This is a genomic window from Arthrobacter terricola (assembly GCF_004354015.1).
GTDB lineage: Bacteria > Actinomycetota > Actinomycetes > Actinomycetales > Micrococcaceae > Arthrobacter > Arthrobacter terricola.
This window is the reverse complement of record NZ_SMRU01000016.1, coordinates 57672-113296: the sequence shown is the minus strand read 5'-3', so window position 1 is coordinate 113296 and position 55625 is coordinate 57672. Positions and strand designations below refer to the sequence as shown.

The 55625-nt window shown below is 64.4% G+C and carries 59 protein-coding genes (2 of these 59 cut by a window edge); 43 read left to right on the top strand and 16 right to left on the bottom strand.

Going from position 1 to position 55625, the window contains the following annotated elements:
- Window positions 1-159, bottom strand: partial view of a branched-chain amino acid transaminase gene (locus tag E1809_RS14560; protein WP_133204958.1) — the start only. Its footprint begins 816 nt before the window's first position; the window shows 159 of its 975 coding nt (coding positions 1-159); it begins with the start codon at window positions 157-159; the stop codon falls past the left edge of the window.
- 410 nt (window positions 160-569) lie between these two features.
- On the opposite strand from E1809_RS14560, the gene E1809_RS14555 reads away from it, so the two are divergent.
- The 15 genes from E1809_RS14555 (at window position 570) to E1809_RS14485 (ending at window position 13656) form a co-directional block, all read left to right on the top strand.
- Window positions 570-1457, top strand: a complete 888-nt coding sequence (locus tag E1809_RS14555) for an ABC transporter permease (protein WP_133204957.1) — start codon at window positions 570-572, stop codon at window positions 1455-1457.
- Window positions 1457-2290 (top strand): ABC transporter ATP-binding protein, encoded by an 834-nt coding sequence (locus tag E1809_RS14550; RefSeq protein WP_133204956.1) that lies wholly within the window; start codon window positions 1457-1459, stop codon window positions 2288-2290. Before E1809_RS14555 ends, E1809_RS14550 begins: the two co-directional genes overlap by 1 nt.
- A 1-nt stretch (window position 2291) precedes the next feature.
- Window positions 2292-3095 (top strand): ATP-binding cassette domain-containing protein, encoded by an 804-nt coding sequence (locus E1809_RS14545; RefSeq protein ID WP_133204955.1) that lies wholly within the window; start codon window positions 2292-2294, stop codon window positions 3093-3095.
- Window positions 3092-4201, top strand: a complete 1110-nt coding sequence (locus tag E1809_RS14540) for an ABC transporter permease (protein WP_133204954.1) — start codon at window positions 3092-3094, stop codon at window positions 4199-4201. The genes E1809_RS14545 and E1809_RS14540 overlap by 4 nt, the downstream gene beginning before the upstream one ends.
- A gap of 42 nt (window positions 4202-4243) precedes the next feature.
- Window positions 4244-5071, top strand: coding sequence for an MBL fold metallo-hydrolase (locus E1809_RS14535; protein ID WP_133204953.1), 828 nt, complete (start codon window positions 4244-4246; stop codon window positions 5069-5071).
- A gap of 9 nt (window positions 5072-5080) precedes the next feature.
- On the top strand, window positions 5081-5911 hold the full coding sequence (locus E1809_RS14530; RefSeq protein WP_133204952.1) for an MBL fold metallo-hydrolase: 831 nt from the start codon (window positions 5081-5083) through the stop codon (window positions 5909-5911).
- A 28-nt stretch (window positions 5912-5939) separates the two neighbouring features.
- A complete protein-coding gene (locus E1809_RS14525) occupies window positions 5940-7535 on the top strand; it encodes an ABC transporter substrate-binding protein (RefSeq protein ID WP_133204951.1) in 1596 nt (531 codons plus the stop codon).
- Between the two features lie 104 nt (window positions 7536-7639).
- Window positions 7640-8314 carry a cysteine hydrolase family protein gene (locus tag E1809_RS14520; protein ID WP_133204950.1) on the top strand — a complete coding sequence of 225 codons (675 nt, stop codon included), beginning with the start codon at window positions 7640-7642 and terminating at the stop codon, window positions 8312-8314.
- 255 nt (window positions 8315-8569) lie between these two features.
- Window positions 8570-9130, top strand: coding sequence for a hypothetical protein (locus E1809_RS14515; protein ID WP_133204949.1), 561 nt, complete (start codon window positions 8570-8572; stop codon window positions 9128-9130).
- The gene (locus E1809_RS14510) at window positions 9127-9951 is read left to right on the top strand and encodes an MBL fold metallo-hydrolase (RefSeq protein WP_133204948.1); all 825 of its coding nucleotides are present in this window, start codon (window positions 9127-9129) and stop codon (window positions 9949-9951) included. Before E1809_RS14515 ends, E1809_RS14510 begins: the two co-directional genes overlap by 4 nt.
- A 139-nt stretch (window positions 9952-10090) precedes the next feature.
- On the top strand, window positions 10091-11020 hold the full coding sequence (locus E1809_RS14505; RefSeq protein WP_133204947.1) for a polysaccharide deacetylase family protein: 930 nt from the start codon (window positions 10091-10093) through the stop codon (window positions 11018-11020).
- Complete coding sequence (locus E1809_RS14500) at window positions 11020-11439, top strand: cupin domain-containing protein (protein ID WP_133204946.1); 420 nt, start codon at window positions 11020-11022, stop codon at window positions 11437-11439. Before E1809_RS14505 ends, E1809_RS14500 begins: the two co-directional genes overlap by 1 nt.
- 49 nt (window positions 11440-11488) lie before the next feature.
- Window positions 11489-12202 carry an aldolase/citrate lyase family protein gene (locus tag E1809_RS14495; RefSeq protein ID WP_133204945.1) on the top strand — a complete coding sequence of 238 codons (714 nt, stop codon included), beginning with the start codon at window positions 11489-11491 and terminating at the stop codon, window positions 12200-12202.
- A 113-nt stretch (window positions 12203-12315) separates the two neighbouring features.
- Complete coding sequence (locus E1809_RS14490; RefSeq protein WP_165962323.1) at window positions 12316-12933, top strand: cupin domain-containing protein; 618 nt, start codon at window positions 12316-12318, stop codon at window positions 12931-12933.
- Window positions 12934-13656 carry a maleate cis-trans isomerase family protein gene (locus E1809_RS14485; protein ID WP_133204943.1) on the top strand — a complete coding sequence of 241 codons (723 nt, stop codon included), beginning with the start codon at window positions 12934-12936 and terminating at the stop codon, window positions 13654-13656. It begins immediately after the preceding gene.
- A 47-nt stretch (window positions 13657-13703) separates the two neighbouring features.
- Here E1809_RS14485 and E1809_RS14480 read toward each other — a convergent pair whose 3' ends face one another.
- Complete coding sequence (locus E1809_RS14480) at window positions 13704-14633, bottom strand: polysaccharide deacetylase family protein (RefSeq protein WP_165962322.1); 930 nt, start codon at window positions 14631-14633, stop codon at window positions 13704-13706.
- 91 nt (window positions 14634-14724) lie between these two features.
- Between E1809_RS14480 and E1809_RS14475 the strand changes: the two genes are divergently transcribed.
- From E1809_RS14475 to E1809_RS14470, 3 genes are read left to right on the top strand one after another with little or no spacing between them, the layout of a single operon-like run.
- Window positions 14725-16098 (top strand): amidohydrolase family protein, encoded by a 1374-nt coding sequence (locus tag E1809_RS14475; protein WP_133204941.1) that lies wholly within the window; start codon window positions 14725-14727, stop codon window positions 16096-16098.
- Window positions 16095-16271 (top strand): hypothetical protein, encoded by a 177-nt coding sequence (locus tag E1809_RS26710; protein ID WP_165962321.1) that lies wholly within the window; start codon window positions 16095-16097, stop codon window positions 16269-16271. Before E1809_RS14475 ends, E1809_RS26710 begins: the two co-directional genes overlap by 4 nt.
- Window positions 16268-17668 carry an amidase gene (locus E1809_RS14470; RefSeq protein WP_165962320.1) on the top strand — a complete coding sequence of 467 codons (1401 nt, stop codon included), beginning with the start codon at window positions 16268-16270 and terminating at the stop codon, window positions 17666-17668. Before E1809_RS26710 ends, E1809_RS14470 begins: the two co-directional genes overlap by 4 nt.
- 2 nt (window positions 17669-17670) lie before the next feature.
- Here E1809_RS14470 and E1809_RS14465 read toward each other — a convergent pair whose 3' ends face one another.
- Window positions 17671-18504 (bottom strand): helix-turn-helix transcriptional regulator, encoded by an 834-nt coding sequence (locus E1809_RS14465; protein ID WP_133204939.1) that lies wholly within the window; start codon window positions 18502-18504, stop codon window positions 17671-17673.
- A gap of 77 nt (window positions 18505-18581) precedes the next feature.
- Between E1809_RS14465 and ilvD the strand changes: the two genes are divergently transcribed.
- A complete protein-coding gene (gene ilvD / locus E1809_RS14460; RefSeq protein ID WP_133204938.1) occupies window positions 18582-20462 on the top strand; it encodes a dihydroxy-acid dehydratase in 1881 nt (626 codons plus the stop codon).
- Between the two features lie 147 nt (window positions 20463-20609).
- Here the strand turns inward: ilvD and E1809_RS14455 are convergent, their stop codons facing one another.
- Window positions 20610-21578, bottom strand: a complete 969-nt coding sequence (locus tag E1809_RS14455; protein ID WP_133204937.1) for an acyl-CoA thioesterase — start codon at window positions 21576-21578, stop codon at window positions 20610-20612.
- Window positions 21579-21796: 218 nt separating this feature from the next.
- Window positions 21797-22231, bottom strand: coding sequence for a DoxX family protein (locus E1809_RS14450; RefSeq protein WP_133204936.1), 435 nt, complete (start codon window positions 22229-22231; stop codon window positions 21797-21799).
- A 159-nt stretch (window positions 22232-22390) separates the two neighbouring features.
- On the opposite strand from E1809_RS14450, the gene E1809_RS14445 reads away from it, so the two are divergent.
- The 3 genes from E1809_RS14445 (at window position 22391) to E1809_RS14435 (ending at window position 24735) form a co-directional block, all read left to right on the top strand.
- Complete coding sequence (locus tag E1809_RS14445; RefSeq protein ID WP_235835603.1) at window positions 22391-23734, top strand: MATE family efflux transporter; 1344 nt, start codon at window positions 22391-22393, stop codon at window positions 23732-23734.
- Window positions 23735-23743: 9 nt separating this feature from the next.
- Entirely contained in the window at window positions 23744-24298 is a 555-nt protein-coding gene (locus tag E1809_RS14440) for a hypothetical protein (RefSeq protein WP_205754195.1), read from the top strand.
- A 92-nt stretch (window positions 24299-24390) separates the two neighbouring features.
- On the top strand, window positions 24391-24735 hold the full coding sequence (locus E1809_RS14435; protein ID WP_133204935.1) for a hypothetical protein: 345 nt from the start codon (window positions 24391-24393) through the stop codon (window positions 24733-24735).
- A gap of 187 nt (window positions 24736-24922) precedes the next feature.
- Here the strand turns inward: E1809_RS14435 and E1809_RS14430 are convergent, their stop codons facing one another.
- Entirely contained in the window at window positions 24923-25471 is a 549-nt protein-coding gene (locus E1809_RS14430) for a CGNR zinc finger domain-containing protein (RefSeq protein WP_133204934.1), read from the bottom strand.
- Window positions 25472-25541: 70 nt separating this feature from the next.
- Between E1809_RS14430 and E1809_RS14425 the strand changes: the two genes are divergently transcribed.
- Together E1809_RS14425 and E1809_RS14420 are read left to right on the top strand one after the other, a co-directional pair.
- Complete coding sequence (locus E1809_RS14425; RefSeq protein ID WP_374102696.1) at window positions 25542-26567, top strand: EamA family transporter; 1026 nt, start codon at window positions 25542-25544, stop codon at window positions 26565-26567.
- A 51-nt stretch (window positions 26568-26618) separates the two neighbouring features.
- Window positions 26619-26891, top strand: coding sequence for a DUF2277 domain-containing protein (locus tag E1809_RS14420; protein ID WP_133204933.1), 273 nt, complete (start codon window positions 26619-26621; stop codon window positions 26889-26891).
- Window positions 26892-27042: 151 nt separating this feature from the next.
- Here the strand turns inward: E1809_RS14420 and E1809_RS14415 are convergent, their stop codons facing one another.
- From E1809_RS14415 to E1809_RS14400, 4 genes are all read right to left on the bottom strand, one after another.
- Entirely contained in the window at window positions 27043-29430 is a 2388-nt protein-coding gene (locus tag E1809_RS14415; RefSeq protein ID WP_251600041.1) for a heavy metal translocating P-type ATPase, read from the bottom strand.
- Between the two features lie 72 nt (window positions 29431-29502).
- The gene (locus tag E1809_RS14410) at window positions 29503-29742 is read right to left on the bottom strand and encodes a heavy-metal-associated domain-containing protein (protein WP_235835602.1); all 240 of its coding nucleotides are present in this window, start codon (window positions 29740-29742) and stop codon (window positions 29503-29505) included.
- 52 nt (window positions 29743-29794) lie between these two features.
- Window positions 29795-30211 (bottom strand): metal-sensitive transcriptional regulator, encoded by a 417-nt coding sequence (locus tag E1809_RS27870; RefSeq protein ID WP_285895689.1) that lies wholly within the window; start codon window positions 30209-30211, stop codon window positions 29795-29797.
- Window positions 30212-30595: 384 nt separating this feature from the next.
- A complete protein-coding gene (locus E1809_RS14400; RefSeq protein ID WP_133204930.1) occupies window positions 30596-31159 on the bottom strand; it encodes a universal stress protein in 564 nt (187 codons plus the stop codon).
- Between the two features lie 104 nt (window positions 31160-31263).
- Between E1809_RS14400 and E1809_RS14395 the strand changes: the two genes are divergently transcribed.
- From E1809_RS14395 to E1809_RS14385, 3 genes are all read left to right on the top strand, one after another.
- Window positions 31264-31464 carry a hypothetical protein gene (locus E1809_RS14395; RefSeq protein WP_133204929.1) on the top strand — a complete coding sequence of 67 codons (201 nt, stop codon included), beginning with the start codon at window positions 31264-31266 and terminating at the stop codon, window positions 31462-31464.
- Window positions 31465-31574: 110 nt separating this feature from the next.
- Window positions 31575-32765 (top strand): WD40/YVTN/BNR-like repeat-containing protein, encoded by a 1191-nt coding sequence (locus E1809_RS14390; protein ID WP_133204928.1) that lies wholly within the window; start codon window positions 31575-31577, stop codon window positions 32763-32765.
- A gap of 8 nt (window positions 32766-32773) precedes the next feature.
- Window positions 32774-33061 (top strand): MoaD/ThiS family protein, encoded by a 288-nt coding sequence (locus E1809_RS14385; protein WP_133204927.1) that lies wholly within the window; start codon window positions 32774-32776, stop codon window positions 33059-33061.
- Between the two features lie 19 nt (window positions 33062-33080).
- On the opposite strand, the gene E1809_RS14380 is transcribed toward E1809_RS14385, so the two are convergent.
- Window positions 33081-33317, bottom strand: coding sequence for a hypothetical protein (locus E1809_RS14380; protein WP_133204926.1), 237 nt, complete (start codon window positions 33315-33317; stop codon window positions 33081-33083).
- A 182-nt stretch (window positions 33318-33499) separates the two neighbouring features.
- Complete coding sequence (locus E1809_RS14375; RefSeq protein WP_133204925.1) at window positions 33500-34819, bottom strand: MFS transporter; 1320 nt, start codon at window positions 34817-34819, stop codon at window positions 33500-33502.
- Window positions 34820-35028: 209 nt separating this feature from the next.
- On the opposite strand from E1809_RS14375, the gene E1809_RS14370 reads away from it, so the two are divergent.
- The 12 genes from E1809_RS14370 (at window position 35029) to E1809_RS14315 (ending at window position 46439) form a co-directional block, all read left to right on the top strand.
- Window positions 35029-35799 carry an IclR family transcriptional regulator gene (locus E1809_RS14370; protein ID WP_133204924.1) on the top strand — a complete coding sequence of 257 codons (771 nt, stop codon included), beginning with the start codon at window positions 35029-35031 and terminating at the stop codon, window positions 35797-35799.
- A 163-nt stretch (window positions 35800-35962) separates the two neighbouring features.
- Complete coding sequence (locus E1809_RS14365; protein ID WP_133204923.1) at window positions 35963-36862, top strand: shikimate dehydrogenase; 900 nt, start codon at window positions 35963-35965, stop codon at window positions 36860-36862.
- Window positions 36862-38790 carry a bifunctional sugar phosphate isomerase/epimerase/4-hydroxyphenylpyruvate dioxygenase family protein gene (locus E1809_RS14360; RefSeq protein WP_133204922.1) on the top strand — a complete coding sequence of 643 codons (1929 nt, stop codon included), beginning with the start codon at window positions 36862-36864 and terminating at the stop codon, window positions 38788-38790. The genes E1809_RS14365 and E1809_RS14360 overlap by 1 nt, the downstream gene beginning before the upstream one ends.
- A gap of 35 nt (window positions 38791-38825) precedes the next feature.
- Window positions 38826-39698, top strand: a complete 873-nt coding sequence (gene pcaH / locus E1809_RS14355) for a protocatechuate 3,4-dioxygenase subunit beta (RefSeq protein WP_133204985.1) — start codon at window positions 38826-38828, stop codon at window positions 39696-39698.
- A 4-nt stretch (window positions 39699-39702) separates the two neighbouring features.
- Window positions 39703-40293, top strand: coding sequence for a protocatechuate 3,4-dioxygenase subunit alpha (gene pcaG, locus E1809_RS14350; RefSeq protein WP_133204921.1), 591 nt, complete (start codon window positions 39703-39705; stop codon window positions 40291-40293).
- Window positions 40290-41762: a class-II fumarase/aspartase family protein gene (locus tag E1809_RS14345; protein WP_133204920.1), complete on the top strand. Its 1473-nt coding sequence runs from the start codon at window positions 40290-40292 to the stop codon at window positions 41760-41762. Before pcaG ends, E1809_RS14345 begins: the two co-directional genes overlap by 4 nt.
- The gene (locus tag E1809_RS14340) at window positions 41755-42558 is read left to right on the top strand and encodes an alpha/beta fold hydrolase (protein WP_133204919.1); all 804 of its coding nucleotides are present in this window, start codon (window positions 41755-41757) and stop codon (window positions 42556-42558) included. The genes E1809_RS14345 and E1809_RS14340 overlap by 8 nt, the downstream gene beginning before the upstream one ends.
- The gene (gene pcaC / locus E1809_RS14335) at window positions 42555-43001 is read left to right on the top strand and encodes a 4-carboxymuconolactone decarboxylase (protein ID WP_133204918.1); all 447 of its coding nucleotides are present in this window, start codon (window positions 42555-42557) and stop codon (window positions 42999-43001) included. Before E1809_RS14340 ends, pcaC begins: the two co-directional genes overlap by 4 nt.
- Before the next feature lie 28 nt (window positions 43002-43029).
- A complete protein-coding gene (locus E1809_RS14330) occupies window positions 43030-44247 on the top strand; it encodes a thiolase family protein (RefSeq protein WP_133204917.1) in 1218 nt (405 codons plus the stop codon).
- Window positions 44248-44252: 5 nt separating this feature from the next.
- Window positions 44253-44912 (top strand): 3-oxoacid CoA-transferase subunit A, encoded by a 660-nt coding sequence (locus E1809_RS14325; protein ID WP_133204916.1) that lies wholly within the window; start codon window positions 44253-44255, stop codon window positions 44910-44912.
- A 1-nt stretch (window position 44913) separates the two neighbouring features.
- The gene (locus E1809_RS14320; RefSeq protein WP_133204915.1) at window positions 44914-45594 is read left to right on the top strand and encodes a 3-oxoacid CoA-transferase subunit B; all 681 of its coding nucleotides are present in this window, start codon (window positions 44914-44916) and stop codon (window positions 45592-45594) included.
- Window positions 45595-45617: 23 nt separating this feature from the next.
- Window positions 45618-46439: an IclR family transcriptional regulator domain-containing protein gene (locus E1809_RS14315; protein ID WP_133204914.1), complete on the top strand. Its 822-nt coding sequence runs from the start codon at window positions 45618-45620 to the stop codon at window positions 46437-46439.
- 11 nt (window positions 46440-46450) lie between these two features.
- Here E1809_RS14315 and E1809_RS14310 read toward each other — a convergent pair whose 3' ends face one another.
- Together E1809_RS14310 and E1809_RS14305 are read right to left on the bottom strand one after the other, a co-directional pair.
- Window positions 46451-50116 (bottom strand): RCC1 domain-containing protein, encoded by a 3666-nt coding sequence (locus E1809_RS14310; RefSeq protein WP_133204913.1) that lies wholly within the window; start codon window positions 50114-50116, stop codon window positions 46451-46453.
- An 80-nt stretch (window positions 50117-50196) separates the two neighbouring features.
- A complete protein-coding gene (locus E1809_RS14305) occupies window positions 50197-50808 on the bottom strand; it encodes an NADPH-dependent FMN reductase (RefSeq protein ID WP_133204912.1) in 612 nt (203 codons plus the stop codon).
- A gap of 208 nt (window positions 50809-51016) precedes the next feature.
- On the opposite strand from E1809_RS14305, the gene E1809_RS14300 reads away from it, so the two are divergent.
- The 3 genes from E1809_RS14300 to E1809_RS14290 are packed head-to-tail and all read left to right on the top strand — an operon-like array spanning window position 51017 to window position 53909.
- A complete protein-coding gene (locus E1809_RS14300) occupies window positions 51017-52201 on the top strand; it encodes a Re/Si-specific NAD(P)(+) transhydrogenase subunit alpha (RefSeq protein WP_133204911.1) in 1185 nt (394 codons plus the stop codon).
- On the top strand, window positions 52201-52539 hold the full coding sequence (locus E1809_RS14295; RefSeq protein ID WP_133204910.1) for an NAD(P) transhydrogenase subunit alpha: 339 nt from the start codon (window positions 52201-52203) through the stop codon (window positions 52537-52539). The genes E1809_RS14300 and E1809_RS14295 overlap by 1 nt, the downstream gene beginning before the upstream one ends.
- On the top strand, window positions 52536-53909 hold the full coding sequence (locus E1809_RS14290) for an NAD(P)(+) transhydrogenase (Re/Si-specific) subunit beta (protein ID WP_133204909.1): 1374 nt from the start codon (window positions 52536-52538) through the stop codon (window positions 53907-53909). Before E1809_RS14295 ends, E1809_RS14290 begins: the two co-directional genes overlap by 4 nt.
- Before the next feature lies 1 nt (window position 53910).
- Here the strand turns inward: E1809_RS14290 and E1809_RS14285 are convergent, their stop codons facing one another.
- Together E1809_RS14285 and E1809_RS14280 are read right to left on the bottom strand one after the other, a co-directional pair.
- The gene (locus tag E1809_RS14285; protein WP_133204908.1) at window positions 53911-54210 is read right to left on the bottom strand and encodes a YciI family protein; all 300 of its coding nucleotides are present in this window, start codon (window positions 54208-54210) and stop codon (window positions 53911-53913) included.
- 131 nt (window positions 54211-54341) lie between these two features.
- Entirely contained in the window at window positions 54342-54980 is a 639-nt protein-coding gene (locus tag E1809_RS14280; RefSeq protein WP_133204907.1) for a hypothetical protein, read from the bottom strand.
- Window positions 54981-55247: 267 nt separating this feature from the next.
- Here E1809_RS14280 and E1809_RS14275 point away from each other — a divergent pair, with 267 nt between their 5' ends.
- On the top strand, window positions 55248-55625 hold the start of the coding sequence (locus E1809_RS14275) for an iron ABC transporter substrate-binding protein (RefSeq protein ID WP_133204906.1). It continues 678 nt past the right edge of the window; the window shows 378 of its 1056 coding nt (coding positions 1-378); the start codon lies at window positions 55248-55250; its stop codon lies off the right edge, out of view.

The window sequence follows — 55625 nt, the reverse complement described above, 5'->3', positions numbered from 1 at the left end:
GAAGACGCCCACTCCGTATTTGAGCGAGGTGCTGAGTACGTGAAGCCGGGCGTCGTCGTAGTCCACCAGTTCGCCGTCACGGAGCAAGTACTTGACAGGCTGATCGCGTTTCTCCTGGTAGGAGGCTACCGCGGTTGCTGATTCCTGAAAGTTGGGCATGGTTCGTTCCGTTCCTCATCTACTTCGTGGGGTGCTGGCGGCATCGACAGCACCCGAGCTTCATCACAGTCGGGACTTGCTCACTATATTGAAGTTGGTTCTTCCCGGTGTCAATAGCTCCGCGCGGCGTTCGCGGCCACATTGCCCGCCTCTCGGGGCTGCTGGGGAAGGGGGTGCCGGATACCTTCCACAGTCGGCTCCTGGGCCGCCCGGTCCCTGATTTTCGGGAAAAGAGTGCAATTCGTCACACTTGCGGCTACAGTCACATTCAATAAAGTGACGAGACTTTGATATGAGCGGATTATTCTTCGAGGTCTGAATAGGAGCCAAAAGATGCACCGACCGTCGGTCCTGAGTCAGGACAATCTTCAATACATTATGAGTGGGATCAATCTCCAAAGGGAGGCTCCATGAGCATCCAAGGGCTTCCGCGCACTTCTCCAGGCCTCCGGGTCACGCAGTGGGCGCGTCGCGGACAGACGCTCCTTTTCAACCGGTCCAACACCATCATGGTCGCGCTCGCAGTCGCCATCGTGGTGGGGCTACCGCTCATGGCAATGTTCGCACCGCTCCCGCACGATCCGTTGCAACCGGATACGGACGCAATCGGGATCGCGCCGGGCGGAACACACTGGTTCGGGACTGACGGCAATGGAATGGACGTCTTCTCGCGGACCATCGAAGCGGCGAAGTTGGACCTCCCCGTAGCCTTGGCTGCTACGGCATTGTCCTTGGTGGTTGGTGTCCCGTTGGGCCTGTTTGCCACCAGCGGGAAGCTGGGGGACACCATCATGCGGGTCATTGACGCGTTCGCCGCTCTGCCGATCATCGTCATCGCAGTGGTTTCCATCAAGCTCCTTGGCGGCGGGGCGACGGATGTCGTGCTCGCTATCGCAGTTGTCGCGGCCCCGCGCTTTGTCCGTCTTTCGAGGGCTGCGGCTATGGCACTTCGTTCGGCCCGCTATGTGGAAGCCGCGGCTGCGATCGGCTGCTCACCCCTTCGCATCGCGTTCAACCACGTCTTCCGCAACGCGTATGGCGTTGTCCTGGTGCAAGCAACTTTGACGGCGGCTAACGCACTCGGAACCATTGCCGCACTGAATTTCCTGGGCGTAGGGGTCAAGCCGCCCACGCCAACGTGGGGTGCCATGATCAACGACGGCGCCAGCATGCTGATCCGCGGCGAGTGGTGGGCGGCAGCGTTTCCCACTTTGGCCATGCTCCTGGCCATCGGATCACTCAATGTGATCGCCGGAGCGATTGAAACCAAGATCGAACGAGTGGAAAGGGCTCGGTGATGTCAGGACTTCAGGTGCGGGACCTCGTGACCGAATTCCATTCCCGAAGCGGCGTCACCCGTGCCCTGCACGGCGTGTCCTTCGAGGTCGGCGCCAACGAGATCGTCGGCGTCGTGGGTGAATCGGGTTCAGGCAAATCCACGGTGGTGCGGTCCGTGATCAAACTGCTCATGCCGCCGGGGCGCGTAACGGCGGGCACCGCCGAATTCCACGGCCAAGACCTTCTTAAGTTGCCGGAGCGGCAGATCCGCCGCATTCGTGGCAGGGAGATCGGGTTCGTTGCGCAAAACCCCTTCAGTGCACTGAATCCAGTGGTTCGCATTGAAAAGCAGTTCAGCAACATCGCCAAGGCGCACGGGGTCGGCGTGGACGCCGGATCTCGTGACCGGGCTTTGGAGTTGCTGGCTTCCTCCGGCGTGGACAACCCCGAGCGGGTCATGCGCGGATACGCCCACGAACTCAGCGGCGGCATGGCGCAGCGGGTGGTCATCGCCATGGCGCTGTACCTCAACCCGCGTCTCGTCATAGCGGACGAGCCGACGACGGCGCTGGACCTGACCGTCCAGCGGCAAGTTCTGGATACGCTCACCCGGTTGACGAAAGGGAGCGGACGGTCAATGTTGATCGTCACCCACGACCTTGGGGTGGTGGCGAACTACTGCGACAGGGTCCTGGTGATGTATCGGGGCCGCCTCGTCGAACAAGGTCCGGTATCGCAAGTCTTTGTCCAACCCAAGGACCCTTACACAGTCTCGCTGCTCAATTCGGTGGTCCAGCCGGAGGCCGCCGAGGCCCTGCTGGCCACCGAACTCTCCAAATCCAGGAGCATCTGACATGCCCATCATTGAATTGAAGGACGTCCGGAAGACGTTCCGAAGTCCGCAGGGTCTGCCCGTGGCAGCAGTGGACGGTATTTCCTTCTCGGTTGAACGCGGTGAGACCCTGGGGATCATTGGCGAAAGCGGATCGGGAAAATCCACGCTTGGACGCCTGATCCTCAGGCTGAGCGAGGCCGATTCCGGCACGATCCTCCTCGAAGGCGAGGACGTTCGTGCCCTGTCCAAGGCGCAGCTGCGGAAGCGGCGCCGGCGTTGGCAGATTGTTTTCCAAGAACCGTTCGCTTCGCTCAACCCGCGCCTCACTATCCGCCAGATTGTCGAGGAGCCATTGATTGTCGCCAGGACTTACGGCTCCCGTGCCGAACGCCTGCGTCGTGTCACGGAGACACTGGAGGAAGTGGGGCTCTCCCAGGACTTCCTGAACCGCCGCCCGGCCAACCTCAGCGGCGGCCAGCAGCAGCGGGTGGGAATCGCGCGGTGCCTCGTAACGGACCCCGCGCTGGTGGTGCTCGATGAGCCGACGTCGTCACTGGACCTGACCATCAGGGCGTCCATCCTGCGCATGCTTTCCAGGCTGCAGGCGGCGCGCGGACTGACGTATGTCTTCGTCTCGCACGATATTGAGACGGTCCGCCATTTCTGCTCCCGCGTGGCCGTCATGCACCGTGGGCGGTTCGTTGAAATCGGATCAACGCATGACGTCCTCTCCAATCCGCAGCAGCCTTACACAAAGGCCCTCATGTCGGCAGCCATGCCTCCGATTCCCTATAACCCCGGTACGCAGGAGGTCATGGCGTGATCCGTTACATCCTTTCCCGGATTGCCATCGCCATCCTGCTCCTGCTGGGACTCATCACGCTCAGTTTCGGCTTGGTTTCCTTGCTTCCAGGTAATCCCGCGGTGGCTCTCCTTGGCGATTACGCCACTCCCGCGGACATCGCGCGAATCAATGCCCAGCTGGGCTTGGACAAGCCGTTCTTGGAACGGTACCTGGATTACATGGGCCGCACCCTGAACGGGGACTTGGGGCACTCGTTCTTCACCGGAAGCTCGGTCTCGGGAGAGATCTGGACGCGGTTGCCCAATACATTGGTCTACCTCATCCCAGGCCTGATCCTGGCGCTGCTGATCGGAATGGGAATGGGAACCCTTGCCGCCTACCGCTACGGGCGCGGAGCGGACAAGGCATTCACCGCGGGCGTCTCGATCCTCATGGCGATGCCCGAGTTTGTCCTGGGACTTCTGCTCCTCTTCATCTTCTACCAGCAACTCCACTTGGCTCCGGCGCCGTTGGGGATGCTCTCCAGTTCCGACATTCCGCCGCCAAAGGTGACGGGATCGGTGGCCTTGGATGCGGTGATCGCCGGACAATGGAGCGCGGTTCAATCCATCATGGGCAGGGCCGCATTGCCGATTGTCACCATGGGCTTGTTCTTCGCGGCCCCATTTGGCAAGACAGTGCGGACAGGATTGCTCCAAATCTTGAATTCTCCCCAGATCGAGTTCGCGAGGGCTTGCGGACTGAAGCCATTTCAGGTCTTCCGCTACGCGCTCAGTGACGTCCGCGGAACGCTCATGACCTACATGGTGCTGTTGTTTGCCGCGGCACTCAGCGGTGCGGCCATCGTCGAAAGCGTGTTTTCCTGGCCTGGCGTCGGCGGCTGGTCGTTGGACGGGGTGCTCAAGGGCGATGTGCCCGTGATCCAAGGATTCGTCCTCATCATGGGCGCTACGAGCCTGCTGGGCTACGTGTTGCTGGATACCCTGATCACCCTGCTGGATCCACGGACGCGCGGCAACATACTACGCAAAGCCCGCAAGCCATCGAAGCTGCGTCCGGCCGCGCCCGGACCCGTACCCGCGCCCACAGCCGGATCTGCGCCCACGGCCGGACCGAAGAACTGAAATAATCCTTGACAAACATTCGATATTCAATAGATTGAAGATATGTTCACTTCATTGCAGGCAGATAAGTTGGCGGTCCTCGGCGGAACCATCCCGCTTGACGGCCGGGTGAGCTGGGTTCCCCAAGGTGCAACCGGATTCCAGCCCTCAAACGCCTACCTCTTGACCGAGGGCACCTCGCACCTCCTGGTCGACTCCGGATTGGCTGTGCACAGCAAGGAGATCATGGACGATCTCGCCGGACTCATCGGAGAAGGCGGGGGAGTCTCCATTTTCTTCACGCGCAGCGAGATGGACTGCGTGTCAAACCTTGAGCCCATCGCCGGCCGGTTCGATATTGAGCGGCTTTTCACGGGAGGAGTCATCAACCCGTTCGACGCGTTCGACGACCTGAGCCGGCTGGCCCTGCGGGGACGACGCCACCAGATCGACGCCCAGCGGACGGAAGAAGGCGATTCCATGGCCCGGGCAGCGGAAATCGCGATAGCTGACGGCCGCGTGCTGGAAGTTGAGGCGCCGCTGCTCAGGCTCCTCCCCACGTTCTGGGGTTGGGACAAGGAAACCGGAACCCTTTTCACCTCGGACACTTTCACCCACGGTGTCATGGACCGCCCGGACGGCCAGAGGGTCATCGACTCCACAGCCGATGACGCCACCACTGTGGAACAGGTGGCGGGGCATCTTTACGCGAAGTACGAATGGATTCCGCGGTCCACTTGCGAGCCCTTGCGGGAATGGCTCCAGGACAAGTTCGACGCCCTGGACCCGGAAATCATCGCCCCGTCCCGCGGCTGCGTCCTGAAAGGACGGGATGTGGTGCGCCGGCACCTTGGATTCATGCTCGACGCCCTCACCCCCCAGTTTGCTTAGGAGATCCCCATGGAAGAACAACTCGTAGAAACGATGAGCAGCGACCTTCCGCGCAGCGTCGCCAACGGCGTCACGTGGATGAGTTCCTGCCTTCCCTTCCACTTGGCGGACCGGGTAATCCACGGCCACAACTCCACTTACCTTGTCCAGGGGGAGCACTCGTCCATCTTGGTCGACACCGGCAACCCGTCCAGTTGGCCCATCATTTCCCGCACCCTCGATGAACTGCTGGACGGGAACGAACTCACCTACGTCTTTCCTACCCACCCCGAGCTTCCCCACACGGGAAACCTCCCGAGGCTCGTCGAAAAATACCCGAACATCCAGGTGGTGGGCGATATCCGCGACTACCATCTCTTCTATCCCCAGATCGTCCCCAACCTCCACGCAAGGGTGCCCGGAGACCGGATTGACCTCGGCGGACAGGAGTTCATGGTGGTGGAGGCCCTCATCCGGGACCTGCCCAACACCCAATGGGGATTCGTGCCGGAAGCCGGAGTGCTCTTCACGGCCGACGGTTTCTGCTACATGCACCGCCCCGAGCTCGACGACGAAGACCCGGTACACCTCCCGGGCGAGTGCGGCTTGACCACCAGCGAGCTGCAGGTTCCAATCGCCGTCGAGAACGCCGCGTTCTTCACCGGAAGCGCCCTCTACTGGGCCCGCTTCGCCAACGACGCCGATGCAGTCTATGACCGCGTCCTTCATCTTATTGATGAAATCGGCGTGAAGTCCGTTGCTCCGACCCACGGCAACTTCATCAGCAACATCCGCGACGTGGAACCCATCATCAGGGCGGGCCACAAGCGGGCTTACCGCTACGAGACCGCACAATCGTAGCTTCCCCCCCAATAAACGGAGTCACCTTATGAAACGTCTGCGTTTGCTTACCGGGGGCGCCGCTGCCGCCCTCACCCTGTCCCTTGTCGCCTGTGGGGGCTCAACCTCCCAAACGGCGGCCGTCCAATCCGTCGACAACGTTGTTGTTGCCGTCGGAGCCCTTCCGGACAGCTTGACCCCGGCACCGTGGGGCGGCAGCGCCTCCCATGTTGTGCTTAGCGGCCTCGGCTCCCAACTGCTCGAGTACAAACCGGGCGTCGGCGACGGCAAGTCCTGCCCCGCCCCGACCACCGAGGTTTCAGGCCGCCTCGCCGAGAGCGTGAAACCCAGCGCCGACGGTACCGGCATCGTGGTCACCCTCCGCAAGCTCACAAGCCAATACGGGAACACGCTGTCGGCCGAGGACGTCCGGTGGAGCCTGGACATCGGCATGAAGCGCCAGCCAGTGATGAAGGGAACGCTCAAGAGCAGCGGGTTCAACATCGACAACCTGGTCAAAGTGATTGACGACCATACGGTTCAGCTCAACACCACCCAGCTGACTTCCTACACGGTGCAGTCACTGCAGAACAACCTCTTCTACATACATGACAGCGTGGAAGCCAAGAAGCACGTAACGCCCGACGACCCGACGGCGAATGCCTGGCTTTCCAAGAACCTCGCCGACTACAGCGGCTGGAAACTGGAGGAATTCACTCCTGGCGCTTCCCTGACCGTCACTGCCGATCCGAAGTGGGAAGGCGAGCGGGGCCCTGTCAAGCGGGTTGTGGTCAAGGCGGTCCAAAGCACCGCGACGCGAAGCCAATTGGTGGAGAGCGGCGAGGTGCAGGTTGCCAATGGCTTTGATTACGACCAGTACAAGTCCTTGGAAAAGACGCCAGGGGTAACTGTACTCAACTGCCCCAGCCAGACCCGCGACACCATGATGTTCAACACCAAGACCGGTCCGTTGGCAGATCCCAACGTTCGCCACGCGATCTCCATGGCCATCGATCGCAATGCTTTGGTCAAGGGCGCTTACGCGGGCTATGGCCAACCGGCCGCATCCATCTTCCCTGGGGTCGACGCTTCTCCCGTGTACAAGTTCGACCAGGCGGGGGCGAAGAAGCTCCTCGCTGATGCCGGATACCCCAATGGCTTCCCGTTGACCCTGAGCTACAGCGCAACGCGGCCGGGTCCGGTCGCGGCGAAGTCCGCGGTACTGATCCAATCGATGCTCAAGGAAGTAGGAATCGACGTCCAGCTGCAGAACGTTGCCAGCTCCACTGATTTCTCGACGGCGCTCATTGAAGGCCGTTATCAAGCAGTGCTCTACTCGGAACCGATCGTCATCGCTGATCCGGCGTTCTACAGCTACGCGTTCTACGGGACCGGTGCTCCGAGCAACACGACCGGTTGGTCGAACCCCGACTTCGACAAGGCCCGCGCCGAGCTCGCCGCTACTCCGGAGACCCAAACGGACAAGCGCACGGCCCTCCTAAACAAGATGGCCGGACTGGTCGACGACGGCGCACCGATCCTTTCGCTGGTCGAAACCAAGGGAGTCCTGGTCGCCAAGACCGGGCTGACCGGAGCGGTGCCGCTGACCAACGGCCAAATCTACTTCAACGCCCTCGGCCGCTAGGCCGCCGGCAGTCCTTTCTCAACCGAAGCGGCCCTGGGCCGCGAGCTGGTGCCGGCCGACCGCCGTCGGGCCCGGCCGGCACCACACACCCAAAGGAACTTTCCATGATTGAAATCTGCGGAAAGCAGGTCCGCGACACCCTGCAGGAATTGCTCGACCCCGCCACCACTGCACTCGTCGTGATCGACATGCAGGAGGGCGCGGTCTACGCCGGCGGCGCTATCGGGGACTCCGGGCACGACCTCAGCATGATGCCCGACGTCGCCAAACGTTGCGGGCGGGCCATCGAATCGGCGCGGAAGAACGGGGTGCCGGTCTTCCATATCCGCGTCGAAAACCTGCCCGACGGCGGCAGCTCGCCTGCCGCTTGGCTGCGGGCTTTGTATACGGCCGCCAATGGGCGGCCCATCGACCTTGGCAAGCTGAGCGTCAAAGGCGATCCGGCCACGGAGTTCTGTGCCGAGTGCATGCCGGAGGACGGCGAGGTCATCATCACCAAGCGCCGCCCGAGTGCGTTCGTCGGAACGGAATTGGCGCTCCTCTTGCGCAGCCAAGGCATTGAGTCGGTTGCGCTGGTTGGTGTTTCCACGGGCGGTTGCGTTGAAGCAACGCTGCGCGATGCCGTGCACAACGACTTTTACGCCGTACTGCTTGAGGATGCGGTTGGCGCGTACGACACCGTGGTCCACGATGCGGCCATGACTGTCATGAAGGCCCGCCACGACGTCTGCACGGTGGACGAGGCGTTGGCGGTGTGGGATTCGGCGGGCGTTGCCTAGGAGATTCAACGGGTAAAGGAGGGAGGGAAGCTCGATGAATCAACAAACAACCAGCACAGCCGTCCCTATCGACGGCGTCCACAGCCTCGTTCCGGACCGCGTTTACCGTTTGGGAGGAGAGATCTTCCTGGACCACAATGTCAGTTGGTGTCCCCCGGGCGTCAAGGCCACACAGCCCGTCAACTGCTACCTCATCAAAGGAAGCGCCGGCTCGGTGCTGTTGACACCGGCGTCCGGCTGCATGAGGCAGAAATCGTGGCCCAACTGGACATGCTCCTCGATCCGGGCGAACCGGTGGCCATTGTGCTGACCCGGACGGAAATGGAATGCTGCCTGAACGTTCCCGCCATCGAAGCCAGGTTCAAGGTCGAATCCGTCTGGTACACGGGCGGAATCACCGTCCCGAGGTCGTCGGCGGAGCCGAGGCGCATCATGGTGAATCCGGGAACGGCGCTCGACGTCGAAGTCCTCGACGGCCTGACCCTGGAGTTTGTGTCGCCGCTGATGCGGCTCCTGCCGACGTTGTGGATATTCGATCACGAATCCGGCGCGCTGCTGACGTCGGACGCTTTCACGCACGGCTCTTATGCAGGCCTCCTGCCGGACGGTCTTGCGGCAGAGGCCGGCCTGCGAAAGTTCCAGTGGTTCGCTGAGGCGGATACGCGTGACATCGCGGGTGATGTTGAAGAGATCGTTCGGCGGCGCGAGGTCAAGGCCATAGGGCCTGGCTACGGTGTGCCCTTTGTCGGTCAAGGCAGGTGCCTCAGGGAGGCCTTGGAATTGGCAGCGGCGATCAGGAAGGTGGGCATCCAATGAGTTCTGTGGTTCCCGGGTGCGAGCCCGCCGTGGGCCGCGTTCTTTCCGAAGGTGTCCATTGGCTGGGAGGCTGTCTGTCCGCCAATGCCGAAGGGCAGGAGGTCCACTACCACGTGTCGTCGTACCTGGTGATGGGTTCGGAAGCCACCGTCCTGGTGGATACCGGAGATCCCGCCCACCGCGAAACCGTCCTGGCCCAACTGGACCATGCCTTGGCCGGCCGGACTCTTGACTTTGTCTTCCCCACGCATCCGGAAATCCCGCATGCGGGCAATCTTCCGGTCCTGCTCTCGAGGTACCCGTCCGCGGTTGTGGTGGGAAATGTGCGTGACTACTTTCTCCACTTTCCGGAACATGCCCACCGCCTGAGGAGCATGCTCGCCGGTGATTCCTTGGATCTGGGCGGCCGGACGTTCCATTTCCTCCCCGCGTATATCCGCGACTTGGAGAACACGCTGTGGGGTTATGACTCCGGGGCGGGTGTCATGTTCGTTTCCGATGGCTTTTCCTTCATCCACGACGTTCCCGTTTCGGCGGAGGACGACGAGCCGGTGCATTTGCCGGGGCAGTGCCGCCTGCTTTCAAGCGAGATGCCGGCGCCGCCGTCGGTGGAGCAGGCTGCCTACGGAACGGGCCGTGCACTCTACTGGACCAAATTCGTCGATGTGGGCGTGGCCTTCCAAGGTATCGAGGACACCCTGGAGGCGTTTTCGGTCAACTTCATCGGCCCTGCCCACGGGAACGTCATTGACGACGTGGAGGGAATGCTCAAGACCTCGTTGGCCGCCCATCGGAAGGTCTATGAAGGGCGACCTCTTTAGAATGAAGACTAATCAATATAATGAAAACTCGGGCGTCGGTTGCCGCGGACAAGCGCTCGCGATCCTGGGGACCCGGCAACAGCAGGAAGCCGTGGCAGGCTGCTGCGGCGGATGCCAACGAAAAGCAAGGAGAGAGACAATGCGGGACTTGATTGGATATGGGGAGAACCCTCCCGTCGTCACTTGGCCCGAGGGTGCCAAGGTGGCTGTCTCCGTCGTGCTGAACTACGAAGAAGGCGCAGAAAGCTCCATCGAAGCCGGTGATGAGAAGGACGAAGACGTCTCGATATTCGGAGGCTGGGCTGCGGACCCCTCGCGCCGCAGCCTCATGAAGGAATCATTCTTTGAATACGGCAGCCGGGTAGGAATCTGGCGCTACCTGGGGATGTTGCGCGAATACAACGTCCGGGCAACCGTCATGGCTTGCGGCGCCGCCCTTGAACGCAACCCCGACGCCGCTCGCGCGATCGTGCGTGACGGCCACGAAATCTGCGCCCACGGCTACAAGTGGCGGGGAACCGTGGGAATGGAGCCCGACGAGGAGCGGCGCGAAATCCGCAAGTCCCTGGCCGCCGTCGAGGCCGTCTCGGGAGTCCGGCCGGTGGGCTGGTACGTCCGCGAAGGCATTACCGAGAACACGCGGACCATCCTGGCGGAAGAGGGCGTGCTGTACGACTCGAATTCCTACGCTGACGATCTTCCGTACTATGTGGAGGCCGGACCACGCCGGCATCTCGTAATTCCCTATTCGGGCGACACTAACGACGCCCGCTTCTGGGGCAACGGGAGCCTCGGCACGGCGGAGGACTTCTTCACCGTGTTGAAGGATTCCCTCGATTGCCTCCTGATCGAGGGGGAGACCGTGCCCAAAATGATGTCCGTAGGCTTGCACTTGCGGATCGGCGGCCGGCCGAGCGTAGCCCACGGTGTACGCCGCTTCCTGGAATACGCCCTCGCACAGCCCGGCGTCTGGTTCGCGACGCGCGAAGAAATCGCACGGTGGTGGATGGAACACCCTCCCGTGCAGGCCGACGTCGCGAGGACTGCAGCCTTCGAGGGAGTGGCGTGATGGGCGGCATCGGCCAGGAAACCGTCGACCTCGCCCGCTTGGTCCACAATGTGCACGAGCAGGGCTTCACGGCACTGGACAAGGTGGGTTTGGAGGGCCAGCGGGATCAAGGCTTGGTCAGTACGCTCATCTCCAGGGACCTCAGCGGCTCGGACGACCTGTGCGTCAGTTGGGGGAAGATCCTGCCGGGACAACACCACTTGTGCCACCACCACCCCGACGCTTCGGAGTTCTACGTTGTCATCAGCGGCACTCCGATGGTTCACCTTGGTGGCACTACGTACCGGGCAAAACCCGGGGATGCCATCTACATTCCCCGAGGCACCTCCCACGGACTTACCAATGATGGCGACGAGGACGTTGACCTCGTCGTCGGAGTAAGCAAACCAGCGGACTGGCAATTCATCCCCGACGAGTGACCCGCCCACGCCTTCATTGCCGTCGCAGAACCTTCAAAAGGAATATTCCATGACTTCGCAAGCCCTTGAACGCAACGTTGGCATCATCACGGCCGATCCGACCCCGACGTTGCTGGCGCTCCTGGCCCGTACCGGTGTGGGTTTCCTGGTCCTCGACGCAGAACAGACAGGCATCACCGTCCAGCAATGTTCCGACGTCGTGCAGCGCCTGGCCGGCTCCGGAGTGCGGGTGGCTGTCCGCGTGCCGGACCTGAAGAACGACACCATCCTTGCCTTCGCAAATACCGGAGTCGCAGAGATCGTCTTGCCCCAGGTCCGCACTCTGGACGAGTTGGAGCGCGCCTTCGAGGCGACCCGGTACGCGCCCCATGGATCCCGTCCGAGGCAAGTCACCCCGGCATCGGGGTTCGGCACCGACTACTCTTTTGCGCCTGTGGTCACGGTTTTGTTCGAAACCGTTGAAGCGGTCGAACGGGTCAAGGAATTCGTGGACAGCGAGGCATTCGGTGGCGGATGGGTGGGGCCGACGGACCTCGCCGCGGACCTCCTCCGCCATGGAGAACAGGGGGCCGAAGCCTTGCAGGAGGCAGTCCAGCGGGTGGTGGACGTGGTGTCCGGCGCCGGTTCCAGCATCGGCCTTCCGGCTCCCGGAATCGCCTCCGCTGCCGAGGTCTTCAATCGCGGGGCCGACCGTTGCGCGGTCTACTGGGAGAAGGAAGTTGCCTCCCTCCTGGCAGGATTTGCCGATCTGGGGGCAGCATGAGCGCGCTGGGCGGAGGCGGAATGCCGGTCGAATTGAGGGCTGTAAAAAAGGCCCCGGCACGAAACTATCTTCGATATACTGACGCAAAACCGCGGACTAGTGAAGGAGTCGTCGTGGAAGGCACGGGCACCGCAGGCAGCGAAGTAACCGAGTCCCTGGAACGAGACTTCTGGATCGCCCACCTCGGGGCGATGATCAAGCAGCAACGCCTCGGCCGTTTCACAGTGGAAGAACTTGCCGAACGCGCTGGCGTAAGTGCCGGGCTCATCAGCCAGATCGAACGCGGAATCGGCAATCCTTCTTTCGCGACCCTGCTCCGTTTGGCCAACTCCCTTGAGTTGCCGCTGGCCAGCATGTTCACGGACCCTCACGAAGGCCAAGACCACATGCTGGTCCGCCGGGCCGATCGGCGTCGCATCGAGATCCCTTCCCAGGGGATCATCATGGAGCTGATCGTTCCCGACTCCGAACGCAAGCTGGGCGTGATCAACATGACCATTCCCGCCAACTTCGACGGCGCCCACGTGCCGCACTCGCATGAGGGCGAGGAGTGCGTCATCCTCCAGGCCGGCACCTTGGTGGCGACCGTCGGAGGCCAGGACTTCCTTCTGGAAGCGGGCGACAGCCTGACCTACGACGCTTCCCTGCCGCACTGGTGGAGCAACCACACGTCCTCGGCCGCGGTGATGCTCGCAATCTCCACGCCGCCTTCACTGGGCAAGGCCCACTAGGTGGCCGGGGTTCCCGGGCCCCTCACCCGGCTTGGGGTCCTTGTCCCGTCAAGCAACTCGAATGCTGAAACGCTCACTGCCTCGATCCTTGCCGGGCAGCCGGACTTAGGGGTCCACTACAGCAGGTTCCGCCTGCCGCCGAGCCTTGACGACGCCGTGGACCTGGGGGTCCTCGGCGGCGCTCCCGGACTCTTGGCGGATGCGGAACTGCAGGCCATCGCGTTCCATGGCACGTCAGGATCATGGACGGGGATCAGCGGCGACCGGGCCTTGTGTTCGGAATTGGAAACGGTTTGCGGGGCCCCGGCGACCACCGCTTCCGTGGCCGTCGTCGAGGCCCTTGCGGCTTTGTCGGCAACACGGGTGGGGCTTCTCTTCCCCGGACCTGCCGCTATCGCCGCCCAGATCCGGGACGAGTACGACCGGTTTGGCATCAACGTGCAAGCGGTGTCGGTTCCGGCCTCGGCCATGAGCAACCCGGAGATTGCGCGGTTGGCCGACGCGGACATCGAGGCGATGGCGAGGCCGGCGTTTGCGCGCGACGTCGACGCCGTGGTGTGCGTTGGAACCAACCTTCGTTCGGGCTACTTGGTGCCCGGTTTGGAGGATGAGTTCGGCATTCCGGTGGTAGACAGTGCGATCGCCACCGTGTGGCACCTGTTGCGGGTGGCGCGGGCAGCCCGTCCGATTCACGGTTGGGGCGTCCTCCTGGCGGAGCACTGATGTGCGGGTGACCCTACGACGGCGGTGACCCTACGACGGCGGTGACCCTACGACGGCGGCGGGCAGGCCGCCGTCGTGCGTTCCGGCGTCGTAATCCGGACCCACGCGTCCACGATTTCCTGTCGCGTCGCAAACCAGGCGGACCTGCCGCGCGCATGGGTGATGAAACGGTCCAAGGCCACCGCGTAAGCGGGGCGGCCGATGAGTCGCGGGTGAAGCCCGACGCTCATGACCGAAGGGCCGCACCGGGTATCGTCGAGGAGCATTTCCAAGGCGGCAGTCAGGTGTTTTTCGAATGCTGCCGCGGTAGGGAATTGCCTGAAAAGCCCGGAATCATTGGTGTCGCCGGCGTAAGGCAGTATGGGGAGCTGCGGATTGCCCGGTCCTGAACCCCAATGCGGCAGGTCGTCGTTGAAGCTGTTGGACTCGTAGGAGAATCCGGTCCTGGCGAGCACCGGGCGTGTTCCGGGTTTGAGGCCGTCCCGCGAGTACCAGCTGGTAGGCATCCGGCCGGTGCTGGCGTGAATGGCGTCGCGGGAGGAGAGGATGAGGCGCTCCTCGGCATCGTCGTCGAGTTCGGTGTGGGTGTCCCATTGGTAGCCGTGATCGGCGATCTCGTGGCCATCGCGAACCAGGGCCGCGGCGCCGGGCGGGTTGAGTTCCAGCGCGGCTGCGCAGCAGAACGCCGTGGCGGGGACGTGGTGTTTCCGCAGGATCCGCAAAAGCCGCCACATGCCGGCGCGGGCGCCGTATTCGAAGGCAGATTCCAGCGTCAGGTTCCGCGTACCGGACCCTCGGGCGGGAATCCAATGTGCGCCGAGGTCGTTGGCGGAGTCGCCTCGGGCAATGCTGCGCTCGGCACCTTCCTCCACGTTGATGACCAGTGAGATTGCTACGCGGGCCCCGTTCGGCCAGCTGAATGAAGGCGGATTTTCGCCGTATCCGACGAAATCCCGCTGCGTCTGCGGCACTGCCATCAGGTTCTCCGTTCGGGGGTTCCGAAGCCGCACCCTTGCGGCTATAGTGAAGCAAACTTCGATATGATGAAAATAGCCGAGAGGGGATCGAATGTCCACGCTCATTCGCGGAGGAACCGTTGTACCGGGCGTGGGGGATTCCGTCATCGAAGCAGGAGCCGTCGTCATTCGGCATGGCCGGATCGCGGAGATACTCAATCGCTGGGATGCTGGCCAACCTTTCGACGGCGAAGTCATCGACGCATCCGGGTGCATCGTCATGCCTGGCCTCATCAACAGCCACACGCATGGAGTGACCCCCGGCGCCCTGTTTCCCAGCGCGGCGCATGCGCTCCCGGCGGACCGCTGGATGGGCAATTTGGACAGGCACCTCCTCGCGGGAACAACAACGGTCCTCAACCTGTGCGGTTTTGCGTCGATGGACGATGTGCGCGAAGCCGACCGCCGGCACGCCGTCCACGTCAAGGGAGCCACCACGCACTTGCCGCACTGCCTCGAAGCGGCTTCCCGGGCCGATGGACAGGGCCTAACCTCCGAGGCGTACGAACTGACCGTAGGGCAAATGCTCGACGACGGTGCTGTCGCCATCGGGGAGCTGGGCGGAGGCCAAACGCTTGGCGGAGGAGGCCAGGACCTCCTCTACATCCCGGAAGCCATCCGCAAGGCTTCAGGGATCCGGATCTCCATCGACCAGGCCCGCCACATCAAAGAGGCGGTCCTGGGCCGGTTCATCGACGTCAGCGCGTTCGATGTCCAAGCGCTCGCCGAAGCCGCCCACGCGGCCGGGCTCGCGGAGGCCTTCACGGCAACCCAGCTCGCAAAACTGGTGACGGATTCAGTCTTGCCGTCGTTCAACCCTGCGATCGAAGGGATCCGGGAAGGGGTGCGTGCTGCGGCGACGTTCGGCGTGCCTGCAATCGTGCACAGCGCCTCGGCCACGGCCAGCGTCTTGCGGGAACTGATGTTTGAGTTTGAGGGAAGCGGAACCACGGTGATCGCCGCCCATGCAAACCATCCTTCGCACACCCCTGACGAGGCCCGCGAACTGGCTGTCCTCGGACGGAAAACGGGTTGGCCGGCCGAAGCGTCGGTCTTCGATCTCCTACACCGCAAGCACACTGTCACAACCCGGGAGCACTGGGATCTGCTGCTGTGCGAACCCGAACTCATCACGGTGATCGGCACCGACTATGGCCACGACGGTGACCATGACGAGTTGATTGCCGCCGTCCAGGACATCGTGGCCCGCGGACATCGGTCGCTGGCCGGCGCTGTTGCGATGGCAACCTCGGGCGTCGCCGACCTTATCCCTGGGATAGCCCCGGAAAGCGGACGCCTGGAGGCCGGCCGAGCCGCCGACGTCGTGGCGGCTCGGGCCGATGACTTCCGCGACGTGCGGATGGTCTTCGTGGACGGCGTCGCCGTGGTCCGGGACGGCAAGCTCACGACGGCGGCGCACCGGTGAGCGACGCGTTGGACGCTGTGGATGCCCTGGATGACGGGCAGCTTCGGATTGTTCGGGAGTTGGTGGGCGACGCGATCGCCCGCGAAGACGGCCCGGCCTTGCAATCCTCGTACCAGGACTTTCGCGCGGGGATGGAATCGTTGAGGTCGGCTTTCGCGGAGTTGTCGGCGTGACCGCGGCCTGGGAGCTCGGCTTGGTCGAGGCCGCTGCTCTCCTTCGGCGGCGGGAGTTGTCGGCAGTGGAACTCCTCGACTCGCTCCTCGCGCGCATCCAGGAGACGGAAGAGTACGCGCGTGCCTGGGCTTTCGTGGACGAAGCCGGCGCACGCTCGTTGGCCCGCGAAGCGGACGCGCTCGCCGCGACCGGGACGTTTGCCGGTGTCCTCCACGGAATCCCCTTGGGCGTGAAGGACGTCATGGACGTGCAGGGGATGCCGACCGAAGGCGGGTCCGAAAGTCTCCGTGGCAACATCGCCGTCTCTGATGCGGGCGTGGTCCGACGGCTGCGGTCGAACGGTGCCGTGCTGCTCGGAAAGCTCCAGACGCACGAGTTCGCCTTTGGGCAAGGTATACCGCCGTCGCGCAATCCTTGGGATCCTGAAAGGTATGCCGGCGGTTCCAGTGTTGGGTCCGGTGTGGCCGTTGCTGTGGGGAGCGTGCCTGGGGCCCTGGGAACGGATACCGGGGGATCGGTCCGGAACCCGGCTTCCGTCAACGGCTTGGTGGGTTTGAAGCCCACCCGCGGTGCCGTATCTTCCTCCGGGGTACTCAATGTGAGCCACACCTTGGACCACGTGGGTCCGATCGCGCGAAGCGTGGAAGACTGCGCCGCAATGTTCGAGGGCATGGCCGAACCGGAAGGCCTTGCACTGTTGGGAGGCGGGATTTCTGCCAGGCTCCGGCAGGTTCCTGAGGGTATCCGGCTCGGGATTGACCGGCAGCTGTGGTCCGACTGGGGCGTCACCGAAGGCGTCCTCTCCGCCGTCGAGCGAGCCCTGGTGGTGTTCGCGGACCTCGGCTTCGAGATTGTTGACTTGCCGCTGCCCGGGCTTGACCTGTCCCTCCATGCGAGCGTGGCGATTTCGCTTTCCGAATCGGCGGACCACCACCGGGAGCGTTTGGCGGCAGCGGCAGAACGGTACCTGCCTGCCACCCGGGTCATGATCGAGACTGGAGCGTTGGCAACCGAAGATGACATCCGGCTGGCCTGGCAGGTCCGAAGCCACCTTCGGAAGTCCATCCCTGAAACGATGCTCCGCGCCGGTGTGGATGTCCTGGTGTCGCCGACTCTTCCTGCGGTCGCTCCGCTCGCGTGCTCGATGTCCTCCGAACTGACCGGTGGTGCGGGGGAGGACTCCCTGTCAAGTGCGTTGCGCATGCTCTCCGCGGCGAACCTCACCGGGATGCCAGGGATCAGCGTTCCTTGTGGCTATGCGGACGGGCAGCCCGTTGGACTCCACATCATGGGACCGGAGTGGTCGGACGCGCGGGTGCTTGCAATTGCCAAGTCCTACGAGCACGCCGTGCCGTGGCGGACGCACGTTCCCGTACGGACTCTGCCGGCCAGCTGAGGTCAGGCGCTAACCTCCGCCAGTTCCCGCATCCGCGCACTCGTCGGAGTGCCCGGAACGGGGGCGTACATGACCAAATGCAGCTCCGGGGCGTCCGAGGGGACCAGCCGGTGCTGCTCGAAGATGAGTTCGCCTACCGCGGGGTGCAGGAACACGCGCTGCCGGGAAGCAAACCGTTCCACGCCGCGGTCTCCCCAGAGTTTCGCGAACTCGGGGCTGGCTTCGACCAAGCGATTGATGAGCGCGGTGTGGGCCTCGGAGCCGAGCCGTGCGCCGGCCTCCGCCCGGAATTCGGCCACAAAATGGCGTGACGTCTCTTCCCAGTCCGGGAGCATCTCCCGCAAGTGCGGATCCGTGAAGATCAGCCACAAGAGGTTCCTGTCGGCCAAGTCGACACTGGCGATGCGCGAATACAGGCCGGCGTAGGCCCGGTTCCAGCCGGCAATGCCCCAATCGGGCGCTACGGCGAAAGCCGGAAATTCCAAGGTGTCCAACAGCCGCTGCAGGTGGGCCGGCGTTTCCTCGACCACGCCGGCATGGGCAGTCGGCACGGGGGTGTACCCGCCCAGGGCCAGTAGATAAGACTTCTCCGCGCCAGTCAGGCCGAGCACCCGCGCAATCGCTTCGAGCACTTGCCGGGAAGCGTTGATTTCGCGGCCCTGTTCGAGCCACGTGTACCAGGTGACGCTCACCGCGGCGAAGGAGGCGACCTCCTCGCGCCGGAGCCCCAGGGTGCGGCTGCGTCCGATAGGCGGCAACCCCAATTCCGCCCGAACCAGGTTTCCTCGCCGGTCGCGCAGGAACTGGCCCAACTCCCGCCTGCGCTCTTCACTCATTCCACCAAATCTAGCACTGCCACTACTAGTATCGGGAGCGTCTTCAAGCTGCGGGACGGGACTGGTTAACTGGTCGAATGCCACAACTACGTTCACGGACAGTCACCCACGGCCGCAACATGGTCGGCGCACGAGCCTTGCTCCGTGCAGCCGGCGTGAATGGAGCCGACTTCGGAAAGCCGATCATCGCCGTCGCGAACAGCTTTACCGAATTCGTCCCCGGACACACGCACCTCCAACCCGTTGGACGGATCGTCTCCGATGCGATCATCGAGGCCGGTGGCATCCCGCGTGAATTCAACACCATCGCAGTGGACGACGGCATCGCCATGGGCCACGGCGGCATGCTCTACTCGCTTCCGTCGCGCGAGCTCATCGCCGACTCCGTGGAATACATGGTCAACGCCCACTGCGCCGACGCATTGATCTGCATCTCGAACTGCGACAAGATCACCCCCGGCATGCTGATGGCCGCCCTGCGGCTCAACATCCCTACGGTCTTCGTCAGTGGCGGCCCCATGGAAGGCGGCACCGCCGTCTTGGTCGACGGTACCGTCCGCAAGCGCCTGAACCTGATCAGCGCGATCGCCGACTCCGTGGATGAAAGCGTCTCCGACGCCGATCTGCTCACCTTGGAAGAGAACGCCTGCCCCACCTGCGGTTCCTGCTCGGGCATGTTCACGGCCAACTCGATGAACTGCCTCACCGAGGCCCTCGGCCTCTCGCTGCCGGGCAACGGCACCACGCTCGCCACCCACACCGCCCGTCGCGCCCTCTACGAGGACGCCGGCAAGGCAATCGTCGACATCACCAAGGCGCACTACTTCGACGACGACGAATCGGTCCTGCCGCGCTCGATCGCCAGCCACGCCGCGTTCGAAAACGCGATGACCATGGACATCGCCATGGGCGGTTCGTCGAACACCATCCTGCACCTGCTCGCCGCAGCCCAGGAAGCCGAACTCGACTTCACCCTCGAGGACATCGACGCAATCTCGCGCCGCACCCCGTGCCTGTCCAAGGTGGCGCCCAACGGCACCTACCTGATCGAGGACGTCCACCGCGCCGGCGGAATCCCCGCCATCCTGGGCGAACTCGACCGAGGAGACATGCTCAACCACAACGTGCGTTCCGTGCACAGCTCCGACCTCCGCTCCTGGCTTGACGCTTGGGACATCCGCGGCGGCCAAGCCACCGAGGAAGCGGTCGAGTTGTTCCACGCGGCCCCTGGTTGCGTCCGCTCCGCCACGGCCTTCTCCCAGTCCGAGCGTTGGGAAAGCCTGGATACCGACGCCGAGAACGGTTGCGTCCGCTCGATCGCCTACGCCCACACGGTTGAAGGCGGCCTTGCAGTCCTTCGGGGGAACATCTCCCTTGATGGCTGCGTCGTGAAGACCGCCGGCGTGGACGAATCGATCTTCCGCTTCTCCGGCCCGGCTGTCGTCTTTGAATCGCAGGACGACGCCGTCGAGGCAATCCTTAGCAAGCGGATCGTAGCTGGCGACGTCGTCGTCATTCGCTACGAAGGCCCCCGCGGTGGCCCCGGCATGCAGGAAATGCTCTACCCGACGTCGTTCCTGAAAGGCCTCGGGCTCGGGGCGAAATGCGCGCTTATCACCGATGGCCGCTTCTCCGGCGGCACCTCCGGGCTGTCGATCGGCCACATTTCCCCCGAAGCGGCCGCAGGCGGAGCGATCGCCCTCATCGAGGACGGCGATACGATTTCCATCGACATCCCGTCCCGCTCCATCACGGTGGAAGTGTCCGACGACGAACTTGACCGCCGTCGTGCACTGCTCGAGGCGACCACGGGCTACCAGCCGCGCAACCGTGAGCGCGCGGTTTCCCCCGCGTTGCGCGCCTACGCGGCGTTCGCGCTTTCGGCAGACAAGGGTGCCGTGAGGCACGTGCCTTGGAGCCGCAGCCAGCAGCCGTCCGCGTCTAGCAGCGGCAGCTAACAAGGGTGCAGTGGCCACCGCTGGGGGCGGCCACTGCACCCTTCGTTTTAAGCGGCCACGGACGCTCGCTCACGTCTGGCGGGTTTTGGCGGGACGCCAGCTCACTTTTCGCCGAAAATTCCGCGACGCCAGCTCACATCCGGTGGGCTAGCTGCCGTTTAAGAGGTGGTCGGGCAGGCGGTTGCCTGGCGCTCGACCTCGGATTTCCAGGAGTTCGCGGGCGTGGGCGTGGAGCCGCCAGTCTTCGTCGGTCTTCGGTTTCCATGGCGGGATCGGCACGGCAGCGCCGCTTGCATCCCTCGCGACCATCACCGTGAGGCAGTACGTGGTGAGGTTCATCTCGCGGTTCTTCGGGTTTCCCGAGCGCACGTGCACTGCGATGTGCATCCCTTTTCGGCCCGTGTAGACGAGCCGGGCTTCGACTTCCACGACGTCCCCGATCAGGAGCGGGCGGTAGAAGCGAACGCCGCCCGAAAACACGGCGACTGTGTCCTTTCCGCAGTATCGGGAAGCGCAGACATAGGCGGCTTCATCGATCCACTTCATGACGATGCCGCCATGGACCTTCCCGCCCCAGTTCACATCAGTGGGCGCCGCCATGAACCGCAGGACGACGCGCTCGGCCGTACCGGCGTCGGTATATTCCTGGGCGTTCATGGCCTCGACGATTTGTTCCCGCACGGCGATCCGCGCCAGGGCGTTGTCGCGCTGCTCAGTCTCCTCCGCCGTCGACGGCTCGAATTGCGGAACCGGAACGGGGCGTCCGTCCGGACCGACGGCCACGAAGATCACCAAGCATTGGCTGCGCATGGTCGCGGGGCCGCCCTTGGGGTCGCCCGAGGACACGATGGTGCGGATGTGCATCGAGGAGCGGCCGGTGTAGACGATGGTGGCTTCCACCTCCACCATGTCCCCGATGTTCACGGGATCGGCGAAGTGGATGTTGCCGACGTACGCAGTGACGCAATAGGACTTCGCCCATCCCACGGCGGCTGCATATGCGGCCTTGTCGACCCATTCAAGGACGGTGCCGGCGTCGACGGATCCGCTGTGTCCGACGTCGGTGGGGGAAGCAAGGAACCGCAGCGTGACGGAATGGGAGGGGCGCTCGCTCATGACGTGAGTGTATCGACGGCGGTGATGCCGTTGCGCTGTATGACGAGATGGCGACGCCCAGATTGACCTATGACGCGGAAATGGACTGGCGCTCTAGGAATTCCCTTGTCGCCAGTCCATATGCGCGTCGGGAGGCCGCGTGCGCGTCGCGGGGTAGCGTGCGGGTCGCGGGGTAGCGTGCGGGTCGCGGGGCAGTTTGCGGATCGTGCGTCGCGAATCTACGCCAGGATCGCCAGCTTGGAACCCTTCCTGCCGAAGACGGCGGCGTCCACCGAGATTCGCCCGGCGCCGGTGAGGGCGACCGCGCCGGCTATGGCGGCGAGGGCAAGCACCAGTTCGTAGCCGCCCTTGTCGGCGAACAGGCCGGCGGGAGCGTGGACCAGGACCAGTGCGCCGAGCATGTCCAGTGCAAGGAGTACTGCGAAGACGCGGGTCAGAACGCCGGCGATCAGCGCTATGCCGCCGACCAGTTCGAGCGTCGCGATGATCGGAGCCACGACGTCGGCGGCAGGAACGCCCATCTTGGCGAAGGCGCCCTGCGTGCCGGGGATTGTGAATTCGGTGAATTTCTGCCAGCCATGGGCGGCGAAGATGAAGCCGACGATGACGCGCAGGACGGTGAGGGCTGTGTTGGTCAGGGTGGACTGTTTCATGTGTTTGCACCGTTTCGGGTAGCGGATGGCTGTCTCAAAGCTTCTCGGACGGAGCCAAATTTATTGAAGCTTCAACTTAAGGGTTGCGAACTTTGCTTGAAGTGTCAATTAAGCCCTACCTGCCACGAGCGTCTGCCAAGCCCCCGCTACGCTGGATAGGTGCCCGAAACAGTGACCCGTCCCGCCGCGCCCTCAAACACCCGCGAGATCCTGCGGCTCGCCGTTCCTGCTTTCGGCGCCCTCATTGCCGAACCCCTCTTCCTCCTGGCCGACTCCGCGATTGTGGGGCACCTCGGCGTCGCGCAATTGGCCGGCGTGGGGCTAGCTTCCACCCTGCTGTACACCGCCGTCGGACTCATGGTGTTTTTGGCATATTCGACGACTCCGGCAGTGGCGCGCGCAATCGGCGACGGAAAGCTCGGCAAAGCGCTCGCGGCAGGGCGCGACGGCGTGTGGCTGGCTCTGCTCTTGGGTACAGTTCTCGCGGTGGCGGGCTTCCTCGCCGCTGAGCCGCTCGTCGGGCTGCTTGGAGCTGACGGCGAAGTCCGCGGATATGCGGTGGAATATTTGCGCTGGTCCATGCCCGGCCTCGTGGCCATGCTCCTGATTTTCGCCGGAACCGGTGTGCTCCGAGGGCTCCAGGACACCCGCACCCCCTTGGTGGTGGCGACGGCCGGTTTCGCTGTAAACATCGGCCTCAACTGGTTCCTTGTCTACGGCGTACACCTCTCCGTGGCCGGCTCGGCGATCGGCACGAGCATCGCGCAATGGGCCATGGCGGCGGTCTACCTCGTGATGGTGGGCAGGAATGCGCGTCGCCACGACGTATCCCTCAGGCCGGATTGGCGCGGCATCAGAACCATGACATCCGTGGGCTCGTGGCTCATGCTCCGCACCCTCAGCTTGCGCTTGGCCATCCTCGCGACGGTCTTTGTGGTCACCGCGCAGGGGTCGGTCAACCTGGCCGCCCACCAACTCGCGATGACCATCTTCTCCTTCCTGGCCTTCGCGCTGGACGCCCTGGCGATCGCCGCCCAGGCCCTTATCGGCAAGGAACTCGGGGCCTCCCGTCCGATGCGGGCACGCGAACTCACGCACACCATGATCCGCTGGGGAGCGGGATTCGGCGTGGTGACAGGGGTCCTCCTTGCTGCCGGCGCTCCGTGGGTGGGCTTCCTTTTCACTTCCGACGGCGGCGTCCAGTCCGCGCTCACCGCGGCGCTGTGGGTGCTCGCCGTAGGGCAGCCGCTCGCCGGTTACGTATTTGTCCTGGACGGCGTCTTGATCGGCGCGGGCGACGCGCGGTACCTGGCGATTGCCGGCGTCGTGAACCTCGCGGTCTATGCGCCGCTCCTGGCGGCCGTCCACCTGATAAGGCCCGACGGCGCGGCGGGGCTCGTATGGTTGTGGCTCGCGTTTGCGCTGGGCTACATGCTGGCGCGCGGCGTCACCTTGGGGCTGCGCGCGCGGACCGATAAATGGATGGTCCTTGGTTCGCACTAAACTGGACGGGTGACTTTCCCCGCCTCTTCAGCAGCTTCGTCCACGCCGACGGCCTCCGCACTCTGGAAGCCCGTCCTGATTCGTGCCGTTGTTGCGCTGGTGTTCGGCGCCGTCACGGTCTTTTGGGGCTCACCGTCGGTGCAGGTCCTCGCCTGGGCCACCGGTCTCTACCTTTTGGCCACCGCGGGCTCCGCTTTCCTGGCTGCCAGCGTGCCGCCAGCCGCCGCGGTGGTAGTTGGCGCAGCCGGCGTGGGGGCTTTGATTACGCAGTCCGATACCGGGGTGGCGATTTCCGCGCTCGTGGGGCTGTTGGTCCTCGGAGTCCTTGAACTGGTTCGTGGATTAGCCCGCCGTGGCCGCCACGCACTAGCCCGCGACTGGCTTATTTCCGGCGTAGTGGGGATCGGGACCGCTGTGGCTTTGCCGTTTTTCATCGACCTTGGAGCGCACGCGTTGCTCGGTGTTGCCGGTGGTGGCGCGATCATTTCAGGGGTCTTGTGGGTGCTTTCCGGGCTGAGCCTTCGGCACGATGGGCGAACCCCCTCGATTGAGGCCGTAAACTAGTAGTCGTACGTTCTACTCTGCGTAGAACTTTCTGAGTAGAACTTCGTGGGCGCGCATGGCGCCGGCAACCACGCCACATTGGAGGATTGATCTTGGCTGACCAGAAACCCGGAGAGCCGCGCAAGATGCGGACCTCGGTTAAAGGACCGCTGATGTTCTCCGCGTTTTGGGGCGTGGTGGTCTTCTTTGCGGTGCTGATTTTCGCCTCGGGTGGCAGTGCCCGCACCCCGCGCTTCGATCTTGCCTTCACCGGGGCGGGTATCGCGTTCATCGTCAGTTTGGTCCTGGCGGCCATGCTGTCCATGACCCACAAGGAGAACGCCGAGCATCTCGGCAAGGGGTCCGGCATCAACCTGAGTTCGAAGAAGCCGAGCCACGGCCCCGTGATGCAGCGTCCGGCTGGCGACGCGGAAGCGCCCGACGCCGAAACCCACTAAGCGTCGCTGGCCTTTCGCTTTGGCGGGGGTTGCTTTGGCGAGGTTTGTTTGGCGGGCGTTGCTTTGGTGGGCGTCACGCCACGCACCTTTTTGGAGCCTTCCCGCCGCCGCATCCCCGCAAACCCGCGGCAGGCCGTCGTCGTACGCCGCTAAAATTTGCATGCCGTGACGGTTTTATCCCGCGCGCCTATTCGGAGCCTGAGGCCTTCCTGGCACGATAAGCAGCTACGTGCGTGCGGTTGGCGCAGTTTCCCGTATCGCAATAAAGCTTGGAACGGTTACGGCTGAGGTCGAGAACGGCGGCATCGCAATCGTCGGCCGCGCAAACCCGCAAGCGGTCCATTTCCTTGCTGCGGATCACATCCACAAGCGCCATGGCCGCTTCCGTCCCCATGCGATCCGCGAGGGGAGCGTCCTGCGGGGTGGCATGAAGGTGCCAGTCCAGGTGGTCATGCTTGGCCAATTGGGGGAGCGCGCGTGCGTCGGTGAGGATCTGGTTGACGCCCTTTGCCGCGGTTTCTTCATTGGCGGTCCACAGTGCTGCGAGCTGGCTGCGCAGCCGTTTCACGCTGAGTAACTCGGCCTCGCTGCCTTCCCTGCTGCCCGTGAATCCTTCGGTGTCCAGGAAGACGCGCAGTTCGGCGACGCCTGTGAGGGATTCGGTGCCGTTCGCCGCCGTATTGATCAAGTTGACCAGGCTACGAAGGGCCACTTCAGTGTCAGGTGCAAAAAGCACTTTGACTCCTTACATGTTTCGGGAGTATTGTCAGCAGCGTAACCCATTTTACTCCTGACAGGAGGCTGCTGTGTCGGCTGCAACCACTCGGACCGGTGCTCCGCGCCTCATGGCATCTGGCGTGGGGATCGCCCTCTTCTCTTCAGCGGTCTTCGGCTTGTCTGGTTCTTTTGCCAAGTCCCTGCTGGAAACCGGGTGGACGCCGGGCTCGGCCGTGGCTGTTCGCTTGACCGGTGCGTCGTTGGTTTTGCTGATTCCCGCGATCATTGCCCTTCGCGGACGGTGGCACCAGCTCAAGGACAACTGGCTCACGATCCTGCTGTTCGGGGTGATTGGCGTGGCCGGGTGCCAGCTTTTCTACTTCAACGCTGTCTCACGGCTGTCCGTGGGAGTGGCCCTGCTGCTTGAGTATCTCGCGCCTACCCTGATCGTCTTGTGGCTGTGGATGGCAACCCGACGGCGCCCGCGCGCGCTTACGTCGGTGGGGACCTTGCTTTCCCTGGGCGGTCTCATCTTGGTCCTCGACCTCACGGGCTCGGTCAAAGTGGACTTCGTCGGAGTCCTCTGGGGGCTGGCTGCAGCGGTTTGCCTCGTGATCTATTTCTTCATCACCGCCAAGCAGAACGACACCTTGCCGCCAATCGTCCTCGCATCTGGCGGGCTCATGGTGGGCTCGGTCCTCGTGTGGGTTGCCGGCGGCACCGGGCTGCTGTCCATGACCTTTGCGTCCGCTGATACGCACTTGGGTCCCTGGACCACTCCGTGGTGGGTTTCACTCGCCGGGTTGATCTTGTTGGCGACAGTCCTGTCCTATGTCACGGGGATCATGGCCGCGCGCAGCCTCGGCTCGAAGGTCGCGTCCTTTGTCTCACTGACGGAAGTGTTGTTCGCCGTAGTCTGGGCCTGGTTGTTGCTGGCTGAACTGCCCGGGACCATCCAGCTCCTGGGCGGTGCGTTGATTGTTTGCGGCGTGGTCCTTGTCCGCATCGACGAACTGCGGGCCGACCGGCTGGGGTCCGCCGAGCCGGGCAAAGCCGCAGCCTCCGAGCTTGATCACGCGAACGACGTCGAGCCTGTGCCTTCCGAGTCGATGTAGGACTGCTTGCGGGCATCCCTTCCCGGGGACGCTAGGCCTAGCATGGGTGGTATGTGCCGCAACATCCACACCCTTCACAATTTCGAGCCGCGAGCTACCTCAGCGGAGGTTGAAGCTGCCGCCCTGCAATATGTCCGCAAAATCAGTGGCAGCACCAAGCCTTCCAAGGCCAACGAGGAGGCGTTCGCCCGGGCCGTCGAGGAGATCGCCCATGCCACGCAGCACCTTCTCGATGCTCTGGTGACCCACGCGCCCGCACGCAATCGTGACGACGAGGCGGCCAAAGCCAAGGCCCGTGCGGCTGTTCGTTTCGGAACCGCGTAACCGGCGGTTGGCGGAACTTCCCTAGCGAAGAAGGGTAGCCCGCAACGCGCGGGGACCGGCGTGCCGCCCGAAGTGGGCAGACCCGCCGGCCCTGCGCTTGCTACCGTCCGAACTGGCACGGCTACCGTCCGAACAGCTACCGCTCGAACTGCTACCTCCCGAAGGAGCGCAGGCGCAGCGAGTTCGCGACCACCAGGACGGAGCTCGCCGCCATGGCCGCTCCTGCAATCATTGGGTTGAGAAGGCCCAAGGCTGCCACCGGGATTCCGATCGCGTTGTAGAAGAACGCCCAGAACAGGTTCGTCTTGATGGTGCCGAGTGTCTTCCGCGATAGTTCGATGGCCTGAACCAGCTGACCGAGATCGCTTCCCATGACTGTCAGGTCGGAAGCCTCGATGGCGACATCCGTGCCGGAACCCATCGCAATGCCGAGGTCGGCTTGGGCCAAGGCTGCGGCGTCGTTGACTCCGTCTCCTGCCATGGCCACCGTGGAGCCTTGGCTTTGGAGGTTCCGAACGGCTTCCACTTTCCCTTCGGGCTGGACGCCCGCCCGCACATCCTCCGGAGCAATTCCGACGGCGGCAGCCACCTGGGCTGCGACCGCGGCATTGTCGCCAGTCAGTAGCAAAGGACGGATGCCGAGCTCTTTGAGCTTCGCGATAGCGGCGGCCGATCCAGGTTTGATGGTGTCCCTCAGTGTCACAATCCCGACAGGTGTTCCGTCAACGGCTACCCAGATGGCAGTTGCGCCTTGTGCTTCTTCGGCGGCAAATGCCTCCTGTTGGGCCGGATCGGGGAAGATCCCGTTCTGTTCCAACCAAGCGGTTCGGCCAGCCAGGACCAGCTGCTCGTGCTCGATCCCTTCATCCTCGATCCCTGCATCGCCGGGACGAGATCCGTTCAGCGCGACGACCCCGCGGACGCCGCCGCCCGGAGCGGAATCGAAGTCCTTCACGGCCGGCAGCGAACCGGTACCAGGCAACGCCGAGGTGGCGGCGGCTGTAATCGCGTGGGCGATGGGATGCTCGGACGCTGCCTCGACTGCGCCCGCGAGAGTCAGGACATCGGCAGGGGAGTGGCCGTTGAGCGCAATCGTGCCACCCACGGCGAGTTTGCCGCTGGTGACTGTACCCGTTTTGTCCAGGAGGATTGCGTCCACGGTGCGGGTATCCTCGAGGACTTGGGGTCCCTTGATGAGGATGCCGAGTTGGGCGCCACGGCCGGTTCCGGTTAGAAGCCCGACAGGGGTCGCGAGGCCCAAAGCGCACGGGCACGCGATGACCAGTACAGACACCGCCGCCGTGAAGGACGCGTTGAGATCCCCGCTCAGGACGAACCAAAGCACGAATGTGACAACAGCGGTCACCAAGACAAGGGGAACAAAGACCGCGCTGATTCGGTCGGCGAGCCGTGCAATCGGGGCTTTTCCCGTCTGGGCCTGACTGACAAGCCGTCCCATTTGCGCCAAGGTGGTGTCCGAGCCGACGCGTGTTGCCTGGACAATCAACCGTCCGGATGTGTTGATGGTGGCACCTGTGACTTGGCTGCCGGGGCCGACCTCGACCGGCACGGATTCACCCGTGACCAGCGAAGCGTCGACGGCGGATGCGCCGCCCGTCACCACGCCGTCCGTGGCGATCTTCTCGCCGGGGCGGACCACGAAGACGTCTCCGGCCACGAGGTGTTCGGCCGGGATCTTGTGCTCGACGCCGTCGCGCAGCACGGTTGCTTCCTTGGCTCCCAAATCAAGCAAGGCCCTGAGGGCGTCGCCCGCCTTGGATTTGGCGTTGGCTTCGAGATAGCGGCCCAGGAGCAAGAACGTGGTCACGACCGCGGCAACCTCAAAGTACAAGCCGCCGCTCATTCCCCCCATGTTTCCCATGTCGCCCATGCCCGGCATCGACTCCATGCCGGGGTATTCCGTCAGCATGGGGTTGGCGAGGAGTTGCCATGACGAATAGACGTAGGCGGCAAGTACGCCGATGGAGACGAGGGTGTCCATGGTCGAGGCGAAGTGCCGGGCGTTGATGGCTGCGGCGCGATGGAACGGCCACGCGGCCCAGCTCACTACAGGAAGGGCCAAGACCGCGGCGACCCAGCCCCACTGGGGGAACTGGAAGGCGGGAACCATCGAAATGGCGAAAACCGGGATCGTCAGGATTGCTGCGACAATCAGGCGAGGGCGCAACTGATGTGCGGCCGGCCCATGGGACATATGGTCGCCGCCCGTGCCTCCGCCGGAGTTATGTTCATGTCCGGCAGGGACGTGGTGGGCAATCCCGTTCAGCTGCGTTCCGGCGTCGTGATTGTGATGCTCCGGAACGTCGAGCTGGACGTCCGCCGCGGGCACGGTGGGTCCCGCTCCGCGGATCCGGGCTTTGTAGCCGGTGGCTTTGACGGTGTCCACGATCTGTTGGTCCGTGATGTTGGCGGGGACGGTGACTTGCGCCGACTCGAGCGGGAGATTGACCGACGCTTCGACGCCTTCAAGCTTCCCGAGCTTCCGCTCAACGCGGGCCACGCAGGATGCACACGTCATGCCTTCGATGTCGAGCTCGAGTATGCGCGTTCCCGCTTGGTGCAAGATGTCCTGGTTGGTCACGAGTGGCCCCTAGGCCTCATTGGCAACTACCAGGTAGCCGGCTTCGGCAACAGCTTCGCCGATTTCAGCCGGCGACAGCTCCTGGGTAGAAGTGATGGTGACACTGGAGAGCCCGCCGGGGTTGAGGTCGACTTCAACCAGTTCCACACCGGCCAGGGATTCGATTTCCTCGCTGACTGCCGAGATGCAGTGCCCGCAGGTCATGCCGGAAACGCTGACGTTGGTCTGGATGGTGGCGGTGCGGCCCATTGTGTGCTCCTTGGTGGTGAGTTGGATGGTGGGGTGGTGATTGCTTGCGGGGTTACCGCAGCAGGCGCCCGATGGCATCGGTTGCCTCCTTGACCTTGACGTCGATTTGCTCGGCTCGAAGATCGGGATCTGCCTCGGAAGCCGCTCCGGCAACGCAATGGCCGATGTGCTCCTCAACGAGGCCGAGGCTCACGGCGTGGAGTGCCTTGGTGACCGCAGAGACCTGGGTGAGGATGTCGATGCAGTACTTGTCGTCTTCAACCATGCGCGCGATGCCGCGCACCTGGCCCTCGATACGTTTGAGGCGCTTCAGGTAGGCGTCCTTGTGACTCGAGTAGCCGTGTGGCGAATGGGTCCCATCCTCGACCTGAACACCCGTGGGGCCAATCGCGAGGTCCACGGCGTTCACGTCGACAGTTTCCACGTCGACCGATTTAGTTTCCGGCGGGTTCAGTTCAACCGTGCTCATGGTCCTAAGCTATACCCCCTAGGGGTATTAGTTCAAGTACCCCCAGGGGGTATGTAAAACCTAGCGCAAATCCTTGGGCAACAATGGAGGCGCCGGCTTCCTGACCCTCTTTGAATTGGGAAAGCGCTTGCGACACGGCGAGTCGTGATTTTGCGGGCCTTTAACGGGCCAAACAGGGTCAGGAGCGGGCCTCCCGGCAGCGATCCATGGGGGTCCTGGGGCCACGCAGCGGCAGCCAGCACGCGCGTTAAAAAAGAGCTCCGGAGTGCGTTATTGGGGGATACGCACTCCGGAGCGGACTTTGGAGCAGGTTCTTTGCGGTTCCTGCTGACAATCAGCTTACGTGGCCCGACGGCCTTCCGCTACCGATCTGAATTACTACTTTCACTTTAGTTTTTCCGGGCCGGGAGGAGCCTCGCGGCGATCCGTGCTTGGCGCGGCGGGATCGTGGGAACTGCGGCGTTCGTGGCGGGGGATTGGGACCAAAAGCACGGGCCGGCTCTGATGTCGCGTCAGCCACGTGGCGACTGAACCGTTGAAGGCTTCGGAAATCCTGTGCCCCAGCCCGGGCTCGGGGCACCCGAGAATGATCATGGAAGCCTGGATGTCGTCGGCCAGCCGGCCAATGGCGCGTGCGGGATCGCCGGCAAGAAGGCGCAGCGTCCAGTCCACTCGAGCTTCGCCCGCGGCCTCCTGGATCTGGGTGCGGAGTTCGGTCCGCACGGCCGCGAGGTCGGCGTCCACCTTCCCTGGGTGCAGCGACATGCGGTGCGTTTCCTTGGTGGGGTCCCATTCCACCAGGTAGCTTGCCTCATCCACGTAGGCACAGACCAAGGGGGCGGCCAGGCTGAGGGCGAGGTCCCGCGCCGTGCGGAGAACATGGGGATGCTGGCCCGGTAAGACGCCGAGCACCAAAGGAACGCGACCACTGAAACTCTCCGAGGCCATACTCAATTGTTGCTTCGGAGACCAGGTTTGAACAGCTTCGCAAGGCCTTGTCGAGCACCTCACGCAGGCCTAGCGTTGTAACTGCAAAGGAAGGGGTGGTCCACGTGGAGATCTTCATGTGGTGGCTGGATATTGACGTTAATAGCAAGGAGTGGCTGCGGGAGAACCTCCGTTCAACGGAAATTCCGCTGGAAGTCCTGCAACGCATAGCCGATGCAGGCGGTCCGCACCCGGATGACCTCGCGGGCGGACTCAGCGACGCGGATTGGGACTTCATCGAGACGCAGTCCGAATTCGTCGACTAACCTGGCTCACGCCAGCGCAGCGCCAATACTCGGCGCCAACGGCCAGCGCCAATACTCGGCGCCGAGCCAGCGCATAAAAACCGTTGCGGCTCCCGCACGGTGATGGTTGCATGGGGTTCATGGCTACCGCAGAGAGTTATGTCTTAGCGATCGGGACTAAAAAAGGACTGTGGCTGGCACGCAGCTCAGACCGAAAACAGTGGTCCCTTTCCGGCCCGCATTTCCTCATGAGTGAGATCCCGAGCATCGGGATAGATACCCGTGGGGGCACCCCGCGGATCATGGTGGGCGTGCGCTCCGAACACTGGGGGCCCACCGTGGTCCATTCCGACGATCTCGGCGCAACGTGGACCGAGCCCGAGCAAGGCGCCATCAAGTTTCCCGAAGGCACTGATGCCGCGCTTGAACGGATCTGGCAGATTTACCCCGATTCCGCCGCGAGGCCGGGGGTCGTGTGGGCCGGCTGCGAGCCGATCTCGGTGTGGAAGTCCACCGACGGCGGCGAGCACTTTGAGCTCAATCGGGGCCTTTGGGAGCACCCGCACCACAGCGACTGGGGAGCCGGGTATGGCGGTGCGGCGGCGCATTCGATCGTGGTCAATCCGTCCGGGGAAAACGTCCACGTCGCCATGAGCACTGGCGGCGTCTACCGATCGCTCGACGGCGGTGCCTCCTGGGAGGCGCGCAACAAGGGGATTTCGGCCTACTTCATGCCGGATCCCAACCCCGAGTTTGGCCAGTGCGTGCACAAGATCGCTGCGGATGCCGTCGTCGAAGGCCGCCTGTACGCACAGAACCACCACGGCGTTTACCGCACGGATGACAACGGCGAGAACTGGGTTTCGATCGCCGAGGGCCTGCCCGCGGATTTCGGTTTTGTCATGCTCACACACCCGCGGCGTGAGGGTACGGCCTGGGTGGTGCCCATCAAAGCGGATAGCGAACGGATCCCGCCGGACGGCCGGCTCGCGGTCCATCGCACGGACGATGCTGGACATACATGGAAGCGCTTGGACGTGGGGTTGCCGGACCACGAATACAACGCGGTGCTCCGTGACGCGGCCTCGGTGGATACTGCTGAACCCGTCGGGGTGTACTTCGGAACCCGTGGTGGTTCGGTTTACGCCAGCGATGACGAAGGCGAAACGTTCCAGGAGGTTGCCTCACATCTCCCGGATGTCTTGTGTGTCCGCGCCGCTGTTGTCTCCGGCGTCCCCGCCACCGGGGGTACACCCGAGGAGGCGGTCGAGGAAGCGGTCGAGCAGGCCGCCGCCGCGGCCACGACGAGTCTTCCGGCGTAGGACCGGCCTTGCCTGACATTACGGTTGTTTTGCCGAGCGTTCTCCAGCCGCTCGCCGGCGGGCAGTCCTGTCTGACTACACCCGCCGACGGCGCTGTGACCGTGGAAAGCTTGCTCGATGCCGTCACCCGGGATTACCCGGTGCTGGCCCGTCGGCTCCGGGACGAAACCGGGTCCCTCCGCCGCTACGTGAATATTTACGTGAATGGCGAGGAGGTTCGTCGTCTCAAGGGCCTGGATACTGAGGTTGTGGGCGGCCAGGAGGTTTTGATCATCCAATCCGTGGCCGGCGGCTGAAAACCGGGGTGCGGGCGGCTCAGGCCACGCGCCAGACTGTGCATTCGTCGGCATTGATGGCCTTGCGGAGGCCGGTCAGCTGATCCATGATCCAGACGACGCCGATGCCCGGGGCCGTCTCCTGGACGCTGCCCCTGCGGATGACCACGTCATCGTAGGAGGGGCCGACGGAGAGGCGGGCTTCGATCTGGTCGCCGCGGTGCAGCTGGTCAAGTGTACGGATTCGTGTGGGCTTCGCGGATACATCCTTCAACATGATGGCCTCCCTGGCTGGAGCTGCCTGCGTTTGCCGGCTATTCCAGTGTGGCGGGGCAATGTTGCACAGTGGTTTCGCGCGGGTTAGGAGCACGAAAAAATCCATCGCTGCGTACGTGTCGTTTTGAGTGGTCAAAACGACACGTACGCGGCGATGGATCGTGGAAGGGTAAAGCTGGGCCCTTACTTCAAGCCGAGTTGCGCCGTCGGGGTCTTGAACGATTCGCGGGCCGTGAGGGCCGAGACAGCGGCGATGATGCAGATGACGCCGGTGAAGACGCTGATCTGGACCCAGCCGCCAGCCTTGGTGCCGCCCATGGCGGTGACAATTGCCGGGGCGAAGCCTGCCATGAGGAAGCCGAGCTGCGTGCCGATGGCCAGGCCGGAGAAGCGGACCTTCGTGCTGAACATCTCGCCGTAGAAGGAAGGCCAGACGGCGTTGGCGGCGGCGTATCCAATGGAGAAGTAGACCACTGACACGAGGAACATGAGCGGCACGTTGCCGCCTTCGAGAGTCAGGAGGAAGACCGGGGTCATGATCGCACTGGCGATTGCGCCGTAGATGAAGACGGGCTTGCGGCCGATGCGGTCGGCCAGCGTGCCGAAGACGGGCTGGGTGCCGAGGGCGACGATGTTGGCGACGACCACGAGCCACAGGGTGATGGTGCTGTTCACGTGGGCCACGTCCTTGGCGTAGGCAATGGCCAGTGTGCCGAAGACAGTGCTCACGGCGGCGATAAAGGCACAGCAGACAACGCGGAGGACGTCGGCCCAGTGCTGGCGGAGGAGGTCGGCAACCGGGAGCTTGGCGATCTGGTTGTTCTTCTTAGCTTCTTCGAACGCCGGCGGCTCGTGCAGGGTGCGTCGGATGAGAACGGCAACGACGACGACGGCGGCGCTGAGCCAGAACGGGATGCGCCAGCCGATGCTGTACTTGACGTCGTCGGGCAGGGCGACCACGGGGATGAAGATCAGGGCGGCGAGGATTTGCCCGCCCTGGGTTCCGGTCAGGGTCCACGAAGTGAAGAAGGAACGGCGGTTGTCCGGAGCGTGTTCAAGCGTCATGGACGAAGCGCCGGCTTGCTCGCCCGCGGCGGAAAGTCCTTGGCAGAGGCGCGCAAAGACCAGGAGTGCAGGTGCCCACCATCCGATCGCCTTGAAATCGGGTAGGCAGCCGATGATGAAGGTTGCGCCGCCCATCAGGACGAGGGTGAACATGAGTACGCGCTGGCGGCCGATCCGGTCTCCGAAGTGCCCCAGGATGATCGCACCGACAGGACGTGCGACGTAGGCAAAGCCGAACGTCGCGAACGACATGATTGCCGCGTTGGCATCCGCGCTGGGGAAGAAGACGTGCGGGAAAATCAAGGCCGCCGCCGAACCGAAGATGAAGAAGTCGTAGTACTCGACGGCGCTGCCGAGGAAGCTGGCGAGAGCGGCCTTCTTCGGCGTTCCTGCAGTGGCAGCAGTGCCCGGCTCCGTAGACGGGATCGTGTGGCTCATGGTGTTCCTTTGGTGTGACGGCGATGTCGCATCTGGCTGGATATTGCGTGCCTGAACGCTGATCGGGGCTCCGGCAGTGAAACTCACAATGTAGCCACAATGTGAGAGCTACTTGTGCGATACAGCAATGATGGCTGTGAGCACAGTCACTTGTCAAGAGATTTACTCACCATCTAGATATAGCTCTCACGATGTGGGAGCATTTAGCTATGGATGTGAAGGAAGACACAAAAACCGACATGATCGGAAAGGCCCTGGGCCTCCTCGTATTGCTTGGCAACGAGCCGAAGGGGGCGAGCGCTTCCGAGTTGGCGCGCCAGGCGGACTTGCCGTTCAGCACCACCTACCGGCTGCTGGGGTCGCTTACCCGCGATGGATTCGTGGACTACGAGGCCGATGGCCGCCGCTACCACCTGGGGCTTCGCGTCTTCCAGTTGGGCCAGCGGGTGTCCAACCATCACGGATTTGCCGGCACGGCTCGGCCCATCTTGCAGCGCGTCACCGAAGGGACTGGCGAAGCCACCATCCTTTCCGTCCGCGATGGCCACCACCACCTCACGGTCAACAAGGTGGACGGACCCCAGATGTTCCGGGTCACGAGTGATCCCGGGCATCTTGGAATGCTCCACACCACGGCGGTCGGCAAGGCGCTGATTGCCTTTGCCGACGAGGTGGAACGCAAGGAACTGGTCGAAGAGATCGAACTCGAGCCGCTCACGGAATTCTCCATCACGGACCGGGAGGTTTTCCGCGAGGAGATCGAGAAGACCCGCCGCCGGGGCTATGCCCTTATGGACCAGGAGAACGAGGTGGGCATGCGCGCCGTCGCCGTGCCCGTGCTCAACTCACAGGGAATCGCTTTCGCGTCGCTTGCCACGGCAGTCCCGGTGTTCCGGATGGAAGTGGAGCAGCTCATCGCCGTCGTCCCCTTGCTGAAAAGCGCGGCCGCCGAGCTCGCGGACCGCTTGCCGCAGCGCTAAAGGCGCTTGCTGCGTGCCACTTTTGTTCGCGATAAGAACACTAGTGCAATATATGAACATTTTGTGTAGTCTGATCCATAACGCCCGACGAAGCGGCCCGCGCCACGCATGGAAGCCAGCGCCAGCCGATCCGCAGGTGCAGTTGTCAAAGGAGCAATGAAGTATGAGCAACCGAGCCGAATCCTTCCTGGTGGGCCTTATCGGCGAAGGCGTCACCCCTTCGCTGACGCCGCCCATGCATGAGAGGGAGGCCGACGTCCAGGGGCTGCGCTACCTGTACCGGCCCATCGACCTGCTGGAGCTCTCCCTGCCGGGCTCCGCCGTCGGGGACCTGCTGGTCGCCGCGTCCCGGCTCGGCTACAACGGCCTCAACATCACGCATCCGTGCAAGCAACTGGTGCTGCCGTTCCTTGACGAGATTTCCGACGACGCGCGCCGGCTCGGTGCGGTGAATACGGTCTTGATCGAAGACGGCCGCTTCATCGGCCACAACACCGACTTTTCCGGTTTCGGTTCCGCTCTCGAGAGCGGCCTTCCCGATGCCGGACTGGAGCGCGTCGTCCAGCTCGGCGCCGGAGGTGCCGGCTCCGCCGTCGCGTACGCGCTCCTCGCCGCCGGCGTGAAGACGCTGGACCTCGTGGACGTGGATCCCGCACGCGGTGCGGAGCGCGCCGTCGAGCTTTCCGCCTTGTTCCCGGACCGGACAATAACGGCGCGCACGACGGCGGAGCTGCCGCAGCTTATGCCGCTCGCCGACGGTTTGGTGCACTGCACCCCGGTGGGCATGGCCGCCCACCCCGGCCTGCCACTGGACATGTCCCTCGTGGAATCCCGCCACTGGGTAGCGGACATCGTCTACCGTCCGATCGAAACCGCGCTGGTCCTCGAAGCCAAGGCCAAGGGTTGCCGGGTGCTCGACGGCGGCCGGATGGCAGTGGGCCAGGCCGCCGACGCTTTCCGCATCTTCACAGGCCGCGACGCCGATCCCGAACGGATGCGGGCACATTTCCTGGAACTTGTAGGCGCCGAAGAAGCCAAGGCGCTCGCGGGAGCGGGTCACTGATGCGCACGGGAATCGCCACGGTCTGCCTGTCCGGAACGCTCAAGGAAAAGATGCAAGCCTGCGCGGTCGCGGGCTTCGACGGCATCGAGATTTTTGAACAGGACCTGGTCACCTCGTCCTTGAGCCCGGAGGACATCCGGAAGATGGCCGCCGACCTGGGGCTCAGCCTGGACCTGTACCAGCCGTTCCGCGACTTCGACAGCGTCTCCGAGGACCTACTGCAAGAGAACCTGCGCCGGGCGGACGCGAAGTTCAAGCTCATGTCCCGCCTCGGTATGGACACCATCCTGGTCTGCACCAACGTGGGAACCGCCACGATCGACGACGACGACCTCCGGGCCGAGCAACTCTCCCGACTCGCCGCGCTGGCCGGCGAACACGGCGTCAAAGTGGCGTACGAAGCGCTCGCCTGGGGCAAATACGTCAATGACTACGAGCACGCGCACCGCCTCGTGTCCGCCGTCGACCACCCGCACCTTGGCACGTGCCTCGATTCCTTCCACATCCTTTCCCGCGATTGGGACACCGCGCCCATCGAGGACATCCAGACCGGGAAGATTTTCTTCGTCCAGGTGGCCGACGCGCCGAAACTTTCCATGGACGTGCTGTCCTGGAGCCGCCACTACCGCGTCTTCCCGGGCGAAGGGCAGTTCGAGCTCGCGAAGTTCATGGGCCACGTTGTCCGCGCCGGCTACTCCGGTCCGGTCTCGTTGGAGGTCTTCAACGATGTCTTCCGGCAGTCCGACGTCGAACGCACCGCCGTCGACGCCATGCGCTCGCTGATCTGGCTTGAGGAACAGAGCGCCAAGTGGCTCGAAGCGAACCCGGCGATCACGACGGCGGGAGGCAGCAACGGTGACACGGGCACCCGGGCGGCAGGGCGCCGTCGTTATCCGATGGAACTGGCCACGCTCCCCAAGGTTGCCGAACCCGCCGGTTTCAACTTCGCCGAGGTCAAGACCGACGAACCCGCGCAGCTCGAAACGCTCCTGGGCCAGCTTGGCTTCGAATTCGACGGCCGCCACCGCACCAAGGACGTCCAGCTCTGGTCCATGGGCCACGCACGCGTCATCATCAACGAACAAGCGCCGTCGCACAGTGAGCCGGCGATCACGGCGTTGGGGTTCGATGTCGATTCCCCCGTGATTGCCTCAGCCCGTGCCCAGCAACTCAAGGCCCCCGTGGTACCGCGCAAGGTCCAAGCCGACGAAGAAGTCTTCCAAGGCATCGCCGCCCCGGACTCCACGGAGATCTTCCTGTGCCAAGGCAACCCCGACGGCACCGCCGCCTGGACTGGCGAATTTGGTGAAGGCAGCGAATTCGGCGAAGGCCCGGAACACCGCGACGCCGCGGACCCGGCAGTGATTGACCACGTGAACCTGGCCCAGCCGTGGCAGCACTTCGACGAGGCCGTCCTCTTCTACACGAGCGCGCTCACGCTGGAACCACAGCCGTTTGCCGAAGTGCCGAGCCCCAGCGGCCTGGTGCGCTCGCAAGTGATGCAGACCTCAGACCGTTCCGTGCGCCTCGTCCTGAACCTCGCGCCGTTGCTTCACCAGGAACCGGGCCAGCAAGGCAACGGCGGCCGCAAAACCTACCAGGAGCACATCGCCTTCGCGGTTCAGGACCTCGTGGCCACCGCGCGGGCAGCGCAAGACCGCGGTCTCGAGTTCCTCAAGATTCCGGCCAACTACTACGAGGACTTGGACGCGCGCTTCGCCCTGGACCCGTACTTCCTGGCCACCCTCAAGGAACTCAACCTCCTCTACGACCGGGATGCCAACGGCGAATTCCTGCACTTCTACACGGCCACCGTGGGCAGCGTCTTCTTCGAAATGGTGGAGCGCCGCGGCAACTACGACGGCTACGGAGCCCCCAACGCTCCCGTGCGCCACGCCGTCCAATACGACCACCTGCACCGCAACTAAACCGAACGAAACCCACCCGAAAGGAGCCGGCCGTGCTGCTAGACGCAAACGCCGGGCATCACCAAGACGACGAGCTCGTACCCGCGGCTGAACCGCATGCCGGGCACGCTCCCTTGGACACCGCCGTCGAGACTCAAGCGGACCTCAGCGCCGAGATGAAGGCGATCGGCGAGGCCTACGCGCGGGCGCTCAAGGACGGTGCCGAGCCCGAGACGCAGCCCCGGCTCGACTTCGCCCCGTACCGGAGCAGCATCCTGCGGCACCCCACCAAGAGCCTGCACCACGCGGATCCGGAAACCATCGAGCTGTTCTCGCCCGCGTTCGGGCACCAGGACGTGCACGCGCTGGAAGCGGATCTCACCATCCAGCACAACGGCGAACCGCAAGGCGAACGGATCATCGTGCAGGGCAAAGTGCTCGACGGCGACGGCCGCCCCGTAGCGGGACAGCTCGTGGAAATCTGGCAGGCGAACGCCGCCGGCCGGTACATCCACAAGCGCGACCAGCACCCGGCGCCGCTCGACCCGAACTTCACCGGCGTCGGACGCTGCATCACCGGACCGGACGGCTCCTACCGCTTCTCCACCATCAAGCCCGGCGCCTACCCGTGGAAGAACCACCTCAACGCGTGGCGGCCAGCCCACATCCACTTCTCCCTGTTCGGCACGGACTTCACGCAGCGCATCGTCACCCAGATGTACTTCCCCGGCGACCAGTTGTTCCCGCTGGATCCCATTTACCAGTCGATCGTGGACCAAGACGCCCGCGACCGCCTCGTGGCCACGTACGACCACGAACTGACGAGCCCCGAATGGGCCCTTGGCTACAACTGGGACATTGTCCTGACCGGGTCGAAGCGGACCTGGACCGAAAACGAAGCATACGGCGACGCCGCGGACGAGGAGTAGGAACATGAGCAAGCTGACCCCCACTCCCGGCCAGACCGTGGGCCCGTTCTACGGCTACGCCCTCCCGTTCACCAAGGACAACGAACTCCTGGCCCCGGGAAGCCCCGGAAGCATCCGCCTCCAAGGCACCGTGTACGACGGCGCAGGCGAAACCATCCCCGACGCCATCCTGGAAATCTGGCAGCCCGACGCCCACGGCAACGTGGTCCAGCGCACCGGCTCCCTGGTCCGCGACGGCTACACCTTCACCGGCTGGGGCCGCGCTTCCGTCGGCAACTCCGGCGTCTTCACCTTCACCACAGTCAATCCCGGCACCACCCCGGCGATCCCCGGGAAACCGGCGGCGGCGCCGTTCATCTCGGTGGCCGTCTTCGCCCGCGGCCTCATGAACCGCCTGTTCACCCGCATCTACCTGCCGGAGAACGAGGAAGCCCTCGCGGCCGATCCGCTGCTCAGCTCGCTCGAACCCGAGCGCCGCAAGACCCTCATCGCCCGCCGCGACGCCGATGGCGGACTCACGTGGGACCTACGACTTCAGGGCAAGGACGAGACCGTCTTCCTCGACTTCGAACACGTCGAAGGCACCTCAAAATGAACATCGACGGCGATTTCGGGCTCCTCAGCCCGGTATCGGCGTCGCCCCTGGTTGCCGCATTGACCGGGGACCACGCCGTCGTCGCTGCGATCCTCGCCGTCGAGGCCGCCTGGGCGTCCGTGCTTGAAGACGCCGGGCTGGCTCCCGCGGGATCCGCCGCCGTGGTTGCCCACGCCGCGGATCCGGCGCACTACGACGTCGCCTCGATCGCCGAACGGGCACAAGGTGGCGGAAACCCGGTCATCCCGCTCCTCGCCGAACTCCGGAAGAACGTCAAAACCGCCGACGCGGAACGCGGCCACGTCGGTGCCGGCGCCGCCGTGCACACCTCCCTGACCAGCCAGGACGTGCTGGACACCGCGCTCATGGTGATGATCCGCAACGTCCGCGGCACGTTGCTCGCCGAAGTAAAGGGAACGACGACGGCGCTCGCCGCCCTCGCGGAACACCATACGGACACGCTGTGTGTGGGCAGGAGCCTGACCCAGCACGCGCTCCCCTTCACGTTCGGGCTGAGGGCCGCGCAGTGGTTCCAAGGAATCGCCGCCGCCGCCCGCCGCTTGCAATCACTTGAGCTTCCGGTGCAGTTCGGCGGGGCTGGAGGAACTTTGGCCTCGGCCGCGGTACTCACCGGCAACTCACGGTTGAGCCCATTCGACCTCGCCGACTCCTTGGCCGCAAAGCTTGGCTTGGCTTCGGCTCCGGCTCCGTGGCAGACCAGCCGCCTCGCCGTGACCGCGGTAGGCGATGCCTTGGCGGCGTTGTCGGACTCCTTCGGCAAGATGGCCGCCGACGTGCTGTTCCTCAGTCGGCCCGAAGTGGCAGAGCTTGGCGAGCCCCTGGCTGCGGGCCGCGGAGGCTCCTCGGCCATGCCGCAGAAGCAGAACCCGGTCCTTTCCATCCTTGTCCGTAGCGCGGCGCTCCAGGTTCCAGGCCTCGCGGCACAACTGCACACTGCTGCCGCGAATTTCAACGACGAACGTCCGGACGGGGCGTGGCACAGCGAGTGGCCGGCCTTGCGCGAACTCCTCAGGCTCACCCTGGGTGCAGCCGCCCAACTCAAGGAGCTCGCGGGCGGATTGCGTGTCTTCCCGGATGCCATGCGCCGGAACCTGGACATTTCCGGGCCGCTGCTCTTGAGCGAGAAGGTGATGGCCGTCGTCGTACCGCTCCTCGACACGGACCACGGCGAGGCGAAAGCCCGGCTGCAGGCCGTCGTCGACGAAACGCTCCAAGCCCCCGCGGGTACACACTCCGAGAAAGAGGAGCAATCCCTGCTGTACGCCAGGCTCCTCCGCGAAGTGGTGCCCGCGGACAAGCTTTCCGACGCCGAACTCGACGCGCTGCTGGACCCCGCGAACTACGTGGGCGAGGCCGTCGAAATCGCCCGTCGCATCCTCGCTGCTTTCCCGGAGTATGCCGGGAACCCTGTAACCACCCGGATTCCGAAGGAGGCCAACCGTGGCTAAGCCCAAGATCAAGGCCGTGCTGCTGTCCCCGCAACGGACCCTCGGCGAAAAGCCCCTCTTGGTGGTGGGGCCATCGCTCGGGACGTCCACGGTGCTCTGGACCGAGGCGGCAACATTGCTTGGCAACGAGTTCGACGTTGTCGGCTGGGACCTTCCCGGCCACGGCGTCTCGCCCGCGGCCTCGGAAACGTTCAACGTCGCCGAGTTGGCCGAAGCCGTAGTGGACCTGGTGGATTCGATCGCGCCCGGAGCGGGGTTCCACTACGCCGGTGTTTCCTTGGGCGGCGCCACCGGCCTGCAGTTGGGCATCAAGCACGGCGAACGGCTCAAGTCCCTGTCCGTGCAATGCACCGGCGCGAAGATCGGCACACCGGAGGGCTGGCTGGAACGCGCCGAAGTTGTCCGTTCGCAGGGCACCGCCGTGATGATCCAGGGTTCGGCGCAGCGCTGGTTCGCGGCTGGGTTCATGGACCGCGAGCCCGCTGTCAGCAGCCGCCTCCTGCACTCCCTGCGCGATGCCGACCGCTTCAGTTACGCCTTTTGCTGCGAAGCCCTCGCCGCTTTCGATGTCCGCTCCGAACTCGGCGGCGTTACTGTCCCGACCCAAGCGATTGCCGGCGTCGAGGACACGGTGGTTCCGCCGTCGTTCGCTGAAGAAACGGCGGCGGGAATCAACGCCGGCGGCGGGTCAGCCGTGTCGGTAGCGCTCGACGGCGTCGCGCACCTTGCGCCCGCGGAGGCGCCTGCCGTGGTCGCGGACCTGATGCGGAACTTCATGGAAGGGATCGGAAAATGAGCCACGATTCTGCGCTGGGCGCAGTTGAATCGCAAGGCGCGGTCCAGCGCGGGGCAACCTCGCAGGAAATCTACGACGCCGGCATGGTGGTCCGCCGCGAAGTGCTCGGCGACGCCCATGTTGACCGCGCGAACGCCAACAAGGACGAATTCACCGACGACTTCCAGGACATGATCACCCGGATCGCCTGGGGCGGCATCTGGACCAGGCCCGGGATCGACCGGCGCATGCGCTCGGCCGTCACCATCACTGCCATGGTTGCGCATGGGCACTGGGAAGAACTCGCCATGCACATCCGCGCCGCCATGACCAACGGACTAAGCAGGGACGAAGTCAAGGAAATCCTGCTGCAGACCGCCATCTACTGCGGAGTACCCTCCGCCAACACCGCATTCAAAACCGCGCAACAGGTCTTCGCCGCGCTGGACGAGGACGCCCGCTAGCCGGGGCCAACGAGAATTTGAGGAACACATGAACCAGGCTTTTGTTTACGACGCCGTGCGGACGCCTTTCGGGAAGTTCGGCGCCGGCCTTGCGGGGGTCCGTCCGGATGACCTCGCGGCGCACGTGGTGCGTGAGTCGGTCAAGCGCGCTCCGGGACTGGATGTTGAGCGGATCGACGAGGTGGTGTTCGGCAACGCGAACGGCGCGGGCGAGGAGAACCGCAACGTCGCCCGTATGGCCACGCTGCTGGCTGGCCTGCCGACGTCGATTCCGGGGACCACCGTCAACCGCTTGTGCGGTTCATCGCTGGATGCCGCGATCATCGCGTCGCGCCAGATCAACGCCGGCGACGCCGATCTGGTGCTCGTTGGCGGTGCCGAATCGATGAGCCGCGCCCCGTGGGTGCTGCCGAAGACGGCCAAGCCCTACCCGGCCGGCGACATGACGTTGGCGTCGACCACGCTGGGTTGGCGCCTCGTGAACCCGGCCATGCCGAAAGAGTGGACCGTTTCCCTCGGCGAGGCCACGGAGCGGTTGCGGGAGAAGTACGGCATCAGCCGGGAGCGGCAGGACGAGTTCGCCGCCGCGTCCCACAACCTCGCCGCCGCGGCGTGGGACGAAGGGTTCTACGACAACCTGGTGACCGCAGTTCCGGGAACAGACCTTGTCCGGGACGAGGGGATCCGCGCCGGTTCTACGGCGGAGAAGCTGGCCGGATTGAAGACGGTGTTCCGGGCCGAGGAATCCGGCACGGTCACCGCGGGTAACGCATCGCCACTGTCCGACGGCGCCTCCGCGGCGTGGATCGGCAGCGAAAGTGCCGCCGGGCTGCTGGGGCTCGACCCGCTGGCCCGGATCGCCGGTCGCGGCGCGCACGGCAACGATCCGCAGTTCTTCGGTTTCGCACCGGTGGAAGCGGCGAACAAGGCCCTCTCGAAGGCGGGCATCGGCTGGGAGGAGGTTGGCGCCGTTGAACTTAACGAAGCGTTCGCCGCGCAGTCCTTGGCCTGCATCGACGCGTGGGGGATCGACCCGACGATCGTGAACCGGCACGGTGGCGCGATCGCGATGGGCCACCCGCTGGGTGCCTCGGGCACGAGGATCCTCGGAACCTTGGCGCGCAGCCTGCAGGCCTCGGGGGAGCGCTGGGGCGTCGCGGCGATCTGCATCGGCGTCGGGCAGGGCCTGGCCGTGGTGCTGGAGAACGTCACTGCCGGAATTTCGGCACAAACAGTGAAGGGCTAGACGCGATGCTGAATTTCATTGACACAGTGGGCGAAGCTGTTGCCGACATCAAGGACGGATCCACCGTCATGATCGGCGGCTTCGGCAACGCCGGGCAGCCGTTCGAACTCATCGACGCGCTCCTGGATTCGGGGGCTACGGACCTGACCGTGGTGAACAACAACGCCGGCCAAGGCGATCAGGGTTTGGCGTTGCTGATCAAGGAAGGGCGGGTCCGGAAGATGATCTGCTCCTTCCCGCGACAGTCCGATTCGTGGCACTTCGATACCAAGTTCAAGGCCGGGGAAATCGAACTCGAACTGGTTCCCCAAGGCAACCTGGCCGAGCGGATCCGCGCCGCGGGAGCCGGCATCGGCGCGTTCTTCACGCCCACCGGCTACGGCACCATGCTCGCCGAGGGTAAGGAAACCCGCTTGCTGGACGGCAAATGGCAGGTCTTCGAAACACCCATCCATGCCGACGTCGCGCTGATCAAGGCACTCAAGGCGGACCGCAAAGGCAACCTCGTGTACCGCAAGACCGCGCGGAACTTCGGGCCGATCATGGCCGCCGCGGCGAAACACACCATTGCGCAGGTCTCCGAGATCGTCCCGATCGGCGCCTTGGACCCGGAAAACGTGGTGACCCCGGGAATCTACGTCAACAGCATTGTGAAGGTGGCCTGATATGAGCATCCAGACCAATGTGCAGACGTCGGCAACGCCGCTTGGCCGTGACGAGCTCGCCGCCCTCGTGGCCAGGGACATCGCACCCGGTTCGTTCGTGAACCTGGGCATCGGGCAGCCGACCCTCGTCTCGAACTACCTCAGCGAAGAGCAGAACATCACCCTCCACACGGAGAACGGCATGCTCGGCATGGGCCCCGAAGCGCATGGGGACGAGATCGACGGCGACCTCATCAACGCGGGCAAGATCCCCGTCACCGAACTCCCGGGCGCTTCGTACTTCCACCACGCCGATTCCTTCGCGATCATGCGCGGCGGACACTTGGACATTTGCGTGCTCGGCGCCTTCCAGGTTTCGGCCACGGGCGACCTCGCCAACTGGCACACCGGGGCGCCGGACGCCATCCCGGCCGTCGGCGGAGCCATGGATCTGGCCACCGGTGCCAAGGACGTGTTCGTCATGATGACCCTGCTGACCCGCGACGGCGCCTCCAAGCTCGTGGAACAGTGCAGCTACCCGTTGACCGGCGTCGGCTGCGTGACCCGCGTGTACACGGACAAAGCCGTGTTCCTCACCGGACCGGACGGCGTCAGCGTGCGCGAAACCTTCGGCTGCACCCTCGAAGAACTCCAAGCCCTGGTGCCGGTCCCGCTCAAGGCTGTGGCCGCCGTCGGGGTTTGAAACGACCCATAAGATTGGTAACCATGACCGACGCAGCAGTATCCGGAGGGCCGCAGGCCGGTTCGCCGCAGGCGAGCGACCAGTACGTTCAATCACTGGCCCGCGGGCTCTCCGTGATCCGCGCATTCGACGCCGCCAACCCCGTCATGACGCTCAGCGAAGTGGCGGCGCGGACCAGCCTTACCCGGGCCACGGCCCGCCGGTTCCTGCACACCTTGGTGGAACTGGGGTACGTCCGCACGGACGGCAAGACCTTCGCGCTGACGGCGATGGTGCTGCAGCTTGGTTACTCGTATTTGTCCGCTTTGTCCTTGCCCCAGCTCGCGCAGCCGCACCTTGAGGAGCTGTCCGTGAAGCTGGGGGAGTCGACGTCGGCCGCCGTGCTGGACGGTGCGGATATCTTCTACGTGGCGAGGGTGGCCACCCGCCGGATCATGACAGTGGGAATCACTGTAGGAACCCGCTTCCCGGCGTATGCCACGTCCATGGGGCGCGTCCTCCTGGCGGACCTCCCGGGACCGAAGCTCGAGGAGTACGTGTCCTCGGTGGAGCTCAAGGCCCTCACTCCGCGAACCCTGACGTCGCGTGCGGAGCTACTGGCTGAGCTGGACAGGGTGCGTGCCCAAGGTTGGTGCGTCCTGGACCAGGAACTGGAGTTGGGCCTCATGTCCGTCGCAGCGCCGGTGCGCAACGCGGCCGGCAAGGTGGTGGCCGCCGTCAACGTCTCGCTCCAGGCCCAGAACGTCGCAGCCCAGCCGGATCCTGAGGCCTATGTAGACTCGGTCCGCGATGAAATCGTGCGCACGGCCGGCCTGATCTCGGCGGACATCGCGGCGAAGCACTAGGACGCGTCCGCCTACATCCACAGGCTCGTCACGCCGCCCGCGCCCTGCACTTGCACGGGCACGGTGCTGCCGATTGTGTTGCCGTTGCCGAGTTGGCCTTGGGCGTTGTAGCCCCAGGCGCGGACCGTTCCATCACTGAGCAGCGTGAAGACATCGTAGATGCTGGCGCTGAGGGATTTCACTCCTGCGAGGCCCTGCACTTGGACCGGAACGGAACTGTTCGTGATGGTGCCATTGCCAAGTTGGCCATACCAGTTGGCGCCCCAGGCCCGGACCGTTCCATCCGTGAGCACCGCGAAGGCTGAGACTTCACTGGCGGCAATGCTGGCAACTCCAGTGAGGCCCTGGACCTGGACGGGAACGCTGCTGTTGGCGGTGCTGCCGTTCCCGAGTTCGCCGTAAGTTCCCAAGCCCCACGCCCAGGCCGTTCCGTTCCGGAGGACTGCGTACGCCGTTCCGCCGTTCGCCGCGAAGGACGCTGCGCCGGCGAGCCCGTTCACCTGGACCGGGACACTGCTGTTGGACTTGCTCCCGTTGCCAAGCTGGCCGTAGCCGTTGAACCCCCAGGCCCGGAGGGTCCCGTCTGCCAGTACCGCCCATGCGCTGCCGTAGCTGGCCGAGACCGTCGAAACGCGAGCCAGGCCTTGGACTTGGACAGGGACGGCGCTATCCGTCGTGGTTCCGTTGCCCAGTTGGCCGGACTGGTTGGATCCCCACGCGCGGACCGTGCCGTCGCTCAGCAGCGCGTAGGCCGATCCGCCGTTGACGGTGATGGCGGCCACGCTGCTGAGCCCGGTGACTTGGACCGGAGTGTTGCTGTTGGTCTGTGTTCCGTTGCCCAGCTGTCCGGACGAATTGTCGCCCCAAGCCCACACTGTGCCGTCTGCCATCAATGCGTACGCCGTGCTCCCGCTCGCGGCCACGGAGACGGCACCGGACAATCCGGTGACCCGGACGGGAACGCTGCTATCCGTCGTCGTACCGTTGCCGAGCTGGCCGAATCCGTTTCCGCCCCACGCCCAAACGGATCCGTTCGTGAGCGCCGCGTACTTCGTGGTTTGGCCTTGGGCTGCCATGAAGATCCCATTGAGTCCCGCTACGCCAACCGGCACGCTGCTATACGAGGTCGATCCGGACGCGCCGAGTTGGCGATTGTAGTTGTCGCCCCACGCGCTGACTGTCCCGTTGGCCAGCAACGCGAACGCCGTTCCCCTCCCAACCGTCATGGCGGTCGCTCCGGCAACACCACTCGCTTGCACCGGGCTAGTGCTGTTGTTGGTGGATCCGTTGCCGAGCTGCCCGGCCTGGTTGAGTCCCCATGCGCGGACCGTTCCGTCGCGAAGTACGGCATACGCGGCCATCGTGGTGGAGTTTGCTTTGTCCACGGAGACAAAGGCTGCGCCCGTGATGCCTGGGATTTGGACGGGGGCGGTGCTGTTAGTGGTGGTTCCGTTCCCGAGTTGCCCGGCCTGGTTGGCGCCCCATGCCCGGACGGTCCCGTCGCCCAGGACGGCATACCCGGTGCCTTTGCTCGCGGTGATGGATGCGACGTTGCTCAAGCCTTGGACGCGGACGGGGCTGTTGTTGTCGCTCGTGGTTGCGTTGCCGAGCTCGCCCGATCCGTTCACGCCCCACGACCGCACCGTTTTATCGGACAGGAGGGCATACGCGTTCGAGTTGCTCGCCACAATGGACATTACCCCGCTAAGGCCGGAGACCTGCACGGGAACGTTGCTGCTGTTAGCGGAGCTTCCGTTGCCGAGTTGGCCGCTCGAATTGTCTCCCCAGGCGCGGACGGTGCCGTCGGACAAGAGCGCGTACGCCGTGAAATCGCTGGCCGTAATCGATGCGACGCTGGTGAGGCCGGAGACCTGGACCGGCGTGCTGCTGCCCGTGCCGGTGGTGCCATTGCCAAGTTGGCCGACGAAGTTGGAGCCCCACGATCGCACAGTTCCGTCACGCAGCACGGCGTACGCTCCGTTATAGGTGGCCGTGATGGACGCGACGCCGGAGAGCCCCGGAACCTGGATCGGCGTGCTGCTGGAGGTGACGCCGGTGCCGAGCTGGCCGGCGGCGCTGTCTCCCCACACCCGGACGGTCCCATCGGACAGCAGGGCGTATGCCGTGCGGCCGTTGATCGTGATGGATGTGACTCCAGATAGCCCGCTGACCTGCACCGGACTACCGCTGTCGGTTGTGGTGCCGTTGCCGAGCTGGCCCTGCCCGTTGTAGCCCCACGCCCGGACCGTCCCGTCAGACAACAACGCGAAAGTCGTGGCGCCGTCGCCCGCGATCGCCGTGACACCGGACAAGCCGGAGATACCCGCCGGGGCGGCAACGTAAGGCACGGTCCCGTTGCCGAGTTGGCTCGAGCGGTTGTCGCCCCACGTGCTCGGAGAGCTGCTTGACGATCCGGCGAGGAAGTAGCCCGCGACGTCGGCGATCAACTGGGTGGCGCCCGCGGAGCGGTTGAACAAGGCGATCTTTCCGTCGCCACCGAGGGGAACGGTGACGGAGCCCGGAATGGTCTGGCCCGTCGAGAAATTGATGTTGGACGCGTTAGGGCGGGGGGTTCCGGAGGCGTAGGCGGTGATGAACCCGAACGATTGCGGGGCTGTCACGGTGAGGTTGAAGACAGCTGCTGCCGCGCTGGCGGGGATCCCGCTCACGCCGCCCACGCGGAAGGACACAATACCGTCAGGACCGGCGGGTGCGCTGTTTCGCGTATCAAGGAGCCGCGAGGGCGTTATCGGAACGAAGACGCCGGGCGCCGTCGGGGTCCCGGCAAGGTAGTAGCCCGCGACGTCGGCGATCAGTTGGCTGGCACCGGAGGAGCGGTTGAAGAGGACCACTTTGCCGTCGGCGCCCACTGGCACTGTCACCGAATTCGGCACGGTTTGATCGGCCGCGAAGTTGATGTTGGACGAGTTGGGCCGCGGCGTTCCGGAAGCGTAGGCGGTAATGAACCCGAACGACGTCGGACTCACCACCGTGAGGTTGAACGTCACCGCGGAAACGTTCGCGGGAATGCCGGCGACGCCGCCGACTTGGAAGGACACCGTCCCGTCAGGACCGGCAGGGGAGGAGCCGCGCGTATCCAGGAGCCGGGCCGGGGTGATGGGGACGAACGCTCCCGCGGCCGTGGGTGTTCCCGGGAGGTAGTAGCCGGAAACGTCCGCAATGAGCTGGGTGGTGCCTGACGAGCGGTTGAAGAGTACAACCTTCCCGTCGGCGCCCACAGGAACGGTGACCGAGTTCGGGATCGTTTGGCCGCTCGAGAAGTTCACGTTGGACGCGTTCGGCCGGTTGCCGCCCGAGGCGTACGCCGTAATGAACCCGAAGGACTGCGGGGCCGTGACGGTGAGGTTGAAGACCACGGCGGCGACGTTGGCCGGAATGCCGTTGACGCCGCCCACTTGGAAGGACACAGTTCCGTCCGGGCCCGCCGGCGCGGAATTGCGGGTGTCGAGAAGCCTGGCAGGCGATATGGGAATGAACGCGCCCGGGGTGCTCGGCTGCCACGAGGTCCCCGTCACCGCGACGGGCGTGGTTGCCGGTCCCCCTTCGACCGAAGCGACTGCGCTCGGCGCGGCGAGTCCCGAAACCACCAGCACAACACCCAAGGCAACGGCGAGCCCTGCGGCCTTTCGGCGCAGCCTTGCACGCAAAGAAACCATGAAATCCCCGAAATGACATGGCTCCCGATGACGGACGAGCCGCTATTGATCCTCGCGAAAATTACCACACGGCAGCGCAGCTAGCGCGTCAGCTTCGCACTGTCCGGATGCTGATCGCCGATGTGTCCGGGAGCGTTGGCGGCCAGGACCCGTTGGACAAAGGCGCTGTACTCTTCCATGAAGTGGCGCAGCATCGCGGCCGTGCCCTCATTCAAGACTGACCCGTCCTCGGCATAAGCCGCGGCGTCGTACTTGATGTAGGCCTCCGGAGCGTTGAGTTGCGGTGCGTCGAGGAAGCTCAAGACGCTGCGCATGTTGGACTGCATCACGGCTGTTCCGATGCTGCCCGGAGAGGTGCCGATGAGGCCCGTGGGCTTGCGGGCGAACGAATTTGTACCCCAAGGACGGGAACCCCAGTCGATCGCGTTCTTCAGGGCACCGGGGATGGAACGGTTGTATTCGGGAGAGACGAACAGGATGCCGTCCGACGCCGCAATCGCGTCCTTGAGCGCACGGCCCGCAGGTGGGTACTCGGCGTCGTACTCCGGGCTGTAGAGGGGAAGGTCCTTGATGGGGATCTCCGTGAATTCAAGCTCTTCCGGTGCCACGCTGATAAGCGCCTTGGCGAGGACCCGGTTGATGGAGTGGCTTGAAAGGCTGCCGACGAAGTATCCGATCTTGTACGTTGCCATAGCTGTGTTCCTTCCCGACGGCGCGGCCGGAACCGGCTCATCGACGGTACGGTAACTGGAGGCTCCCAGCCACAGCGAGCTTAGTGGAGCCTACGGCAGATGTGAATGGCCACGGCCGCAGGCATGCCCCCTCCCGCCAGGGCCTTTCCAGCCTTAGACTCAAGCCAACGATGGCTCGGACCGGGGACGTTTCGGGAAAGGAGCACGGGTGAAACTCGGCATAGCGAGGGAACGCCTGGAGGGCGAACGGCGTGTGGCTGCGACGCCGGAAACGGTCAAGCAACTGGCGGCGCTGGGACTCGAAGTGCTCGTCGAAAGAGGTGCCGGAGCGGCCGCGGGACACCACGACGAGGAATACCGCCAAGCCGGCGCAGCCATCGTTTCAGACCTGGCGCTGGGCACCCTTGACGTGTTCGCGCACGTCCGGCCCCTAGAGCCAACGACGGCGGCTGCCCTGCACCGCGGCGCGGTCACCGTGGGACTGGCCTCGCCGTCGTCGGAACTTGCCACCGTCCGGGCGCTCGCAGAGGCGGGAGTCACGTCCTTTGCCCTCGAACTCGTGCCGCGCATCTCCCGCGCGCAATCGATGGACGCGCTCACATCCCAAGCGCTCGTGACCGGCTACCGTTGCGTGCTTGAGGCAGCCATGCGCTTGCCCCGCTTCTTCCCCCTGTACATGACCGCGGCCGGAACCATCCCGCCCGCCCGCGTGCTGGTGCTCGGCGCCGGAGTAGCAGGGCTCCAGGCGATCGGCACCGCGAAGAGGCTGGGCGCGAGGGTCTCCGCGAACGACATCCGGCCCGCCTCCGCCGACGAGGTCGCCTCCATGGGCGGCACGTTCATCAAGCTCGACGTCGAAACGGCTGAGGCCTCGGGCGGTTATGCGCGCGAACTCAGCGCGGACCGCGGCGCCCTGCAACGCCAGCTACTCGCCCCGCACGTCGCCCAAGCCGACGTACTGATCACGACGGCGGCCGTCCCCGGAAGGCGGGCACCGCTCCTGGTGAGCCTCGACATGGTGCGGCAAATGCGCCCGGGATCGGTCGTCGTCGACCTCGCCGCCGAATCGGGTGGAAACGTGGAGGGCTCGGTGCCTGGCCTCGACCTTGAGGTTCCCACCGTGGACGGCCAGGGAGTGGTCATCCTGGTGGGCATGAAGGACGCGGCATCGTCGATGCCCGCGGATGCCTCGCGCCTGTACGCGAAGAACGTCGCCAACTTGCTGGCACTGATGGTCCGCGACGGCGCCCTCGTTCCCGACTTCGACGACGAAGTGGTGGCGGGTGCCTGCCTGACGCACGACGGCGTGGTGCGGCACGGTCCCACCGCCGAGGCACTGGGAGCCGTCGAGTCAGTAGGCTCCAAAGATTCGGCGAATGAAGGGGTTTCCTAATGGACGGCATCGCGCTGCTCACCATCACGGTGCTGGCTGTCTTCGTGGGCTTCGAAGTGGTTTCGAAGGTCTCGAGCACGCTGCATACGCCCCTGATGTCCGGAGCGAACGCCATCCACGGAATCATCCTGGTGGGCGCCATCATCGTGGCCGGGCAGGCCTCCGATCCGTGGGTGCTCGCCGTGGCGTTGCTCGCCGTCGTGCTCGCGACCGCCAACCTCGTGGGCGGATTCGTGGTGACGGACCGCATGCTCGAAATGTTCCGTGGCCGCAAGAAGCAGCTTCCAGCCAAGAAGCCCGAAGCCGTGGATGCCAAGGCCAAGGAAGGGACGCGATGACCCTCATCGATCCCGTGTGGACCTCCCTTCTATACCTTGCCGCGGCCGTGTGCTTCATCCTCGCGCTCAAGGGCTTGAACTCTCCGCGGACCGCTCGGCGGGGCAACCTCGTGGGCGCATTTGGTGCGGCGCTCGCCGTCGCCACCGTCTTTTTCTCGGTCAAGATGGACAACGTTCCTTGGATCCTGGGCGCGATGGTGGTTGGCTCCGGGGTGGCCGCGCCCGTTGCCCGCCAGGTGAAAATGACCCAGATGCCGCAGCTTGTGGCCTTGTTCAACGGAGTCGGCGGTGGCGCCGCCGCGCTCGTGGCGCTCCTCGAACTCGGGCACACCGAGGACGCCGCGGTGCGGGTAGCCATTGTGTTCACCCTGCTGGTGGGGGCCGTGTCCTTCGCGGGGTCGGGCATCACGTTTTCCAAGCTGCAGGAGCTCATGACCACCCGCCCCGTGGTGTTCCCCGGCCTCCCGCCCCTCATGGCAGCCGTGCTGCTCGCTGCGGTGGCTGCCGCCGTCGGGGTTGTTTTCAGCGGCTCGCTTACGCTCGCTTTGGTGCTCGTGTTGCTTGGCCTCGCCGCCGGCGTCCTGCTCGTGCTGCCGGTAGGCGGCGCGGACGTGCCGATCGTCATCTCCCTGCTGAACGCGTTCACCGGATTGGCGGTGGCCGCCTCAGGCCTGGTGCTCGGCAATGTTTTGTTGGTGGTGGCTGGCACCTTGGTGGGTGCGTCCGGCACTATCCTGACCCGGGCCATGGCGGCGGCCATGGGCCGCAGCGTCGCGGGAATCCTCTTCGGCGCGTTCAGGGGAGGCTCGACGGCGGGTTCGACGGCGGTGAGCGATCGTCCGGTGCGTTCATCCAGCGCGGAGGACGTCGCGGTGCTCCTGGGCTACGCGCAACGGGTCATCATTGTGCCGGGCTACGGGCTCGCGGTTGCCCAAGGCCAGCACACAGCGGCGGAACTGGCGCTGGCGCTTGAGGAGCGGGGGATCGACGTCGATTTCGCGATCCACCCCGTCGCCGGGCGGATGCCGGGGCACATGAACGTCCTCCTCGCCGAGGCGAACGTGCCCTACGAGTCGCTCAAGGAAATGGCCGAGATCAATTCTGAGTTCCGGACCGCGGACGTCGCCTTGGTTGTCGGCGCGAACGACGTCGTCAATCCTGCCGCGAAGACCACGGCAGGATCGCCGATCTACGGCATGCCCATCCTGGAAGTTGCCGATGCACGGCAAGTCGTGTTCCTCAAACGATCGACGCGCCCGGGGTTCGCGGGGATCGAGAACGACCTCATGTACGAGCCGCAAACCACCCTTTTGTTCGGCGATGCCAAGGATTCCCTGACCAAAGTGCTCAGCGCGGTCAAGGCTTTGTAGTTCAGACGCCGAGGCACTCACTGATCTGTAGGGTTCCCCCGCGAGCAATGAAGGGGTGCTCGGCGAGTAGGGCGCGGGCGGCGTCGAGCGATTCGGCCTGGATGATCGTGTAGCCGGCTATCTCGGCGGCGGGTGCGGGCTCGCCGGCTGCCAGCTGGGCTACGAAGTTGACCGGAGCGCCCGGGTCGGTCACTGCGCCGCCGGTTGTTTCGACCCAAGAGAAGAACGCCTGCCTGCTAGCTTCCATCATTTCCGGTGTGGGGTGGCCCATGCCGTGATAGGTGATGAGGAACTGTGCCATTTTTAGTACTCCCTGGTGTTTGCCTGCGAGTCAGGCGGGTTGATGATTCCGAAGAAGTCGCCGCGGACACGGTGCTTACCCACTATCGCAGAACACCGACGGGACGGTAACCCACCTGGACGAATACTGGCCTAGGTGGAGCTGGGAGTTTCCGGTTTCCTTGGTTGCCCTTCGATTTCGACGTAAAAGATGGCGTGGGCGCCAATGGCCTGGAGGAGATGCGGAGCGTGGCGCGTTGGCCGGTAGTTGTGTCCGAAAGGATCCACCACCATTGTCCTTTCGAGATGGTCCACCTTGCCGAGGAAGAGATCCACGTCCTTCAGGGTCTGCACGTGGGATGCTTCCCCTTCGACCTCTACAACCCATGGGGATTTGGAGGCTTCCTTGGCTAGCTCAAGTGTGAGGGTTTCAAATATTCCGGCCACGAGGGAGTCCAATGTCGCGGGGTAGAAGCGGAGCAGTCGATGATCCTTGGGCTCCCTGTGCCGTGCGCTCTTCCATGCTTGGCGGAGCCACGTGAACTCAACCGTGCCGAACGGCGCCCCGAGGCGCAGGTTCCGGCCACCCTCCAAGGCCAGGCGGAAGTCGTTGCCCGCACGATCGAAGATGCTGGCCGCTTCGCCGACGTACTCCAAGTCTTCGAGCATGATCGCCTCGGACGGGTAGTAGATGAAATCTCCAGTGTCATCCACCACCACGAAGTCATTTGGACGGGAGCCCGGCAGCCCGGCGTCGAAAGTTGTCGTGTGGGTGAATGCATTGCGATTCATGGTGAACTCCGCTCCTGGAGAGGTCGGCTGGCCGTTGATTCCTCCTTCATGAGAGCACCCAGTGGGGGCGCCTCCGTCGGTCTTGATGGTTTCCTTACGCGAGGGGGCAGGGATTTAGCGCCCTCTTAACGGCAAGTGCGTAACAGTCGGATCCAGTGCGACCATAATTACGCAACATGGACGTGTTCTTATTACAGTTAGGTTTGCCTTACCATCATAGGCATCCCCCAACTGTTCCGGTTCCAGCGGAACATCTGAAAGGCCCCCATGAAATTCGGCTTCAAAACTGCCACGACCATTGCCGTCGCCTCGGCTTCGCTCCTGGCGCTTTCGGCGTGCAGCGGCGGGTCCGCTTCGACGTCGGGCTCCGCTTCCGGCGCCCCGGCTGCCGGTGGCGACAGCATCGTGGTCTACAACGCCCAGCACGAAAACCTCACCGGCGCATGGGTGGCAGCCTTCACCAATGCGACGGGCATCAAGGTGACGCTCCGCAACGGTGACGACCTTGAGATGAGCAACCAGCTCAGCGAAGAGGGGAAGAATTCCCCAGCCGACGTCTTCCTGACCGAAAACTCCCCGGCTATGGTGCGGATTGCGAATTCCGGCCTGCTCGCGCCGGTGGACAAGGCCACCCTGGACCAGGTT

What these genes read in the sequence shown, in the direction of transcription:
- E1809_RS14505 (WP_133204947.1), top strand. Translation starts at nt 10,091, where the DNA reads ATGCGGGACTTGATTGGATATGGGGAGAACCCTCCCGTCGTCACTTGG.
- E1809_RS14325 (WP_133204916.1), top strand. Translation starts at nt 44,253, where the DNA reads ATGCTGAATTTCATTGACACAGTGGGCGAAGCTGTTGCCGACATCAAG.
- E1809_RS14285 (WP_133204908.1), bottom strand. Translation starts at nt 54,210, where the DNA reads ATGGCACAGTTCCTCATCACCTATCACGGCATGGGCCACCCCACACCG.
- E1809_RS14510 (WP_133204948.1), top strand. Translation starts at nt 9,127, where the DNA reads ATGAGTTCTGTGGTTCCCGGGTGCGAGCCCGCCGTGGGCCGCGTTCTT.
- E1809_RS14530 (WP_133204952.1), top strand. Translation starts at nt 5,081, where the DNA reads ATGGAAGAACAACTCGTAGAAACGATGAGCAGCGACCTTCCGCGCAGC.
- E1809_RS14390 (WP_133204928.1), top strand. Translation starts at nt 31,575, where the DNA reads ATGGGGTTCATGGCTACCGCAGAGAGTTATGTCTTAGCGATCGGGACT.
- E1809_RS14370 (WP_133204924.1), top strand. Translation starts at nt 35,029, where the DNA reads ATGGATGTGAAGGAAGACACAAAAACCGACATGATCGGAAAGGCCCTG.
- E1809_RS14545 (WP_133204955.1), top strand. Translation starts at nt 2,292, where the DNA reads ATGCCCATCATTGAATTGAAGGACGTCCGGAAGACGTTCCGAAGTCCG.
- E1809_RS14375 (WP_133204925.1), bottom strand. Translation starts at nt 34,819, where the DNA reads ATGAGCCACACGATCCCGTCTACGGAGCCGGGCACTGCTGCCACTGCA.
- E1809_RS14345 (WP_133204920.1), top strand. Translation starts at nt 40,290, where the DNA reads ATGAACATCGACGGCGATTTCGGGCTCCTCAGCCCGGTATCGGCGTCG.
- E1809_RS14550 (WP_133204956.1), top strand. Translation starts at nt 1,457, where the DNA reads ATGTCAGGACTTCAGGTGCGGGACCTCGTGACCGAATTCCATTCCCGA.
- E1809_RS14555 (WP_133204957.1), top strand. Translation starts at nt 570, where the DNA reads ATGAGCATCCAAGGGCTTCCGCGCACTTCTCCAGGCCTCCGGGTCACG.
- E1809_RS14320 (WP_133204915.1), top strand. Translation starts at nt 44,914, where the DNA reads ATGAGCATCCAGACCAATGTGCAGACGTCGGCAACGCCGCTTGGCCGT.
- E1809_RS27870 (WP_285895689.1), bottom strand. Translation starts at nt 30,211, where the DNA reads ATGAGCACGGTTGAACTGAACCCGCCGGAAACTAAATCGGTCGACGTG.
- E1809_RS14465 (WP_133204939.1), bottom strand. Translation starts at nt 18,504, where the DNA reads ATGAGTGAAGAGCGCAGGCGGGAGTTGGGCCAGTTCCTGCGCGACCGG.
- E1809_RS14400 (WP_133204930.1), bottom strand. Translation starts at nt 31,159, where the DNA reads ATGGCCTCGGAGAGTTTCAGTGGTCGCGTTCCTTTGGTGCTCGGCGTC.
- E1809_RS14480 (WP_165962322.1), bottom strand. Translation starts at nt 14,633, where the DNA reads ATGGCAGTGCCGCAGACGCAGCGGGATTTCGTCGGATACGGCGAAAAT.
- E1809_RS14410 (WP_235835602.1), bottom strand. Translation starts at nt 29,742, where the DNA reads ATGGGCCGCACCGCCACCATCCAGACCAACGTCAGCGTTTCCGGCATG.
- E1809_RS14365 (WP_133204923.1), top strand. Translation starts at nt 35,963, where the DNA reads ATGAGCAACCGAGCCGAATCCTTCCTGGTGGGCCTTATCGGCGAAGGC.
- E1809_RS14520 (WP_133204950.1), top strand. Translation starts at nt 7,640, where the DNA reads ATGATTGAAATCTGCGGAAAGCAGGTCCGCGACACCCTGCAGGAATTG.
- E1809_RS14535 (WP_133204953.1), top strand. Translation starts at nt 4,244, where the DNA reads ATGTTCACTTCATTGCAGGCAGATAAGTTGGCGGTCCTCGGCGGAACC.
- E1809_RS14525 (WP_133204951.1), top strand. Translation starts at nt 5,940, where the DNA reads ATGAAACGTCTGCGTTTGCTTACCGGGGGCGCCGCTGCCGCCCTCACC.
- E1809_RS14315 (WP_133204914.1), top strand. Translation starts at nt 45,618, where the DNA reads ATGACCGACGCAGCAGTATCCGGAGGGCCGCAGGCCGGTTCGCCGCAG.
- E1809_RS14380 (WP_133204926.1), bottom strand. Translation starts at nt 33,317, where the DNA reads ATGTTGAAGGATGTATCCGCGAAGCCCACACGAATCCGTACACTTGAC.
- pcaG (WP_133204921.1), top strand. Translation starts at nt 39,703, where the DNA reads ATGAGCAAGCTGACCCCCACTCCCGGCCAGACCGTGGGCCCGTTCTAC.
- E1809_RS14290 (WP_133204909.1), top strand. Translation starts at nt 52,536, where the DNA reads ATGACCCTCATCGATCCCGTGTGGACCTCCCTTCTATACCTTGCCGCG.
- E1809_RS14495 (WP_133204945.1), top strand. Translation starts at nt 11,489, where the DNA reads ATGACTTCGCAAGCCCTTGAACGCAACGTTGGCATCATCACGGCCGAT.
- E1809_RS14415 (WP_251600041.1), bottom strand. Translation starts at nt 29,430, where the DNA reads ATGACGTGTGCATCCTGCGTGGCCCGCGTTGAGCGGAAGCTCGGGAAG.
- E1809_RS14500 (WP_133204946.1), top strand. Translation starts at nt 11,020, where the DNA reads ATGGGCGGCATCGGCCAGGAAACCGTCGACCTCGCCCGCTTGGTCCAC.
- E1809_RS14420 (WP_133204933.1), top strand. Translation starts at nt 26,619, where the DNA reads ATGTGCCGCAACATCCACACCCTTCACAATTTCGAGCCGCGAGCTACC.
- E1809_RS14280 (WP_133204907.1), bottom strand. Translation starts at nt 54,980, where the DNA reads ATGAATCGCAATGCATTCACCCACACGACAACTTTCGACGCCGGGCTG.
- ilvD (WP_133204938.1), top strand. Translation starts at nt 18,582, where the DNA reads ATGCCACAACTACGTTCACGGACAGTCACCCACGGCCGCAACATGGTC.
- E1809_RS14455 (WP_133204937.1), bottom strand. Translation starts at nt 21,578, where the DNA reads ATGAGCGAGCGCCCCTCCCATTCCGTCACGCTGCGGTTCCTTGCTTCC.
- E1809_RS14360 (WP_133204922.1), top strand. Translation starts at nt 36,862, where the DNA reads ATGCGCACGGGAATCGCCACGGTCTGCCTGTCCGGAACGCTCAAGGAA.
- E1809_RS14295 (WP_133204910.1), top strand. Translation starts at nt 52,201, where the DNA reads ATGGACGGCATCGCGCTGCTCACCATCACGGTGCTGGCTGTCTTCGTG.
- pcaC (WP_133204918.1), top strand. Translation starts at nt 42,555, where the DNA reads ATGAGCCACGATTCTGCGCTGGGCGCAGTTGAATCGCAAGGCGCGGTC.
- E1809_RS14305 (WP_133204912.1), bottom strand. Translation starts at nt 50,808, where the DNA reads ATGGCAACGTACAAGATCGGATACTTCGTCGGCAGCCTTTCAAGCCAC.
- E1809_RS14330 (WP_133204917.1), top strand. Translation starts at nt 43,030, where the DNA reads ATGAACCAGGCTTTTGTTTACGACGCCGTGCGGACGCCTTTCGGGAAG.
- E1809_RS14475 (WP_133204941.1), top strand. Translation starts at nt 14,725, where the DNA reads ATGTCCACGCTCATTCGCGGAGGAACCGTTGTACCGGGCGTGGGGGAT.
- E1809_RS14450 (WP_133204936.1), bottom strand. Translation starts at nt 22,231, where the DNA reads ATGAAACAGTCCACCCTGACCAACACAGCCCTCACCGTCCTGCGCGTC.
- E1809_RS14310 (WP_133204913.1), bottom strand. Translation starts at nt 50,116, where the DNA reads ATGGTTTCTTTGCGTGCAAGGCTGCGCCGAAAGGCCGCAGGGCTCGCC.